Source organism: Undibacterium sp. TC4M20W (assembly GCF_049340245.1).
GTDB lineage: Bacteria > Pseudomonadota > Gammaproteobacteria > Burkholderiales > Burkholderiaceae_D > Undibacterium.
Genome location: NZ_JBMPPI010000001.1, coordinates 170,080 through 225,144, shown reverse-complemented (window position 1 = coordinate 225,144; position 55,065 = coordinate 170,080). Strand labels below are relative to the sequence as shown.

At 51.4% G+C, this 55,065-nt stretch carries 56 protein-coding genes, 4 tRNA genes and 1 riboswitch (1 of these 61 only partly in view); of the genes, 45 read left to right on the top strand and 15 right to left on the bottom strand.

Annotated elements, in window-relative coordinates:
* Positions 1-143: 143 nt before the first annotated feature.
* From phnC to ACO0LL_RS01120, 4 genes are read left to right on the top strand one after another with little or no spacing between them, the layout of a single operon-like run.
* Positions 144-989 (top strand): phosphonate ABC transporter ATP-binding protein, encoded by an 846-nt coding sequence (gene phnC / locus ACO0LL_RS01135; protein ID WP_422949051.1) that lies wholly within the window; start codon positions 144-146, stop codon positions 987-989.
* A gap of 27 nt (positions 990-1,016) precedes the next feature.
* The gene (phnD, locus tag ACO0LL_RS01130) at positions 1,017-1,997 is read left to right on the top strand and encodes a phosphonate ABC transporter substrate-binding protein (RefSeq protein WP_422949050.1); all 981 of its coding nucleotides are present in this window, start codon (positions 1,017-1,019) and stop codon (positions 1,995-1,997) included.
* Positions 1,998-2,037: 40 nt separating this feature from the next.
* Positions 2,038-2,811, top strand: a complete 774-nt coding sequence (gene phnE, locus ACO0LL_RS01125) for a phosphonate ABC transporter, permease protein PhnE (protein ID WP_422949321.1) — start codon at positions 2,038-2,040, stop codon at positions 2,809-2,811.
* Positions 2,812-2,832: 21 nt separating this feature from the next.
* On the top strand, positions 2,833-3,423 hold the full coding sequence (locus tag ACO0LL_RS01120) for an HD domain-containing protein (protein WP_422949049.1): 591 nt from the start codon (positions 2,833-2,835) through the stop codon (positions 3,421-3,423).
* Positions 3,424-3,457: 34 nt separating this feature from the next.
* On the opposite strand, the gene phnN is transcribed toward ACO0LL_RS01120, so the two are convergent.
* On the bottom strand, positions 3,458-4,723 hold the full coding sequence (phnN, locus tag ACO0LL_RS01115) for a phosphonate metabolism protein/1,5-bisphosphokinase (PRPP-forming) PhnN (RefSeq protein WP_422949048.1): 1,266 nt from the start codon (positions 4,721-4,723) through the stop codon (positions 3,458-3,460).
* Positions 4,723-5,931, bottom strand: coding sequence for an alpha-D-ribose 1-methylphosphonate 5-triphosphate diphosphatase (locus tag ACO0LL_RS01110; protein ID WP_422949047.1), 1,209 nt, complete (start codon positions 5,929-5,931; stop codon positions 4,723-4,725). The genes phnN and ACO0LL_RS01110 overlap by 1 nt, the downstream gene beginning before the upstream one ends.
* A 118-nt stretch (positions 5,932-6,049) precedes the next feature.
* On the opposite strand from ACO0LL_RS01110, the gene phnG reads away from it, so the two are divergent.
* The 7 genes from phnG to ACO0LL_RS01075 are packed head-to-tail and all read left to right on the top strand — an operon-like array spanning position 6,050 to position 11,892.
* The gene (gene phnG, locus ACO0LL_RS01105; protein WP_422949046.1) at positions 6,050-6,517 is read left to right on the top strand and encodes a phosphonate C-P lyase system protein PhnG; all 468 of its coding nucleotides are present in this window, start codon (positions 6,050-6,052) and stop codon (positions 6,515-6,517) included.
* Positions 6,514-7,170: a phosphonate C-P lyase system protein PhnH gene (gene phnH / locus ACO0LL_RS01100; RefSeq protein WP_422949045.1), complete on the top strand. Its 657-nt coding sequence runs from the start codon at positions 6,514-6,516 to the stop codon at positions 7,168-7,170. The genes phnG and phnH overlap by 4 nt, the downstream gene beginning before the upstream one ends.
* The gene (locus ACO0LL_RS01095) at positions 7,161-8,321 is read left to right on the top strand and encodes a carbon-phosphorus lyase complex subunit PhnI (RefSeq protein WP_422949044.1); all 1,161 of its coding nucleotides are present in this window, start codon (positions 7,161-7,163) and stop codon (positions 8,319-8,321) included. The genes phnH and ACO0LL_RS01095 overlap by 10 nt, the downstream gene beginning before the upstream one ends.
* Positions 8,318-9,232 (top strand): alpha-D-ribose 1-methylphosphonate 5-phosphate C-P-lyase PhnJ, encoded by a 915-nt coding sequence (locus tag ACO0LL_RS01090; protein ID WP_422949043.1) that lies wholly within the window; start codon positions 8,318-8,320, stop codon positions 9,230-9,232. The genes ACO0LL_RS01095 and ACO0LL_RS01090 overlap by 4 nt, the downstream gene beginning before the upstream one ends.
* The gene (gene phnK / locus ACO0LL_RS01085) at positions 9,229-10,023 is read left to right on the top strand and encodes a phosphonate C-P lyase system protein PhnK (RefSeq protein ID WP_422949042.1); all 795 of its coding nucleotides are present in this window, start codon (positions 9,229-9,231) and stop codon (positions 10,021-10,023) included. The genes ACO0LL_RS01090 and phnK overlap by 4 nt, the downstream gene beginning before the upstream one ends.
* A gap of 7 nt (positions 10,024-10,030) precedes the next feature.
* A complete protein-coding gene (gene phnL / locus ACO0LL_RS01080) occupies positions 10,031-10,750 on the top strand; it encodes a phosphonate C-P lyase system protein PhnL (protein WP_422949041.1) in 720 nt (239 codons plus the stop codon).
* Positions 10,750-11,892, top strand: coding sequence for an alpha-D-ribose 1-methylphosphonate 5-triphosphate diphosphatase (locus ACO0LL_RS01075; RefSeq protein WP_422949040.1), 1,143 nt, complete (start codon positions 10,750-10,752; stop codon positions 11,890-11,892). Before phnL ends, ACO0LL_RS01075 begins: the two co-directional genes overlap by 1 nt.
* An 88-nt stretch (positions 11,893-11,980) precedes the next feature.
* Here the strand turns inward: ACO0LL_RS01075 and ACO0LL_RS01070 are convergent, their stop codons facing one another.
* The 3 genes from ACO0LL_RS01070 to ACO0LL_RS01060 are packed head-to-tail and all read right to left on the bottom strand — an operon-like array spanning position 11,981 to position 14,275.
* Positions 11,981-12,916, bottom strand: coding sequence for an alpha/beta hydrolase (locus tag ACO0LL_RS01070; RefSeq protein ID WP_422949039.1), 936 nt, complete (start codon positions 12,914-12,916; stop codon positions 11,981-11,983).
* On the bottom strand, positions 12,913-13,377 hold the full coding sequence (locus ACO0LL_RS01065) for a hypothetical protein (protein ID WP_422949038.1): 465 nt from the start codon (positions 13,375-13,377) through the stop codon (positions 12,913-12,915). Before ACO0LL_RS01065 ends, ACO0LL_RS01070 begins: the two co-directional genes overlap by 4 nt.
* A gap of 10 nt (positions 13,378-13,387) precedes the next feature.
* A complete protein-coding gene (locus ACO0LL_RS01060; RefSeq protein ID WP_422949037.1) occupies positions 13,388-14,275 on the bottom strand; it encodes an SDR family oxidoreductase in 888 nt (295 codons plus the stop codon).
* A 109-nt stretch (positions 14,276-14,384) separates the two neighbouring features.
* Here ACO0LL_RS01060 and ACO0LL_RS01055 point away from each other — a divergent pair, with 109 nt between their 5' ends.
* On the top strand, positions 14,385-15,269 hold the full coding sequence (locus tag ACO0LL_RS01055; protein WP_422949036.1) for a LysR substrate-binding domain-containing protein: 885 nt from the start codon (positions 14,385-14,387) through the stop codon (positions 15,267-15,269).
* Between the two features lie 47 nt (positions 15,270-15,316).
* On the opposite strand, the gene ttcA is transcribed toward ACO0LL_RS01055, so the two are convergent.
* From ttcA to ACO0LL_RS01040, 3 genes are read right to left on the bottom strand one after another with little or no spacing between them, the layout of a single operon-like run.
* Positions 15,317-16,258, bottom strand: a complete 942-nt coding sequence (gene ttcA / locus ACO0LL_RS01050; protein ID WP_422949035.1) for a tRNA 2-thiocytidine(32) synthetase TtcA — start codon at positions 16,256-16,258, stop codon at positions 15,317-15,319.
* Positions 16,259-16,291: 33 nt separating this feature from the next.
* Positions 16,292-16,690 carry a dihydroneopterin aldolase gene (locus tag ACO0LL_RS01045; protein WP_422949034.1) on the bottom strand — a complete coding sequence of 133 codons (399 nt, stop codon included), beginning with the start codon at positions 16,688-16,690 and terminating at the stop codon, positions 16,292-16,294.
* A gap of 13 nt (positions 16,691-16,703) precedes the next feature.
* Complete coding sequence (locus ACO0LL_RS01040) at positions 16,704-17,498, bottom strand: SDR family oxidoreductase (protein ID WP_422949033.1); 795 nt, start codon at positions 17,496-17,498, stop codon at positions 16,704-16,706.
* Positions 17,499-17,554: 56 nt separating this feature from the next.
* Here ACO0LL_RS01040 and ACO0LL_RS01035 point away from each other — a divergent pair, with 56 nt between their 5' ends.
* The 5 genes from ACO0LL_RS01035 to ACO0LL_RS01015 all read left to right on the top strand — a co-directional run bounded on the left by ACO0LL_RS01035 (position 17,555) and on the right by ACO0LL_RS01015 (position 23,258).
* Entirely contained in the window at positions 17,555-18,724 is a 1,170-nt protein-coding gene (locus tag ACO0LL_RS01035) for a class I SAM-dependent methyltransferase (RefSeq protein WP_422949032.1), read from the top strand.
* Between the two features lie 60 nt (positions 18,725-18,784).
* Positions 18,785-18,982, top strand: a complete 198-nt coding sequence (locus tag ACO0LL_RS01030) for a DUF2905 domain-containing protein (RefSeq protein WP_422949031.1) — start codon at positions 18,785-18,787, stop codon at positions 18,980-18,982.
* Positions 18,983-19,229: 247 nt separating this feature from the next.
* Positions 19,230-20,858: a tetratricopeptide repeat protein gene (locus ACO0LL_RS01025; protein ID WP_422949030.1), complete on the top strand. Its 1,629-nt coding sequence runs from the start codon at positions 19,230-19,232 to the stop codon at positions 20,856-20,858.
* 85 nt (positions 20,859-20,943) lie between these two features.
* Positions 20,944-22,500 (top strand): HDOD domain-containing protein, encoded by a 1,557-nt coding sequence (locus tag ACO0LL_RS01020; protein WP_422949029.1) that lies wholly within the window; start codon positions 20,944-20,946, stop codon positions 22,498-22,500.
* 104 nt (positions 22,501-22,604) lie between these two features.
* A complete protein-coding gene (locus tag ACO0LL_RS01015) occupies positions 22,605-23,258 on the top strand; it encodes a LysE family transporter (protein ID WP_422949028.1) in 654 nt (217 codons plus the stop codon).
* A gap of 51 nt (positions 23,259-23,309) precedes the next feature.
* On the opposite strand, the gene ACO0LL_RS01010 is transcribed toward ACO0LL_RS01015, so the two are convergent.
* The 3 genes from ACO0LL_RS01010 to ACO0LL_RS01000 form a co-directional block, all read right to left on the bottom strand.
* Positions 23,310-24,113: a hypothetical protein gene (locus ACO0LL_RS01010; RefSeq protein ID WP_422949027.1), complete on the bottom strand. Its 804-nt coding sequence runs from the start codon at positions 24,111-24,113 to the stop codon at positions 23,310-23,312.
* A 6-nt stretch (positions 24,114-24,119) separates the two neighbouring features.
* The gene (locus ACO0LL_RS01005) at positions 24,120-24,506 is read right to left on the bottom strand and encodes an arsenate reductase family protein (protein ID WP_422949026.1); all 387 of its coding nucleotides are present in this window, start codon (positions 24,504-24,506) and stop codon (positions 24,120-24,122) included.
* A 131-nt stretch (positions 24,507-24,637) separates the two neighbouring features.
* Complete coding sequence (locus tag ACO0LL_RS01000; RefSeq protein ID WP_422949025.1) at positions 24,638-25,216, bottom strand: TMEM165/GDT1 family protein; 579 nt, start codon at positions 25,214-25,216, stop codon at positions 24,638-24,640.
* Between the two features lie 92 nt (positions 25,217-25,308).
* A riboswitch (yybP-ykoY riboswitch) is annotated at positions 25,309-25,426 on the bottom strand.
* 128 nt (positions 25,427-25,554) lie between these two features.
* On the opposite strand from ACO0LL_RS01000, the gene ACO0LL_RS00995 reads away from it, so the two are divergent.
* On the top strand, positions 25,555-26,304 hold the full coding sequence (locus ACO0LL_RS00995) for an MgtC/SapB family protein (RefSeq protein WP_422949024.1): 750 nt from the start codon (positions 25,555-25,557) through the stop codon (positions 26,302-26,304).
* 39 nt (positions 26,305-26,343) lie between these two features.
* Here ACO0LL_RS00995 and ACO0LL_RS00990 read toward each other — a convergent pair whose 3' ends face one another.
* A complete protein-coding gene (locus tag ACO0LL_RS00990; RefSeq protein WP_422949023.1) occupies positions 26,344-26,949 on the bottom strand; it encodes a TetR/AcrR family transcriptional regulator in 606 nt (201 codons plus the stop codon).
* A gap of 275 nt (positions 26,950-27,224) precedes the next feature.
* On the opposite strand from ACO0LL_RS00990, the gene ACO0LL_RS00985 reads away from it, so the two are divergent.
* The 21 genes from ACO0LL_RS00985 (at position 27,225) to ACO0LL_RS00885 (ending at position 47,502) form a co-directional block, all read left to right on the top strand.
* Positions 27,225-27,310: transfer RNA gene (locus ACO0LL_RS00985), tRNA-Tyr, on the top strand.
* 48 nt (positions 27,311-27,358) lie between these two features.
* Positions 27,359-27,432: transfer RNA gene (locus ACO0LL_RS00980), tRNA-Gly, on the top strand.
* Between the two features lie 33 nt (positions 27,433-27,465).
* Positions 27,466-27,540 (top strand) — tRNA-Thr (locus tag ACO0LL_RS00975).
* Between the two features lie 77 nt (positions 27,541-27,617).
* Positions 27,618-28,808, top strand: a complete 1,191-nt coding sequence (tuf, locus tag ACO0LL_RS00970; protein WP_422948930.1) for an elongation factor Tu — start codon at positions 27,618-27,620, stop codon at positions 28,806-28,808.
* A 69-nt stretch (positions 28,809-28,877) separates the two neighbouring features.
* A tRNA-Trp gene (locus tag ACO0LL_RS00965) sits at positions 28,878-28,953 on the top strand.
* A gap of 36 nt (positions 28,954-28,989) precedes the next feature.
* On the top strand, positions 28,990-29,373 hold the full coding sequence (gene secE / locus ACO0LL_RS00960; RefSeq protein ID WP_422949022.1) for a preprotein translocase subunit SecE: 384 nt from the start codon (positions 28,990-28,992) through the stop codon (positions 29,371-29,373).
* The gene (gene nusG / locus ACO0LL_RS00955; RefSeq protein ID WP_422949021.1) at positions 29,373-29,966 is read left to right on the top strand and encodes a transcription termination/antitermination protein NusG; all 594 of its coding nucleotides are present in this window, start codon (positions 29,373-29,375) and stop codon (positions 29,964-29,966) included. Before secE ends, nusG begins: the two co-directional genes overlap by 1 nt.
* Before the next feature lie 168 nt (positions 29,967-30,134).
* Positions 30,135-30,566 (top strand): 50S ribosomal protein L11, encoded by a 432-nt coding sequence (rplK, locus tag ACO0LL_RS00950; protein WP_186956792.1) that lies wholly within the window; start codon positions 30,135-30,137, stop codon positions 30,564-30,566.
* Positions 30,566-31,261, top strand: a complete 696-nt coding sequence (rplA, locus tag ACO0LL_RS00945) for a 50S ribosomal protein L1 (protein ID WP_186956790.1) — start codon at positions 30,566-30,568, stop codon at positions 31,259-31,261. The genes rplK and rplA overlap by 1 nt, the downstream gene beginning before the upstream one ends.
* 295 nt (positions 31,262-31,556) lie before the next feature.
* Positions 31,557-32,096 (top strand): 50S ribosomal protein L10, encoded by a 540-nt coding sequence (rplJ, locus tag ACO0LL_RS00940; protein ID WP_422949020.1) that lies wholly within the window; start codon positions 31,557-31,559, stop codon positions 32,094-32,096.
* A gap of 52 nt (positions 32,097-32,148) precedes the next feature.
* Positions 32,149-32,517, top strand: coding sequence for a 50S ribosomal protein L7/L12 (gene rplL, locus ACO0LL_RS00935; RefSeq protein ID WP_422949019.1), 369 nt, complete (start codon positions 32,149-32,151; stop codon positions 32,515-32,517).
* A 222-nt stretch (positions 32,518-32,739) separates the two neighbouring features.
* On the top strand, positions 32,740-36,846 hold the full coding sequence (rpoB, locus tag ACO0LL_RS00930; protein ID WP_422949018.1) for a DNA-directed RNA polymerase subunit beta: 4,107 nt from the start codon (positions 32,740-32,742) through the stop codon (positions 36,844-36,846).
* 226 nt (positions 36,847-37,072) lie between these two features.
* Positions 37,073-41,305: a DNA-directed RNA polymerase subunit beta' gene (gene rpoC, locus ACO0LL_RS00925; protein WP_422949017.1), complete on the top strand. Its 4,233-nt coding sequence runs from the start codon at positions 37,073-37,075 to the stop codon at positions 41,303-41,305.
* A 136-nt stretch (positions 41,306-41,441) separates the two neighbouring features.
* The gene (locus ACO0LL_RS00920; protein ID WP_422949016.1) at positions 41,442-42,263 is read left to right on the top strand and encodes a biotin--[acetyl-CoA-carboxylase] ligase; all 822 of its coding nucleotides are present in this window, start codon (positions 41,442-41,444) and stop codon (positions 42,261-42,263) included.
* Positions 42,264-42,321: 58 nt separating this feature from the next.
* Entirely contained in the window at positions 42,322-43,113 is a 792-nt protein-coding gene (locus ACO0LL_RS00915) for a type III pantothenate kinase (RefSeq protein WP_422949015.1), read from the top strand.
* Between the two features lie 18 nt (positions 43,114-43,131).
* The gene (locus ACO0LL_RS00910; protein ID WP_422949014.1) at positions 43,132-43,812 is read left to right on the top strand and encodes an SPOR domain-containing protein; all 681 of its coding nucleotides are present in this window, start codon (positions 43,132-43,134) and stop codon (positions 43,810-43,812) included.
* A 3-nt stretch (positions 43,813-43,815) separates the two neighbouring features.
* On the top strand, positions 43,816-44,076 hold the full coding sequence (locus ACO0LL_RS00905; RefSeq protein ID WP_422949013.1) for a hypothetical protein: 261 nt from the start codon (positions 43,816-43,818) through the stop codon (positions 44,074-44,076).
* Positions 44,077-44,116: 40 nt separating this feature from the next.
* Positions 44,117-44,407 carry a hypothetical protein gene (locus ACO0LL_RS00900; protein ID WP_422949012.1) on the top strand — a complete coding sequence of 97 codons (291 nt, stop codon included), beginning with the start codon at positions 44,117-44,119 and terminating at the stop codon, positions 44,405-44,407.
* A 142-nt stretch (positions 44,408-44,549) separates the two neighbouring features.
* A complete protein-coding gene (locus ACO0LL_RS00895; protein WP_422949011.1) occupies positions 44,550-45,314 on the top strand; it encodes an IclR family transcriptional regulator in 765 nt (254 codons plus the stop codon).
* A gap of 14 nt (positions 45,315-45,328) precedes the next feature.
* Positions 45,329-46,144: an N-formylglutamate deformylase gene (hutG, locus tag ACO0LL_RS00890; protein ID WP_422949010.1), complete on the top strand. Its 816-nt coding sequence runs from the start codon at positions 45,329-45,331 to the stop codon at positions 46,142-46,144.
* Positions 46,141-47,502 (top strand): formimidoylglutamate deiminase, encoded by a 1,362-nt coding sequence (locus ACO0LL_RS00885; RefSeq protein ID WP_422949009.1) that lies wholly within the window; start codon positions 46,141-46,143, stop codon positions 47,500-47,502. The genes hutG and ACO0LL_RS00885 overlap by 4 nt, the downstream gene beginning before the upstream one ends.
* 76 nt (positions 47,503-47,578) lie before the next feature.
* Here ACO0LL_RS00885 and ACO0LL_RS00880 read toward each other — a convergent pair whose 3' ends face one another.
* Together ACO0LL_RS00880 and ACO0LL_RS00875 are read right to left on the bottom strand one after the other, a co-directional pair.
* Positions 47,579-48,037: a DUF805 domain-containing protein gene (locus ACO0LL_RS00880; RefSeq protein ID WP_422949008.1), complete on the bottom strand. Its 459-nt coding sequence runs from the start codon at positions 48,035-48,037 to the stop codon at positions 47,579-47,581.
* Positions 48,038-48,104: 67 nt separating this feature from the next.
* Positions 48,105-49,160: a 3-deoxy-7-phosphoheptulonate synthase gene (locus ACO0LL_RS00875; protein WP_422949007.1), complete on the bottom strand. Its 1,056-nt coding sequence runs from the start codon at positions 49,158-49,160 to the stop codon at positions 48,105-48,107.
* A gap of 221 nt (positions 49,161-49,381) precedes the next feature.
* Here ACO0LL_RS00875 and ACO0LL_RS00870 point away from each other — a divergent pair, with 221 nt between their 5' ends.
* From ACO0LL_RS00870 to ACO0LL_RS00860, 3 genes are all read left to right on the top strand, one after another.
* The gene (locus ACO0LL_RS00870; RefSeq protein WP_422949006.1) at positions 49,382-50,134 is read left to right on the top strand and encodes a phytanoyl-CoA dioxygenase family protein; all 753 of its coding nucleotides are present in this window, start codon (positions 49,382-49,384) and stop codon (positions 50,132-50,134) included.
* Between the two features lie 67 nt (positions 50,135-50,201).
* A complete protein-coding gene (locus tag ACO0LL_RS00865; protein ID WP_422949005.1) occupies positions 50,202-50,744 on the top strand; it encodes a TlpA family protein disulfide reductase in 543 nt (180 codons plus the stop codon).
* Positions 50,745-51,063: 319 nt separating this feature from the next.
* The gene (locus tag ACO0LL_RS00860) at positions 51,064-51,834 is read left to right on the top strand and encodes a substrate-binding periplasmic protein (protein ID WP_422949004.1); all 771 of its coding nucleotides are present in this window, start codon (positions 51,064-51,066) and stop codon (positions 51,832-51,834) included.
* A gap of 4 nt (positions 51,835-51,838) precedes the next feature.
* Here the strand turns inward: ACO0LL_RS00860 and lysA are convergent, their stop codons facing one another.
* On the bottom strand, positions 51,839-53,086 hold the full coding sequence (gene lysA / locus ACO0LL_RS00855) for a diaminopimelate decarboxylase (protein ID WP_422949003.1): 1,248 nt from the start codon (positions 53,084-53,086) through the stop codon (positions 51,839-51,841).
* Between the two features lie 145 nt (positions 53,087-53,231).
* On the opposite strand from lysA, the gene ACO0LL_RS00850 reads away from it, so the two are divergent.
* From ACO0LL_RS00850 to ACO0LL_RS00840, 3 genes are all read left to right on the top strand, one after another.
* Complete coding sequence (locus ACO0LL_RS00850) at positions 53,232-53,690, top strand: Lrp/AsnC family transcriptional regulator (protein WP_422949002.1); 459 nt, start codon at positions 53,232-53,234, stop codon at positions 53,688-53,690.
* Positions 53,691-53,700: 10 nt separating this feature from the next.
* Positions 53,701-54,483 carry a transporter gene (locus ACO0LL_RS00845; protein ID WP_422949001.1) on the top strand — a complete coding sequence of 261 codons (783 nt, stop codon included), beginning with the start codon at positions 53,701-53,703 and terminating at the stop codon, positions 54,481-54,483.
* 116 nt (positions 54,484-54,599) lie between these two features.
* Positions 54,600-55,065, top strand: the 5' portion of a protein-coding gene (locus ACO0LL_RS00840; protein ID WP_422949000.1) for a TlpA family protein disulfide reductase. It continues 56 nt past the right edge of the window; 466 of the gene's 522 nt are visible here — the first part of the coding sequence; its start codon is at positions 54,600-54,602; its stop codon lies beyond the right edge, outside the window.

The window sequence follows — 55,065 nt, the reverse complement described above, 5'->3', positions numbered from 1 at the left end:
GATTTGTCTGAAGGCAAATCCGCTGTTTTTTTACGTGGAAATGTCGTCGTTTCATCGTCCTGTAATCTTGCCTTCATACGCCTGACATATTCTTGTCCAATACTCCCGTGGATTAGCTCAATTGTCCAGGTGGGGTAAATGCGATGAAGATAGAAATCAATGGGATTTCCAAAACCTTTAAAGGTGGTTACCAAGCGCTGGACAATATTGCACTGACTTTTGCGCCTGGTGAAATGGTTGCACTCATCGGTGCATCCGGTTCTGGCAAGTCAACTTTATTGCGTCATATCTCTGGCCTGATCACGGCCAATGCCGACAAGAATGATATCCGTCTCGGAGAGCAGGTCTTGCAGGCGAACGGTGTAGTCGGCAAACAGATACGTCATCTGCGTTCGCAAATCGGTTTTGTCTTCCAGCAATTCAATCTGGTCGGGCGTTTGCCTGTGCTGACCAATGTTCTCACTGGTGGCATCGCCCGTATCCCGCTGTGGCGCAGTTGTTTCCGCATTTTTACCAAAGAAGAAAAAGCTCTGGGCCTGGCTGCACTGGCACGTGTGGGTATTGCGGAACATGCTTACAAGCGTGCTTCAGCCCTGTCCGGTGGACAGCAACAGCGCGCAGCGATTGCCCGTACTATAGTTCAGCAAGCCAAGGTCATTCTGGCTGATGAACCGATAGCTTCGCTTGACCCTGAATCTGCCCGTCGTGTCATGCAGACTCTTGCTGACCTGAATCGTCAGGACGGTACTACCGTTGTTGTCTCTTTGCACCAGGTCGATGTGGCTTTTCGTTTTTGCCCGCGCACTGTTGCGCTCTCTCGTGGTCGTGTCGTGTATGACGGCCCTTCCAGCGAACTGACAGTCGCCATGTTGCGCGACCTGTATGGTGCAGAGGCAGAAGAATTGCTCAATCCTGTACCAGTCAGCACAGCAAGTTCGGCACTTGTGGTCGATACCCTCTCTTTACCCACTCTCGCGGCTGCCGCCTGAGTTTCTTTTCTCTTCAGGAGTATTTCCATGTTTCGTCAATTCGTGCGCAGTCTGACCCTGGGCCTGGTGATGGCCGCAACTGCTAATGCTGTCATGGCAGAAGATGCGGTCAAGACTTTGAACTTTGGCCTCATCTCTACCGAATCTTCACAAAACCTGAAACAGGACTGGCAGCCAGTGCTGGATGATATGAGCAAAAAGCTTGGTATCAAGGTCACGGCTTTCTTTGCTTCAGATTATGCAGGCGTCATCGAAGGCATGCGTTTCAATAAAGTACAGTTCGCCTGGCTGGGCAATAAGTCGGCGATCGAAGCTGTTGACCGCGCCAACTCTGAAGTGTTTGCGCAGATGGTCAATGCTGATGGCACTCTTGGTTACTACAGCATGATCAGCGTGAACAGGGACAGTCCTTACCAGACACTGGACGATGTCTTGAAAAATGCCAAGAATATGAATTTCGGCATAGGTGATCCCAACTCCACTTCCGGTTTCCTGGTGCCCAGCTATTATGTCTTCGCACAAAATAATGTGAACCCAAAAACAGCATTCAAGACTGTGCGTGGTGCCAATCATGAAACCAATATCCTGGCGGTTGCCAACAAGCAGGTAGATGCTGCCGTGCATAGTTCTGATACGCTGGACCGCATCAAGGCACGCCAGCCAGAAACAGCCAGCCAATTGCGCCAGGTCTGGAAATCCCCTCTGATCGCTGCTGATCCCCTGGTATGGCGCAAGGACTTGCCAGCCGATATGAAAAACAAAATCAAGGATTTCTTTGTCAACTACGGCAAAACTGGCCCTGATGCGGCGCGTGAAAAAGCACAACTGGCCAAGCTGACTCTGGGTGGTTTCCAGGATTCCAGCAATGCTCAGTTGAAGCCTGTGCGTCAGCTTGAATTGTTCAAGGAAAAAGTCAAGATAGAAGCAGACGTCGCCCTGAATGCGGATGAAAAGAAAGCCAAGCTCGACGACATCAACCGCAAGCTGAACGATATTGCCAAGTCTTGATAGCATGAACAGCACACCAACAGTCCGCCCGCAAGTCGTCATGAGTTTGCCGGAAGCACCCAAGCGTGATACCGGTAAATTATTGGTCTGGGGCATAGTCCTGGCGATACTTGCCATGTCATGGCAGGGTGCTGACATGCGCCCTCTGGAATTACTGCGTGACAGCGGCAATATGCTGACCTATGCCGCCAGTTTTTTTCCACCAGATTTTCATGAATGGCACATTTACTTGCAAGAGCTGTTGGTGACTTTACAGATTGCTGCCTGGGGAACTGCCCTGGCCGTGGTCTGCTCCATCCCCCTGGGTTTGTTGAGCTCTTCGAATATTGCACCAGCCTGGGTCAGCCAGCCTGTGCGTCGCCTGATGGATGCTGCACGCGCCATCAATGAGATGGTGTTTGCCATGCTGTTTGTCGTGGCGGTTGGTCTTGGCCCTTTTGCCGGTGTGCTGGCCTTGTTTGTACATACGACCGGTATCTTGTCCAAGCTGTTTTCTGAAGCGGTGGAGGCGATAGACCCGCAACCGGTAGAAGGCATACGTGCCACTGGTGCGCATGCGCTGGAAGAGATAGTCTATGGTGTCTTGCCTCAGGTCATGCCGCTGTGGGTGTCATTCGCCCTGTACCGCTTTGAGTCAAATGTACGCTCCGCCACTGTCGTTGGCATGGTCGGTGCCGGTGGCATAGGCGTGATCCTGTGGGAAGTCATACGCGCTTTCCAGTACGCACAAACCTGTGCCGTTTTATTGATGATCGTGCTGACAGTCAGCATGATAGATGTGATTTCTTCCCGTCTCAGAAAAGTCTTCATCTGATATGTAGCAGATATAGCTGATATGCAAACACAAAATCGCCAAATCGTTCAGGGGATCAATCTCCCGCAGGTTATAGACTGGCTGCAAAACCGTGCCGGTGGTCTGTATGGTGGCGAAGCCATCACCCAGCTCGAGCACGCCCTGCAATGTGCCAGCCTTGCCATGGAAGAAGGCGCAAGCGATACCCTGGTCATCGCCGCGCTTTTGCATGACCTGGCACATATGGCAGATGATGAAACTGATGAAACTTTTCCGCATGGTGAGCTGGCTGCCTTGTTATTGGCAGAATTGTTTGACCGGGATGTGACTGAACCCATACGTATGCATGTCGATGCCAAACGCTACCTGTGTGCGGCAGATCCGTTGTACTGGTCAGGTTTGTCACATGCATCACAACGCAGCCTGATCTGGCAGGGTGGCCCATTTTCAGTGACGCAAGCAACAGAATTCATAGATCAGGATTACGCCGAAGATGCAGTCAGATTGCGTCAGTGGGATGATACGGCAAAAGTGGTTGGTGCCAAGACTGTGGATTTGCAAGTTTTCATCAGCATGATGGAAAAACTGAATTTGCAATTCACGAGACAGGCTGAAACCAGCGTGAGGCCGTAGGTAATACTGGCTGCACTAACCTTTCGAAGCTGTACTACTCTTTTGAAAATATCTTTAACAGCTTTTGCCCTGCCACATGTATAGGCCCGCTATTGTCTATGCAGATAATATCCTGGTCATCAGGCACAGTAAATTTCAAACCCCGGTCAAGGCGATTCAGCAAGGCTGCACCAGATTCACGCTGGCGTTTTTCCATGCGCTGCCTGATTTGCTCCGGGTCAGCCATAATCCAGATGATGCGCGCATCGGGGAATAACTGGCGTAGTTGTGGCAGGTATTCACGCGAGCCATTGACGATGACATCCTGGCCGCATTTGAGCTTGGCCTCGATATTCCTGCGTATGCCGTAACACAGGCCATTGGCTTGCCACTGCATGCAAAAGTGACCGGCAGCTGCAGCCTGCCAGTAAGCTTCCTGGTTCAAGACTTCATGCGCTTCACTGTCGTGAGCGGGGCGGGTGATAGCCCGCTGCGCAAACTCCAATGCCGCATTGGCGGGCAGGTTGTCTTTCACCCAATGCAGCAGGGTATCCTTGCCAGCACCTGAAGGGCCGACGACAAAATACAGGCGGCCTGTCGCAGGTAGGGATTTTTGTTGCACCCTGGCCTGGAAAGGAAAGCGCATCCAGAAGTTCAAAGGCGCACCGGGCCGTTCTTCACGGAATATCGTCAGTGCATCTATATCGAGCGGGGTATTGTCCAGCAAGCGTGAGAACTGCTGTTCTGCTGCCTTACGCAAGGCATATTGTGCATCGGCATCCACCTCCAGCAAATCGTCGCTGAGGGTCAGATGGAAGCGATATTCTTCTTCAGTGTATGGGTAACCCCATTGCTGCAATAGCGCTTCCTGCCTGGCACTGAGGCCAGCGTGACGGCGTTTGGCCAGGTAGGTCGCTTCAGGAGCGCGGCGCAACAAGTCAAAATAGCTGACGCAGCGCATGGCCAGGGCATTGATCTCGGCTTCATCACCCTGCGGGCGAATGGTCAGGAAATTGCCCATCATGCGTATCTGCATTTCCCTGATGCTGATGACAGGCTGCACCTGGGCAAAGGCACTGGCCATCTGTATCAAGTCTGCTTCCTGGAAACCTTCCAGCAAGTTGAAAGGGGCTTTCAGCGTTGCATGAAAACCATAGCGCCGGGCTTCACTGGTGAGCTGGCTGAGCAGGATATCTGGCACCCCATTAATATGTGCTTGCGGTAGTTTCCCTGCATGCATGGGGTCGCGCCCCAGCCAGTTGGCACCGGCCTGCCACCATGGGCTGTCCGGTGCCGGGGAAAAGTAGAGGGCATAGCGCATCAGGCTGCCAGTTCCAGGGTTTGCTGATATTGCAGACGTTGCGGCTCGGCGCAAAATACCAGCTTGCCTGCAGCGATGGTGGCAATCAGGCGCGGGCTGCCATCGGCCTGTTTTTCTATCATGATAATGTCGGCGCGCTGGCCAGCAGCGATATTGCCCCTGTCATGTAAACCTAGCACGCGCGCAGGATTCAGCGATACCAGTCGCCAGGCGTGTGCCAGGCTGCAAACATCTTCTTGCTCCAGGCGGAAGGGCGCATGCAATAAGGCCGGATAGTAATAATCAGATGCCAGCGTGTCACACAGGCCACGACGCACTGCATCGCTGGCAGATAAACCGCCGCAATGGCTGCCACCGAGCAAGACATTCGGGGCACCCATGACGACATGGTTGCCCAGGGCTTTTGCTGCCTGCAAGGCTTCTTCTGTCTTGGGGAATTCACTGACATCAACGCCCAGTTCCTGGAAGCGTTCCCTGTCCATGCGGGTTTCATCATCATGCGATGCCATGGCGATGCCGCGCTGGCGGCAAGCTGCAGCCAACTGGTTGATAGCCTGCGCTACTTTGGGTGAGCGCGATTGTGCCTTGTGCAGACGTTCCAGAAAACCGGCAACATCGCAACGCGCACGTTCGGCGTAAGCCACCAGCTTTTCAGGAGACGCACTTTTTTTCAGGATGGATGGCAGGTGTTCATTGAATGCAAAGAAGGCAATCAGGCCAGACTCTATCCAGTTAAGCGCATCATGCAAACCATCGAGATGGTGGTTTTCAAAACGCAGATGTATCAGATGATCGGCATGCACGCGGGATTTTTGAGCCGCCACCTGTTCTAATGTGGCCAGTGCTGCTTCACGCCCACGCAAGCCGCCTTCCCAGGAGAAGGTCAGGCCATGACAGGCGGTAGTAATGCCATTGCTGATCAATTGTCTGTCGGTATCGGCAAAGGCGATGTCGTAGGCAAAGCTGGTGGCTGGGCGCGGTTGTAACTGACGTTCAAAAGCATCACCGTGAATATCAACCAGGCCGGGCAATATCAGCAAACCTGTGGCATCAAAAAAATGTGGTTTGTTATGCTGCTGGAAGTGATTGCTGTCTGTACTTGCAATGTGTAGTCCGTGCAAATAGATGCTGTCTTCAGACCAATCAGCGTGACCGTTCTGGTCTCGTTGCAGATACTTGCCACCCTGTATTGCGATATGCGTTTCCATCCTGATCCCCGTGCTCGCGATGACAAATCATAAACCTGAAATATGACTGGAAATTGACAAGAAAATCTCAGATCAGATGTCATCAAGACTTCATCTAAGCCTGCTGTAATGTAGGGCTATGAATGCTGACCAAACCCCCAACTCTGCCCAGCAAGAGCGTGCCCGCTGGATGTCCATACTGGCGAAAGCGCCTGCACCAGAACTGGCTGCCAGTGTGCGCCAGTTCGGCGAATTGCCTTCCTATTTATGGTTAAGAAAACCTGAGACTGGCCTGGCCATGGTACGTGCCAGAACCGGCGGCAGTGGTAGCCAGTTCAATCTCGGTGAAATGTCAGTGACGCGCTGTGCCTTGCGGCTGATGACGGGTGAAACTGGCGTGGCGTATGTGGCGGGTCGCGACCAGCGCCATGCAGAATGGGCAGCGATCTTTGATGCGTTGATGCAAGGTGAACACAGGCCAGTGGTCGAAGAAAATATCATCAAGCCACTGGAGCTATTGTTGCAGCAGAAGCGTGAACAATTACAGACTGAAGCGCAAGCCACCAGAGTGGAATTCATGACCATGGTCAGAGGAGAAGATGCATGACATATTCACCGGACACCAGTGAGAAAACTGCGTCATCCATGCAGCAACTGTTGCCCGCATGGGAAGACACGGTGCACGATGCGCAAACAGTTTTTCGCAGTTTGTTGAAAGCTTTGTCCGAACCTGGCACTATCCAGCGTCTCAAGGTGAACCTGCAAGCGCCTGCTCCTTTGCATATGGCGACAGCCGCAGCTTGCCTGGCGCTGATGGATTATGAAACCACAGCCTGGCTGGCAGATGAACTGGATAATGATGCCGTGCGCACTTATCTGCGTTTCCATTGCGGTCTGCCGCTGGTACATGAAAAATCTTCAGCAAATTTTGCAGTACTGGGTAGCTCATTACAGCAACTGGATTTGCAGGGCTTTGCCCAGGGCAGCATGACTTACCCGGACAAGTCTGCGACCCTGCTCATACAAGTCGATGATTTTTTGAATGGCACTGAATATCAGCTCACAGGCCCTGGCATCAAGGACAAACGCAGCATACGTATCAATGGTTTGCCTGCAGACTTTGTCAGCAAATGGCAAGCCAATCACGCCGCCTTTCCGCAAGGTGTGGATGTGATTTTTTGCAGCGGTGATGCGGTAGTCGGTTTGCCTCGTACCAGCAAGATAGCAGCAGTGCAGTCTGAGGAGTTGCCATGTACGTAGCCGTCAAAGGTGGCGAGAAGGCCATTGCCCATTCGTATGAAGCGCTGGCGAAAATGCGCCGTGGTGATACTGCGGTACCAGAACTCAGCATAGCCCAGATACGCGAACAAATGTCGCTGGCCGTGGCCCGCGTCATGGGTGAAGCTTCGCTGTATGACAAAGACCTGGCGGCACTCGCCATCAAACAAGCCAGTGGCGATTTGATAGAAGCGATCTTCCTGCTGCGCGCCTACCGCACCACCTTGCCACGCCTGATGGCGACCGTGCCTGTGGACACCGCCAATATGCTAATACAAAGACGCATCTCGGCAACATTCAAGGATGTGCCGGGTGGTCAGGTATTGGGGGCGACTTATGACTATACTCAGCGCCTGCTGGATTTTTCACTGGCGGCGGAAGCCATGAGTAGTGGCGTGACTGGACCTGTAGCGCAGGAAAACATAACAACAGAAGCCTGCCCGCGGGTACTCGATTTCTTGAATGTAGAAGGCTTGATCGAACCTGAACTGATACCTGAAGGTGACCCCGAACCTTTTGACCTGACACGCGAGCCTCTGCAATTCCCTGCCAGCCGCGCCCTGCGCCTGCAAAGTCTGGCACGTGGTGACGAAGGCTTCCTGCTGGCATTGGCCTATTCCACCCAACGTGGTTATGCCCGCAACCATCCTTTCGCAGGTGAGATACGTTATGGCAAAGTTAGCGTGCAAGTCGTGCCTGAAGAACTGGGCTTTGCCATAGACATAGGCGAGATCGATATCACTGAATGCCAGATGGTCAATCAGTTCGTCGGTTCACAAAACGAAGCACCTAAGTTCACACGCGGCTATGGCCTGGGTTTTGGTCATTGCGAACGCAAGACCATGGCCATGGGAGTGGTGGATCGTGCCTTGCGCGCCAGCGAGCTGAAAGAAGAAATCACGGCACCAGCACAGATGGAAGAATTCGTGCTCTACCATGCCGACAATGTAGAAGCATCCGGTTTCTTGCAGCATCTGAAGCTGCCACATTATGTGGATTTTCAGGCCGAACTCAGCCTCTTGCGTGGCATACGCGCCGCCATTGATGCTATTGATGCCAAGGCTGCTGAAGCTGGCAAGCGAGAAGCGGCAGATGAGCAAGCCGCTGAAAAATCCGGTAAGAAGGCAGCATGATGATGGAGATGGACACCATGGAAACTCAGGAATATCAAGAGACCACAGAGCAAACCACACCTGCCAGGACTGAGCCTGAAGCTGGCTATAACTTTGCCTATCTCGATGAGCAAACCAAGCGCATGATCAGGCGTGCCATCTTGAAAGCAGTTGCCATACCAGGTTACCAGGTGCCATTCGGCGGTCGTGAAATGCCTTTGCCTTATGGCTGGGGCACGGGTGGCATACAAGTCACTGCCGCCATCATAGGTCAGGATGATGTTCTCAAAGTCATCGATCAGGGCTCTGACGATACCACCAATGCAGTCAATATACGTCGCTTCTTCCGTCGTACCACTGGTGTTGCCACTACTGAAAAAACTACGGTGGCGACCGTCATACAAACCCGCCATCGCATCCCGGAAACACCTTTGGCTGAAGGGCAGATCATGGTGTATCAGGTGCCTATCCCTGAACCCCTGCGCTGGCTGGAACCCAGCGAAACTGAGACCCGCAAATACCATGCGATGGCCGATTATGGGCTCATGAGCGTGAAGCTATATGAAGATATCGCAAGGCTGGGCAAGATAGAAACTGCATATGATTATCCTGTCATCGTCAATGAGCGCTACCTGATGCGTCCTTCACCGATACCCAAGTTTGATAACCCCAAGATGGATAAGAATCCCGCCCTGCAATTATTTGGTGCCGGACGTGAAAAACGCATTTATGCCGTGCCACCGTATACACTGGTGAAGAGCCTGGACTTTGAAGATTATCCTTTTGAGATAGAACACTGGGATCACCGCTGTGCCATGTGCGATGCGAATGACAGCTTCCTTGACGAAGTCATCGTTGATGACCAGGGTTCACGCATGTTTGTCTGCAGCGATACTGATTATTGCCGCACGCGCAGGGAAGAACAGGCATGAGCAATTTTAATACCAATAGCACGCTACCCTTGCTACAGGCACGCAATGTCAGCAAGTTCTATGGTGGCAAGACGGCTTGTGAACAAGTCAACCTGAGCCTTTATCCGGGTGAAGTGCTGGGCATAGTTGGTGAATCCGGTTCTGGCAAATCTACTTTGTTGAATTGCCTGGCAGGCCAGTTGCAGCCAGAGCAGGGCGAAGTTTTGTTCAATACCCGTGATGAAGGCATGGTGGAGTTGTTCACCATCAGCGAGGCACGCCGCCGCTTGCTGGCCCGCACGGACTGGGGCTTTGTCCACCAAAGTGCCAGGGATGGCTTACGGGTAGAAGTCTCTGCCGGTGCCAATGTCGGTGAACGACTGATGGCTGTTGGTGCCCGCCATTATGGTCAGATACGTGCCGAGGCGCAGGACTGGTTGCACAGGGTGGAAATTGATGCTGCCCGCATAGATGATTTGCCGCGTGACTTCTCTGGCGGCATGCAACAGCGTTTGCAAATTGCCCGCAACCTGGTGACCAAACCGCGCCTGATTTTCATGGATGAGCCTACCGCCAGCCTGGACGTTTCCGTGCAGGCCCGTCTGCTGGATTTATTGCGCCAGTTGGTATCGCAATTGCAGGTGGCGGCTGTCATCGTCACTCATGACCTGGCAGTGGCGCGTTTGCTGGCTCACCGGCTCATGGTCATGCGCCAGGGGCAGGTAGTTGAAGAGGGTTTGACTGATCAGGTACTTGATGACCCGCAGCATCCCTATACCCAGTTGCTGGTGTCATCCGTCTTGCAGGCTTGAGGAACACATGTTGAAACGTATCGTTGTTGAAGGCTTGTCCAAGGACTTTACCCTGCACCTGCAAGGCGGGCAGGAAATGTCCATCCTGTCCAAAATAGACATGCAGGTAGATGCTGGTGAATGCGTAGTCATCCACGCGCCATCGGGTGCAGGCAAGAGTACCCTGCTGCGCTGCCTGTATGCCAATTACCGTGCCAGCAGTGGCAGAGTGAATATCTGGCACAAGGGTGATGCAGATGACGGCGGCTGGGTCGATGTGCAATCTGCACCTGCACAACAAGTGCTGGCAGTCAGGCATAGTACCCTGGGTTTCGTGACCCAGTTCCTGCGTGTGATACCACGTATCAGTACACTGGACCTGGTGGCAGAACCCTTGCTCATGCGCGGCGTGGAAAAGCAGGCTGCTTATGAACAGGCAGAAGAACTCTTGTCACGCCTGCGCATACCCAAACGCCTGTGGCAAATCCCGCCTGCGACTTTTTCTGGCGGTGAACAACAACGCGTGAATATTGCCCGCACCATGATTTGCGATTACCCCATACTCTTGCTTGATGAGCCAACTGCCTCACTGGATGAAGCCAATCGCGCCACCGTCATCGACATGATCAATGCCGCACGCGAACGCGGTGCTGCTGTTGTCGGCATCTTCCATGATGAAGTGGTGCGCCAGGCGCTGGCGACCAGGATTTTTTCCATCCCCGCAGCAGTCTCTTTGGTGGCAGCATGATGAACAGAATAGAAAACGCAAAAATTGTTTTGGCCGATGAAGTCATCAGCGGTTCCATGCTGGTAGAGCAGGGCAGGATAGCTGACTTGACTGAAGCAGCGCGTGCTTCCAGTGTCACGGGTACAGATGACTGGCAAGGCGATTATCTCTTGCCCGGCATGGTAGAGCTGCATACCGACAATCTGGAAAAACACCTGATGCCACGCCCCAAGGTAGTCTGGCCTACACTGCCTGCTATTTTGGCGCATGATGCCCAGATCGCTGCATCCGGTATCACGACTGTGCTTGATGCAATTTCAGTCGGTGACATCGATTCAGACAGCCTGCGCAATGACACTCTCGATTCTTGTACCCAAGGTTTGCGCATGGCCGCAGACTCAGGCATCCTGCGGGCAGACCACTTCCTGCACATGCGCCTGGAACTGGCGGAAGAAGGCTTGCTGGACATGTTCGCTCCTTATCTGTATGACGATCGCCTGAAGCTGGTTTCCTTGATGGACCATACACCTGGCCAAAGGCAGTGGACAGACCTGACACATTACCGTGTCTATGTATCCGGCAAGCGCGGCTGGAGCGAAGAAAAAGTCGACTCCATGCTGGAGCGTTTGCTGCTCAGGCAAGTCGCTTATGCAGCATCCAACCGCCGCGCCATCGTCGCCAGTTGCCGTGAACTGGACGTGCCTGTACCGCTGGCTACCCATGATGATACGACAGTAGAACATGTGGCTGAAGGTGTTGATGATGGTGTGACAATATCTGAATTCCCCACCACCGTTGCTGCTGCCCGTGCTGCCCGCGAACAGGGCCTGGGCATCATCATGGGCGCGCCGAATATGGTGCGTGGTGGTTCACATTCCGGCAATGTATCGGCAGCAGAATTGGCGCGCCTGGACTTACTCGATGTATTGTCTTCAGACTATGTGCCTGCCAGCCTCTTGCATGCAGCTTTCCTGCTGCAAAATGAAGGCTTTGGTTTGCCCAAGGCAGTGGCGACCGTGACGCGCAATCCGGCGCGCATGATAGGTCTGCATGACAGGGGAGAGATTGCAGTTGGCTTGCGTGCTGACTTTTTACGCGTGCGTGTAGTACGTGGCATACCTGTTGTCATGGGTGTCTGGAAAGCGGGCAACAGGATTGCCTGAGTTATAAAGGATAGACATAAAGGACAGACATAAGGACGGATGCTGCCTGGCGATCATTGTTTCAATTGTGCCATGGAAAATTGATTGCTTACGTCAGATGCTGGCGCAAAAAATTAGCAATGTCGTCCAGTGCCTCATGGGCGGCTATCAATGTTGACAGGCTGGCGGGAAAGACATGCGTCATTCCTTCCCACACATGCACCTCAGTCGTTCCGCCTGTCGCGCTGAGTATTTGCGCATAGCGGATAGCATCGTCCATCAGCACTTCGTCTGCTCCGACATGCAGCCTGACAGGGGCGATTCCTTCATGCCGGGCAAACAATGCAGAAACCAGAGGGTCTTTGGTATCGACATCCTGATTGCCCAGATAAAGCGCGGCAGCCTCGGCCAATACTTCGCGGCTTAATAATGGATCATGTGCAGCCCTTGTACTCATTGATGCGCCAGACAGGCTAAGGTCGGTCCAGGGTGACATGACTGCTGCACAAACTGGTGTTATCAGACCTGTTCCGGCAAGCTCTTGCAAGCGCGACAGCAAGGCCAGCGCCAATCCACCACCTGCAGAATCGCCTACCAGGGCGATACGTCGGTAGCCCAGCGCAATCAAGCCCTTGTAAGCCGCGATGGCATCTTCCAAAGCACCAGGGAAACGATGCTCAGGTGCCAGGCGATAATCAGGTACGAAGGCCTTGACGCCAGCGCGGGCAGCGATCTGACCAGCCAGGTTCTGGTAAGCGGCAGATGAGCCCAGCACGTAGCCGCCGCCATGCAAGTACAAGATGGCGGCATCACTTTGCGCTCCAGCCGGACTGCACCACGCACCTGGTATGCGGGCAACGCTGGACGTCTCATAGTCAACTGCATCTGCAAGCGGCACCTGGCTCATCAGAACATCAAAGCCAGGGCGCGCTTCAGGTGTCAGTTCAAGTTTCGGGGCTGATGCCAGTGCCGCGCGCAGGTCCACCATGAAGGCACGATCCTGATCATGTTGTTGATGATGAATGATGGTGTTATGTGATTTCATAATGTATCCCTTAAAGCGGTGATCAAAGCAATGGGTGTGACGACGAGCGATAAAATTCCACCAAAAACAGCCTTTAACACCACAAATTGACTAAGCACCAGAACAATTGCATCCTGCACCGGTCCGAGAATGGCGTAGGCCGCCGTGCAGATGGTGGTGACAATGACACCCACTACTGCACTTCGCAGAAACACATTGCGCGGCAAACTATGCTTGCCTTCCAGTGTTTGCAGTTTTCCACTACTACGACGCTGGCGGGTCAACAGCGACGGTATCAGTGAGCTCATAAAAGCAACCGCGAAGCTTTGTGGCACGATATCCAGAACAACCTTACGGCTGCCCAAATCGATATGGGTGTCCGATTGAAAAAACAGGAACGCAAACGCGATACTGAGAACAACACTGAATACCGTATTGATTGCAGTTTCCCTGGCAATGTACGAGTTATGCTTCGTTGTCATACCTATGTCCTTAGCGAGAGTTAGCCAAGGATTGGTCCTGTGCCAGCTCGGTGAAATAAGCTTTGAGGCTGCGTGGTTCCCTGCCCAGGATTGCACGCAAAGTCAGCGAGTTGCCTTGTAAGCCATGCCTGTCGTAATACGCATACATAGCGCGCAACATCTGCGTGGGGCGAACAGCATCTGGCAGATGGACCATGGCTGTCCATTGCTCGAACGTAGGTGTCACTGACTTGACTTCGCGTCCCAGTACTTCGCCCATGATGCGTACCACATGGGCGCGATCGGTATTTTCGCCAGCGGTCAATTCAAACGTGCCATACGCCAGGGCATCTCCGGTCAATGCAAGCGCGGCCACTTCGGCCACGTCGCGATAATCCACCCGGCCCAGGGTTGAAGTGCTTGAAAATGGTTCTGCAAAAACGCCATGCTCGGCTGCCACTGGCAGGGCTGGTGCCATGTTTTGATAGAAAACACCAGGTTGCAACAAGGTGTACTGCATGCCAGAACGTATTAATGCTTCTTCCACCGCTGGCTTGCCATTATGATTGGCCAGTTGACTAATGACCGGGTGTATCGCGCCTGAGAATACGAAGCGGCGCACACCTGCCGCTTTGGCAGCTTCAACCAGTTGCACCCCAACTTGCGCTTCGTCTTGCAGGAAAGCTGGTGCCAGGTAAAAAACGCCATCTACGCCTTGCAGGGCAGATTCAATCGCAGCGCGGTCGCTCAGATCACCGATGGCGATTTCTGTCACGCCATTCGCACGTGCTTCTTCCGCTTTTTCTGGATTGCGGACCAGGCCGCGCACAATCGCGCCGCGTTTGACCAGTTCAGGAACAACCAGGCCAGCAAATTTACCAGCGGCACCGACAGCGAGAATGCGATTTAATGTAGTCATGATATTTTCCTATTAGTTGTCGTTCGGGAGAGAACAGTGCCATCTTGCCCGCAACAAACGCCTGGAAAAATAGTAATATCGCGCATAGACTCGTAAATAGGATTAATGAATGGACCGTTTTGCTGCCATCAACACCTTTGTCAAAGTGGTAGAAAAAGGCAGCTTTGCAGCCGCCGCTGATGCCACCAATCTGTCAGCACCGATGGTGGGCAATCACATACGCTATCTCGAAGCCCATCTGGGCGGCCTGCTGCTGAACCGCACAACACGCCGTCAGAAGCTGACTGAACTCGGCATGGCTTTTTATGAGCGCTGCAAGACCATCATGGCTGAACTGGAAGGGGCTGAAGCCGATGCCCTTGGCCTGCATGCTGCACCGCGCGGCATATTGCGAGTGACGGCACCACATTCGATAGGTTCGGTGGTGCTGCCAGCGATCATCACGGCATATCTGGAAAAACATCCTGAAGTTGAGATTGAGTTAGTCCTCAATGACAGCCGGGTTGATTTATTGGATCAGGGGTTTGATGTGGCGATACGCGGTGGCGAATTACCCAACTCCGGCCTCATAGGCCGCTCGCTGGCGCCTTTGCGGTTGGTGCCATGTGCCTCGCCAGCCTACATAGCGCGTTGTGGCGAGCCTAAAATATTGGCTGATCTGGTCCAGCACCAGTGCGTTGATTTTACTGGCTCATCAACGCCGGGGGTGTGGTTTTTTGTCCAGGCGACCGGCCAGATACCAGTGTCGGTGCGCGGACGCTTGCGCGTCAATAGTGGCCACTCGCAACGTGCTGCGGCATTGGGCGGGCTTGGCATCGCCCTGTTGGCCGAGGTTTTGGTGAGTGACGATCTGCTCACGGGAAAGCTGGTGAGGGTGCTGCCGCATGAAACGCCACTCAGCCGCCCTCTACATGTATTGATGCTACCAAACCGCCGCCCTAGCGCCAAGATCCGCAGCTTTGTCGATTTTCTGGCGGCGGAGCTGAAATCCTAGCGCTTGATTACGTGAGTCGTATCAGGCGCTCACGCAGCAGCTATTTTTTAATCCTGATCCAGATGTAGCGAAATCACACCCGCAGCAGGTGTTGCACACGGCTCATCATCAAAAGCGATATCACCATTCGGATTTGCCTCGCCATCGATTTTCAAATCCTTGAAGTTGAACAAGTTCTTGTCCATCAGATGTGAAGGTGCTACGGTGGATAAGGATGCAAAGATATTATCTACACGTCCAGGGAATTTCTTGTCCCATTCACGCATCAGGCCCTTGATTTGTTTGCGTTGCAGATTCTCTTGCGAGCCGCATAAATCGCAGGGGATGATGGGGAAGTTTTTGACTTCGGCATAACGTTCAGTATCCGACTCTTTGACATAAGCCAGGGGGCGGATGACGATGTGTTTGCCATCATCAGATTGCAGCTTGGCTGGCATGCCCTTGAGTTTTCCGCCGAAGAACATGTTCAGGAAAAAAGTTTCCAGGATATCGTCACGATGATGGCCAAGCGCGATCTTGGTGGCACCCAGTTCATCGGCCACGCGGTACAAAATACCACGGCGCAGGCGTGAGCACAGCGAGCAAGTCGTCTTACCTTCAGGGATCAGACGCTTGACTATGCTATAGGTATCCTGATTTTCTATATGGTAGGGTATGCCCAGTTTTTCCAGATAAGCTGGCAGGATATGGTCGGGGAAGTTAGGCTGCTTTTGATCGAGGTTAACCGCGACGATATCGAAATTGATGGGCGCACGTTCCCGCAGGGTCATCAGGATATCCAGCAGGGCATAGCTATCCTTGCCACCAGAAAGGCAAACCATGACCTTGTCGCCTTCTTCTATCATATTGAAATCACCTATCGCCTGGCCAACCAGGCGGCATAAGCGCTTGTGCAGCTTATTGTTTTCGTAGGTGATTTTTTCCTGTGACTTGACCGTGGCTTTTACTTCGACCGGGGTGTCCATCAATGTATCGTTCAGAGCTTGCATGATATGGCTTTAAATTCTTGCGTAAATTCGGGCTTAAATGTCGGTTTTGATCTTGAATACTTCTACGCCTACGCCTTCGCAATCTGGATAGACATCTGGCTTCATGGTAGAGATGCGCACTGCGCGTACTTTGGGATGTGCCAGCATGATAGCTGCGACATCATCACACAGGGTTTCCTGCAGATGTACATGGCCTTTGGAAATGCGGTCGGCTATCGTGCAACGCATGAAATCATAATCGACGACTTCTTCCAACTGGTCATCCTTGGGTGTAGACAGCGCCAGCGGGATATACAGGTCCACATTGAAGAGCACGCGCTGCTCGCCCTTTTTCTCGAACTCATGCACGCCGATGTTGATGGAGATTTCATAATTGCGCAAGAACAGGCGGCGGCAGTCTGAGAGCTGGGGGTGATGCAGGATGGATAACATGGTGGTCCCGGGATTAAGGTGAAATAGATTGGTTTGCAGTCGCCAGGAACATGACATCGCGCTGCAAGGGAATAAGGTGCTGGCCGCCATCAACGAGGATGGTGGTGCCAGTCATGGCAGGGCTGTCAGCCAGAAAACAGACGGTGCGGGCAATATCCTCAGGGGTGCTGGAACGGCCGAGTGGCGTGACCTGGTGCGCCTGCTGGAAGTCTGCCGTGCTTTGATGGCCTGATTCCATGGTGATGCCGGGTGCAACGCCCACTACCCGCACTTTTGGGGCCAGTGCCTGTGCCAGTGTTGTGGTCGCACATTGCAGGGCTGCCTTGGACAGGGTGTAAGACAAAAAATCGGGGTTCAGGTTGTACAGCTTTTGATCCAGCAGGTTGATGACGCAAGTCTGTTCGCCATCTGCAGTTGCCGCATGCAGGGCTTGTGCCAATATGATGGGTGCGGCCAGGTTGGCATGCATATGCCTATCAAGGCTGGCGTGGCTGAAGCTGTGCACATCATCTTCTGAAAACAGTGATGCATTATTGACGATGCAATCTATCTTGCCCATGGCGGCTATCGCTGCGGGCAGCAAGGCATGCGTTGCTGTTTCATCTGCCAGGTCGGCCTGCAAGGCGTGGGCACGGCGGCCCAGTGCCTGGATTTCTGTCACCAGGGTCTGTGCTTCAGCTGCCGAATTGCCATAATGGACAAGAATATCCCAACCCTGCCGCGCCATATGCAGGGCGATATGCCGCCCTATGCGTTTGGCGGCACCGGTGATTAGTGCTGTGCGGTTTTTTTGGCTGTTGCTGCTCATACGTCTCTCATGGAAATTCTTGACAAGGATTACTGTGTTTTCAATACAATGCGGCTATGCATAAATTATCTTTACCTGTGCCTGGCGATGATGCGCTGGCCGCTTCATCTGCCTTGCAACAACTGATTATCAACGACATCCACCAACATCAGGGCTGGATAACGTTTTCGCGCTACATGGAACTGGCGCTGTATGCGCCTGACCTTGGCTATTACAGCGGTGGTGCCACAAAATTAGGCAAAGACGGTGATTTTACAACCGCACCGGAAATGTCGCCGCTATTTGGGGCCACCCTGGCCAGGCTGGCAAGTCAGTTATTCAGTCAAACTGCAGCCGAAGTCATGGAGTTCGGTGCAGGCACGGGCAAGCTTGCCCTGGATTTTTTGTCGGAATGTCAATTGTCTGGAATCGCGATAGAGCGCTATTTTATCGTGGAATTGTCCGGCGAACTGCGTGCACGTCAGGAAGAATTGCTGAAAGGCTTCCCACAGGTGCAATGGTTGCAAAAAATGCCAGACTCTTTTTCTGGCATAGTACTGGGGAATGAGGTGCTTGATGCCATGCCTGTCGAACTTGTCATCAAGACGGCTGATGGCTGGCATGAGGTCGGCGTGGCGGTGGTCGATAAAGAAAGTGCGCCAAGACTGATTTTCCGCGAACAGCCACAGGCATGCAGTTCAGACAAGATTACGCAAATTCCTTATGCAGATGAATTACCAACTGGTTATCTGACGGAAGTTCATGCGATAGCTACTGGTTTCATGCACAGCCTGGCCGTCATGCTGCTTGCCAGCGGCAAGCCAGCAGCAGCGATACTGATCGATTATGGTTTCCCGGCGGCAGAGTATTATCACCCACAACGCGAGCAGGGTAGCCTGATGTGCCATTACCGCCATCATGCCCACCCTGATCCCTTTTATTTACCAGGTTTGCAGGACATCACTGCCCATGTCGATTTTACTGCCATGGCCAGGGCTGGCCTGGCAGCGGGACTGGAGTTATTGAATTACACCAGTCAGGCTGGCTTTTTGACTGCGGCAGGCATTGCCGATGTATTGGCGCGCACTTCACCAGAACAAGTCATGGACTACCTGCCCCAGGCAAATGCCCTGCAAAAACTGGTGTCGCCAGCGGAAATGGGTGAGTTGTTTAAAGTGCTGGTCATGGGGCAGGGCGTAGAATTGTCAGAAAATTTATTACGTTTGGACCGCAGTCACCGCTTATGATGGTTGCCTGATTGATGCTAATTATAAAATTAGCATCTACAAACTGAACAGGAGCAGGCTTTGATACGCTGGGTATTGACCATCTTTGTCGCTGTCGTGGTATTTTCCAGCCTGCTGCCCTGGCTGGAAAAGCTGGGCATAGGCCGTTTACCAGGTGATGTGCGTTTCAAATTGTTTGGCCGCAGTTTTTCCTTTCCCTTCGCTTCCACCATATTGATTTCATTATTCGTCCTGCTGGTAGCCAGGATATTCAAATAATCAGCACGTGATGGTGTTGCAATAAGACAGGCTTAATCCGCCTCCAGTCTCAAAATGCGTTAAATATGTTAAAGCCGTGCAACATTGTTGTCATATGGGGGTAAAGTTTCCATATCTTTACGCCGTCACTTTAATATAATGAAATTGTCTATTTAAGCTTACTCAGGCTTAATAGGGCATGCTGACCAAGGGGGCGGGCTGGCATGTGCTACAGCGAGATCAACAATAAATTACGCTAAAGGTTGAAATGAGCGAACTCAGCGATATCAGGGCATTGCTCATTGAGCCGCATGCAGGCATGCGGGTCAGTTTGCATAATATGCTGAATCTTTGTGGCATCACCAAGATAGAGCACGGGCTTTCTGCGGGTATTGCTGTGCGTACGATACAGGCCAAGGTGTTTGACCTGATCCTTTGTGAATATGATCTGGGTGTAGGCCAGGATGGTCAGCAACTGCTGGAAGACATGCGTCACCACAAGCTGGCACCTTTATCGACCATCTTCATCATGGTGACGGCAGAGCGCTCCTATGCCAAGGTCGTCAGTGCGGCTGAACTTGCGCCTTCCGACTACCTGCTCAAACCATTTACTGCCGACATGCTGCTGGAGCGCGTTATTCGCGCCCTGGAAAAACGCAAGGCCTTTGTCGATGTTCATAGTCTCATGGAGCAAGGCTCCATTCCCGAAGCCATTATGGCTTGCCACCATGGTGAGCGGGATTTTCCCAAGTACTCGATAGACTTCATGCGCTTGCGTGCCGAGTTGCATGTAGTGCAGGGTGAGGCGGCTGAGGCCGAGGAATTATATAAACATTTATTCGAATTAAAGGCAGTGGCCTGGGCGCGTCTGGGCCTGGCAAAGACCTTGTTCATGCAGGGTAAATACCAGGAAGCTGAAGAAATCCTGAAAAACCTGGTAGCAGAAAATAATAAATACATGGATGCCTATGACTGGCTGGCCAAGACCCATGAAATGGTCGGTGAGTTGCCAGAGGCAAAAGAGGTGCTTGATGTCGCCGTTGGCGTTTCGCCCCATGCCGTCAGGCGTTTGCGCAAGCTGGGCAAGATATCCCTTGAGACTGGGGATATAGAAACCGCTGAAAATGTCTTCAAAAAAGTCGTCAGCAAAGCCAAGTTCTCCGAGTTCCGTGACCCTGAAGATCATATGAATCTGGTCGATGCCCTCGTCAAAAAGGGGGATACCGAGCAGGCCAAGTCGGTTATCCGTGATCTTGAAAAAAACATGGTGGGCATGAAAAAAACTGCCGCTGTGCGGGCGATTTCTGCCGCTATGGTGCACGCCAAGACCGGTGACGCCAGACTCAGTGAAGAACTTGATAATGCCGTGGCCGCAACGCGTGAAGACATAGGTCTTTCGACGGAAGCCAAGCTGGGCCTGGCTAAAAGTTGTCTGGAAAATAATCAGGAAGACAATGCTTCCGAGATTATTCTCGACGTCATGAAAAACGCCAGCAACCAGCAAGTCATGAGCAAGGCCATGGGCGTATTTGAAAGCGCAGGCAAAGGGCATCTTGCCAAGGAACTCGCACAACGCAGTCAAAAAGAGGTCATGGACCTGGTGGCACTGGGTGTACAAAAAGCCAAGCAGGGCGATTTCCGCGGTTCGGTGGAAATGATGGCGGCTGCCGCACGCAAGTCACCTGATAACCCGCAAGTGGTCTTGAATGCCGCACTGGCCGCCTTGAAATGTCTGGAAAACATGGGCTGGGATCATGCCACTGGCGAATTGGCGCGCAATCTGATCGAGTCCGCGCGTCGCCTTGATCCCATGAATCCACGTCTGAAAGCGATACGCGGCCTGTATGACGAATTGCAGAAAAAATACGGCATCAATGCTGCCCGGGTCGCCAAGTAAAGATTAATGATAAAAATCAAATATAAAAATTAAGCAACCAGGCTCCAGTATGGTTTTGTTAAGAAAATAAGTAGTTGCGGAGACCATGACTATCCAAGCTTCTGTACATCTGGATCAGCACGCACCAGAATTGCCGCGTGACCGGTTGATCAGGCAAATCAATGAAGAGAGTAGTTTGCCAACCTTGGGTGTGTCGATTACCAAGGTCGTTGAAATTACTTCATCCAGTGAAGACCCGGTCGCCAAGCTCGCGCATTTTGTGCTGGCCGATGTCGCCCTGACACAAAAAATACTGAGGCTGTCGAATACCATCCATTACCGCACCAGTTCCGGTGCACCAGTCACCACCATTTCACGGGCCATATTCCTGCTTGGATTCAACAGCATCAAGACCAGTGCCATGGCGATGTTGCTGGTAGATTGCTTCAAGGATAAAAGCCATGCCAACAGCGTCAGGCGTGAGTTGATACAGGCCTTGTGCGCCAGTATAGTCGGACGTGAAATGGCTGCGCGTGGACGCTTCCAGGATGGCGAAGAAGCGGCAGTGGCTGCCCTGTTCAAAAATGTTGGCAAGATACTGGTGGCCTCCTACGACCACCCCTTGTACAGTCGCATACAAGCCATGTTAAAGACCGGGCAGACGACTTCGCAGGAAGCAGCCTCCACGCTGCTGGGGTGCAGTTATGAGCGTTTTGGCGAAATGGCACTGCAAGAGTGGAAGATACCTGACACTATTGTGCAATCGTTGCTTCCTTTACCAGGCGGTGAATTAAAGAAGGTGAACACGCGTGCTGAATGGCTGCGTCAGGTAGCCAGTTTCAGTGATGCGCTGGCTTCAACCATCATGAGCGCCGGTGTTGGCACCCTCAGTGAAAAGGCCAAACCCTTATTACAAAAATACGGCAAGGCACTGGATTTTGACCAGGCCGTACTCGATGAGATGCTCGTCAAGGTAGAGACTGAAACCAGGCAACTGGCCAAGAGTATGGATATTGCCATGGGCGATATCCATATCGGTGAAGCTGATGACAACACCACCAATGGTGTGCCAAATGATCTGCTGTTGCAAAATTATGAAGCTGGCGAAATCCAGAATGATGAGCGCCACCCAAGCGGCAAGCCCAAGCAGGCCCGCGATCTCTTGCTGGCCGGTGTGCAGGATGTGACGCAAATGCTGGCGTCTGACAACTTCAAACTGAATGATCTGATCCTGTTGGTGCTGGAGACCTTGTATAGCAGCATGGGTTTTCGTTTTGCCGCAGTCTGCCTGCGCGACCTGCAGACAGTGCGTTATGTGGCGCGGCTGGCGATAGGTGAGAATTATCAGGAAAGGCAAAGAGGTTTTTCCTTCAGCGGCAAGCCAGACCAGAACCTGTTCCATCTGGCAATGAGCAATAATGTCGATCTGATGATATCCGATGCCTCTGTACCCAAGATACAAAATCTGCTGCCAGACTGGCATAAGCAATTATTGCCGGACGCACGCAGTTTCATCATCCTGCCGCTGGTCATACAAAAAAAACCGCTGGGCCTGTTCTATGCAGACCGTAATGTGAACGCCGATGAAGGTGTACCGCCAGACGAGACTGCGCTCATCAAAACCCTCAAGAGCCAGTTGCTGGCAGCCATGATGCGCGGCTAGCAGCAGGCACGCAGCGCGCGCTACGTGCTAGCACTTACTGCAAGGATAATGCTCAGGCATTACAATGTCTTGACACTATTCATCATTTCAGCGGGACGAACCTCATGCACTTCACTACCTGGCTTACTTTCTTCTTTGCAGCCTGCGTTATCGCAGTGTCACCCGGCTCCGGTGCAGTGCTGTCGATGTCGCATGGTTTGAATTACGGTGTCAAAAAAGCCAGTGGCACCATCATGGGCTTGCAGGCAGGCTTGTTGCTGATACTGGCTATTGCCGGTGCTGGTGTTGGTTCTATCCTGATGGCGTCAGAGTTTGCTTTCAGCGTTGTCAAAACTATAGGTGCGCTGTACCTGATTTATCTGGGTATCAGCCAATGGCGCGCCAAAATTGATGTGCCTGCTGCGAATGACGCCGGTGCTGATCAAGCCACCACTACCCAGGTGCCAGCCATGTCCAGACGCTTTTTGACGGGCTTTTTGACGAATGCGACTAATCCCAAGGGCATCATTTTCATGGTGGCGGTATTGCCCCAATTTATTTCTCACGATGCGCCATTGTTGCCGCAATTGTTGATATTGGGAGTGACCATGTGCGCGATTGATCTGGTGGTCATGCATGGTTATGCATTTGCTGCATCCACGATGCAGCGTTATTTCCGCGACCCTAAATGGCTGAAGAGCCAGAACCGCTTTTTTGGCGGGATATTGATGGCGATAGGTACGGCGCTGTTCTTTGTCAAACGCAGTCCTTCCAATTAAAAAATCCCGCCGGTGATTGAATTCACGGCGGGATTTTCTTATGCAGGTCTTTCAAGCCAGAGGAATTTCCTGCTTCTTGGCGAGGGCATCGATGTCTTGCCATATCGTCATTTGATTCAATAGACGAGTGGCAGGGTCCAGCATGGGGTTCAGGTTGAAAAAGCGCTCCAGGGCAGTTTCATCAAAACTGCTGTGTTGGGAGAAATTGATCCTGCCATATTGCTTGCGAAACGCATGCAATAAATCTGCCGGTGTATCCTTGTGCCAGGACTGCATGAGACCGCCTACCATCAGCGCCGTATCCGTGGTTTGTTCCAGAGAGCGTGGGCTGCGTGAACTGCTGACATCGCGATAATCAAGCAGGCGCGGGAAATAAAATTTCTTGATCCAGGATGCCGGGATGCCGCCCTCGCGTTGCAAGATGCCACTGCGCCACAGCTTCCAGCTTTTCTCTGCTTCATTGTCAGAGACAAAGTGTGTGTCAGCCTTAAGTGCGCAGTCTTCCCCCAATTCTATTTCCAGTATCACTGGCAAGCCTGCGGCAACTGCAATATTTTCTAGTTCAGGCATCTGGGGTTTTTCACCATGCTGGTTTTGCAGCGCATTGACAAATTCGCCCAATACTTGCTGGTGCTCATGATGCAGGCTGCTGGTGGCTTTGCAAAAGGCGGCGCAGGCAGCAAAATAAGCCATCAGTTCACCGACCATGATGCCGCCTGCGGGCGTAGCTGCTTCTTCCTGGAAGCTTTGGCGCGGCATGTCTGCTGCCAGGCCCTGGCGCAGGATGGGATACAACTGGGTGGATATAGCACCAAATTTGACGTGGCTGCCAGCGGCAAGTTTAAATTCTGACATGGCGGCTCAGGCTTTCTTGAACAGGGAGAGGACGTGTTCCGGCGGACGTCCTATGGCCGCTTTATTCTGGTAAGTGACTATCGGTCTTTGCAACAGGTGCGGGTGGGCTACGATGGCAGCCAGGCCTGTTGCTGCATCTGCGCCGGCCAGATTCAGGCTGGCATATTCAGCTTCGTTATTGCGCAGCATGGTCTGAATGTTGCCATTGACATCACCACCGGCATCACCATTACCCAAAGCAGCCAGCAGGCTTTGCAATTCCTCAAAGCTCAAAGGATTTTTTTGGTAATCAATGACTTGCAGTGGTATTTGAGTTTCGTCTGCATGCGCCTGCACCAGCGCCAGGGTTTCGCGCGATTTTGAGCAACGTGGATTGTGGTAAATCGTAATCATGTATCTATCATCATTCTATGGTCTTGTCATGTCAACATGGCGCAGAGCCTGTTGCAGAATTAAGCTGGCGTTGTTGTGTCTGGCCGGGAAAGCCGGGCCGCCTTCATTCTGCATCAGCTCTTCCTATAAATTTATATTCCTGGAAATTTAAGTTCCATCCCAAACAATACCAGCAGGCCCAGAATTGCAAAAACTGCGGCAGCACACCAGCGTACGTATTTGAAAGGAAAATTCGGTGCAGCAATCTTGCCCAGGAATACCGCTGGTACATCAGCAATCAGCATGCCCAGTGTGGTGCCGGCGATGACCATTGTCAGGTCAGAATATTTGGCGGCCAGCGCGACTGTCGCCAACTGGGTTTTGTCACCAATTTCAGCGATGAAAAAAGTCACGCAAGTCAGCATGAAAACGCCATAACGGCTTTCGCTGATGCCACCATCATCCATCTCATCCGGCTTCAGCGTCCATGCAGCAATGGCTAAAAAAGACAGGCCCAGCAGATAACGCATGACAGTGGCATCGATATGCGTGGCGACCAACTGCCCGACCAGGCCAGCGAGGGTGTGATTGGCCAGTGTCGCGACCAGAATGCCCAGCACGATAGGGCCAGGTTTTTTATAGCGGGCAGCCAATAGCAGTGCGAGCAATTGTGTTTTATCACCAATTTCACCAACGGTGACAGCGAGTACAGAGACGAGAAAAGCTTCCATGAGAATAGGCGGGATGGGGCAGTTTGTCCGATGACAGCTATATCCCGCCCCATCCCTGGTCAGCGGAAACATAACTATCAAAGGTCTTGCCCAATACAATTGGCGCACTTGCGGCAAATCGTATCAAACGCACCATGACCAGATGGCCAAGTATGTTGATGCGTTTTCCCCGAATTTAACCGGAGCAGGCTACTCCCCAATGAAAGAGAAACAGGATTATAACGCATAGCTGACCCCAGGTCAGCTATTGCTTTGATTTGACGATGTTTTACTGGTCCGTCGGATACCTGCTTGCTACACTGACAGACATACAATTTAGCTCATTTTGAGGCCAACTGATGACAGTATCTCTTTCCAGTTATTTCATGAGTTTCTGGTCCGCCTCTGAATTGCATGCCAATGTCATTATCTTCCTGAATCTGACTGGCGCCATGCTATTGGGTTTTGTGGTTGGCTATGAGCGTTCTTATCATGGGCGTGCTGCCGGCATGCGGACTTATGGCCTTGTATGCATGGCATCTGCCGCCCTGGTGGTGATCGCCGGTTACCCTGATTTCTGGTTTGGCGGGCGGGCGCTTTCTCCTGTCAATCTCGATCCTTCACGTACCATACAAGGCATAGTCACCGGCATAGGTTTTCTCGGTGCCGGCGTCATCATGCGCGAAGGTTTTACCATCAGCGGTCTGACAACTGCTGCGTCTTTATGGGCTTCGTCAGCCATAGGCGTGATGGTTGGCGTCGGCTTTTATGCTGCTGCGATCCTGCTGGCGTTTTTGTCAGCGGCCTGCATGATCTGGGTATCCAGAATTGAGGCCTGGCTGCCTTCTCGGCCAGCGGTGGCGATCACCATGCAATTTCGCCAGGGCTATATCCCGCGCGAAGATGTCCTGCGCAGTATGGCGCTTGCGCGTGGCTATGAAATTGCGACAGGTACCCTGAACATCAGTTGCAAGGAAGGGCGCTCTGAATGGCGTTTCGTGGCAGTCGGCCTGAGCCGCAAGCTGGCAACGCGCATCAGTGAGCTGTCACTGGAACTGGGAGCGTTTGAGGGACTGGAGTTTTACCAGATTGCCCACGCCAGAAACTAAATTGCGGGGATCATTTAGAGCAAACATAGGGTAAACAATTTAAGCGTCAGCTTTTTCTGGCGCTGTCACAGGTACGCCCAGCATGCCCTGCATGAAAATCTGTGTCACCAGTACAGCAAAGTCGGCATACGAGATTTTGTCTGCATCCTGGTGTGGTTTGAGCCAGGTAAAGGTCCAGTTGATCATGCCAAACAGGAGCATGGTGATGGCGCTGCGGTTTTGTGCTGTGGTACGGTCTGGAAAGTTGCGCTGTATCGAGCCAGCAAACAATTCGACGATTTTTCTTTGCGCATCGAGTATCAGCTTGCGCTGCGGCTCTTCCAGGAATTTCACATCATTCAGTAAGGCGATATGGCGGGTCTGTGAATGCTCATATTCCGCCAGGAAGGCCGCAATCAGCGTTGGCAAGTCATGATGACTCTCCGCCAGACGTATCAGCACTTGCGTATAACGGTTCAGCAAATCAAACAAAATGGCTTCTTTGCTGGGGTAGTAGTGGTAAAGCCTGGCTTTCGAGGTACCGCAGGTCTGCGCCAGTACGCTCATGGAGGTGCCGGGGTAGCTATAGTTGGCAAAGGCAGTCGCCGCCTTTTCCAGGATATCGTCGCGCTGCAATTGATAATCGGATGCGAGGGTGCGGGCCATGGCTAGCGTATGTAGTAGGGTGTCAACATCATACCTTGAGCTTGCACGCAATGGTGATTGTAGGAAAGTTGCAACAAAGGCATAGCGTTGGCGCAAGCTGTCTCATCTGCTGCGGATTTTTACCGTAACTTTTTAATACATATGATTTTATAAATAATGAATAAAATCAATTATTTAGAAAATTTTTTGGTAAATCCCACTTCTGTTTGAGTAAGAAATTCTCAAAAGGGTGTTGACAGTTGGGTCGAGTATCTCCATAATTCGGGGTTCCCTGCGGAGAGGTGGCCGAGTGGTTAAAGGCGACAGACTGTAAATCTGTTCTCTTACGAGTACGCTGGTTCGAATCCAGCCCTCTCCACCACAGGTAAAGAATTGAATTTAGAAATTAGCGGCTGAAGCGGTGGCCTTTGCGGGTGTAGCTCAATGGTAGAGCTGAAGCCTTCCAAGCTTATGACGAGGGTTCGATTCCCTTCACCCGCTCCAGTTTTACTTGCGCGGGGTTTTGCGCAGCAAGCTGCCCTTGTAGCTCAGTGGTAGAGCACTCCCTTGGTAAGGGAGAGGCCACGTGTTCAATCCACGTCAAGGGCACCAAGGTTGTCTGGTGTTTTCAAGTCTGATTTGTCGGGCGCGTGCCTGAGCATTCTCATCAAAATCGTTAGGAGTCCAAAATGGCAAAAGGTAAGTTCGAGCGCACCAAGCCGCACGTCAACGTCGGTACAATTGGTCACGTTGATCACGGTAAAACCACACTGACAGCAGCGATTGCAACAGTCCTGTCGAAAAAATTCGGCGGCGAAGCTAAAGCATACGACCAGATCGATGCAGCACCAGAAGAAAAAGCGCGCGGTATTACTATCAATACAGCCCACGTTGAGTACGAAACAGCCGGTCGTCACTACGCCCACGTTGACTGCCCAGGCCATGCTGATTATGTTAAAAACATGATTACTGGCGCGGCTCAAATGGACGGCGCGATCCTGGTTTGCTCCGCAGCAGACGGCCCAATGCCACAAACTCGTGAACACATCCTGTTGGCACGTCAAGTTGGCGTTCCATACATCATCGTATTCCTGAACAAATGCGACATGGTTGATGACGCTGAGTTGCTGGAACTGGTTGAAATGGAAGTTCGTGAATTGCTGTCCAAATACGAATTCCCAGGCGACGACCTGCCTATCATTCAAGGTTCCGCTAAACTGGCCCTCGAAGGCGACAAAGGTCCTCTGGGCGAAGAAGCCATCATGAAACTGGCTGATGCTCTGGATACCTACATCCCAACACCAGAACGTGCTGTTGACGGCGCCTTCCTGTTGCCAGTAGAAGACGTATTCTCCATCTCCGGCCGCGGTACAGTCGTTACTGGCCGTATCGAACGCGGTATCGTCAAAGTTGGCGAAGAGATCGAAATCGTCGGTATCAAAGACACAGTCAAAACAACATGTACTGGCGTTGAAATGTTCCGCAAACTGCTCGACCAAGGTCAAGCAGGTGACAACGTCGGCGTATTGCTGCGTGGTACAAAACGTGAAGATATCCAACGTGGTCAAGTGTTGGCAAAACCAGGCTCAATCAAGCCTCACGCCCACTTCACAGGCGAGATCTATGTTCTGTCTAAAGATGAAGGTGGCCGTCATACCCCATTCTTCAACAACTACCGTCCACAGTTCTACTTCCGTACAACGGACGTCACTGGTTCGATCGAGTTGCCGAAAGACAAAGAAATGGTCATGCCAGGTGATAACGTATCTATCACTGTTAAGTTGATCAACCCGATCGCGATGGAAGAAGGCTTGCGCTTCGCTATCCGTGAAGGTGGCCGTACAGTCGGTGCTGGCGTTGTTGCTAAAATCATCGAGTAATAAATAAGTAGTAAAATACAAGCCTTGCCTGATTCGTTCAGGCAAGGCTTGTAGTAAATGTCAAGATGTAGGGGTGTAGCTCAATTGGCAGAGCGTCGGTCTCCAAAACCGAAGGTCGCGGGTTCGATTCCCTCCGCCCCTGCCACCATCAAGGCCGCTGGCCACCGAAAGTAAATAAAGTATGTCTAATCATCCCGTTCAAACAGTTAGTACATCCAATGACAAGTACAAAGTCATTCTGGCGGTAGTGGCTGCAGTTGCCGGTGTTGCTGCTTTTTATATTCTCGCTGGACAGGCAACGTGGATACGTGCCATCGCTTTGGTAGTGGGTTTGTTGGTTGCTGTTGGATTTATCGCAACTTCTGAAATGGGTCGCGATTTTGTCAGCTTTGCAAAAGAAGCTGTGCGCGAAACTAAAAAAGTTGTCTGGCCAACCCGCAAAGAAGCGGGGCAGATCACTGCCGTAGTATTCGGCTTTGTTCTGGTGATGGCGCTTTTCCTGTGGGGCACCGATCAGTTGATCGGATTTGTGTTGTATGACGTAATCCTCGGATGGAAAAAATAATGAGCGAGAACATTCAGGAAAACGAAGAAGGTACAGCACCAGCGGTGTCTGTACCTAAAAGTGCTAAAAGATGGTACGCCGTGCATGCTTATTCCGGTATGGAAAAGAGCGTGCAACGTGCATTGGTGGAACGTATAGAACGCGCAGAGATGCAAGACAAATTCGGTCAGATTCTGGTTCCGACTGAAGAAGTGATAGAGCCAAAGAATGGCAAGAAAGTCGTCACTGAGCGCCGCTTGTTCCCCAGCTATGTATTCGTTGAAATGGAAATGACTGACGATACCTGGCATTTGGTAAAAAACACCAGCAAGGTAACCGGTTTTATCGGCGGCAAATCAAACAAGCCTTCGCCGATACCACAGCACGAAGTCGACAAGATCTTGCAGCAGATGCAAGAAGGCGTTGAAAAACCAAGACCAAAAGTCTTGTACGAAGTAGGCGAAGTAGTCCGTATCAAAGATGGTCCTTTCACTGACTTTAACGGCAATGTCGAAGAAGTCAATTATGAAAAGTCCAAAGTACGCGTGACAGTCACTATTTTCGGCCGTGCTACACCAGTAGAGCTGGAATTCTCCCAGGTCGAAAAGGTTTAACAGGATTCACGTTTGACCAGTACGTAACAAAGCAATTTGTTGAAACTGGTTAGAGCGTTGGCTGTGGTACTACAAACGTAATACAGGCAATTCTCAGCAGGCAGAGGAGCCTGCTGGTGTGAAAAGATACCGGCAGGCGCTACTACTCATTTTTTGAAGGAGCCAAACATGGCAAAGAAAATCATTGGTTTTATCAAGCTGCAAGTGCCAGCTGGTAAAGCAAACCCATCCCCACCTATCGGTCCAGCTCTGGGTCAACGTGGTCTGAATATCATGGAATTCTGCAAAGCGTTCAACGCGCAGACCCAAGGTATGGAACCAGGCATGCCTATTCCTGTTGTGATCACCGCATTTGCTGACAAGTCTTTCACATTCGTGATGAAGACGCCTCCAGCAACTTACATGATCAAAAAAGCAGCTGGCATCACTAAAGGTTCTGCAAAACCACATACAGACAAAGTTGGCAAAATCACTCGCCAGCAAGCTGAAGAAATCGCGACAGTTAAACGCGCTGATTTGACAGCAGCTGATATGGACGCAGCGGTGCGTACTATTGCTGGTTCTGCTCGTTCCATGGGCATCACGGTAGAGGGTCTGTAATGGCTAAGTTATCTAAAAAAGCAAAATTGCTGGCAACGAAAGTTGACCGTCTGAAAGTGTATCCATTTGACAATGCTATCGCTTTGATCAAAGAATGCGCAACAGCAAAATTCAACGAATCCATCGACGTATCCGTCCAACTGGGCGTTGATCCTAAGAAATCTGACCAAGTTGTTCGTGGCGCAGTTGTATTGCCAGCTGGTACAGGCAAAACAGTACGCGTAGCCGTATTTGCACAAGGTGCAAAAGCGGAAGAAGCGAAAGCTGCCGGTGCTGATATCGTTGGTATGGAAGATTTGGCTGAACGCGTTAAAGCTGGCGACATGCCATTTGACGTCGTTATCGCTTCTCCAGACACTATGCGTATTGTTGGTACTCTGGGTCAGATCCTGGGTCCACGCGGTTTGATGCCTAATCCTAAAGTCGGTACAGTGACTCCTGACGTAGCTACTGCAGTTAAAAATGCAAAAGCTGGTCAAGTACAATACCGTACAGACAAAGCAGGTATCATCCACACAACAATCGGCCGTAAGTCGTTTGCTGATGGTGACCTGAAGTCCAACCTGGTTGCACTGATCGAAGCTTTGAATAAAGCCAAACCAGCATCCAGCAAAGGTGTGTATCTGCGTAAAGTATCCATCTCATCCACTATGGGTGCAGGTGTACGTGTAGATCACGCTAATCTGGCAGGCTAAGAATTAAGTCCCTGCATCTTTTGATGCAGGGCGCATCTTTGGGCTGGATGTTTTGAACAAACATCCAGAGTGTCAAAGACCGTTGGGCCGAGTGTGCGAGTGTAGTTTTCAAGCATGAGGTTAATATCTGAAGAGCAATCGACAGGCCCCAACGCAGATGGTGTACCCGAACAAGTTTTGTAGTGATTACTGGTCCCCCAGTGAAACTCCTAACTTCGGACGCCGTGTTCGAAACGATATGAGGGAAGTACATCATTCCGGTGTATGGACTGAATATCATTAATGGAGGTTGACCGTGAGTCTCAATCTGAATGACAAAAAAGCCGTCGTCGCTGAAGTCTCTGCAAAAGTAGCAACTGCACAGACTATCGTCGTGGCCGAATATCGTGGCATCCAGGTCGGTCATTTGACGCAATTGCGTGCTAGCGCACGCGCTCAAGGCGTATACATGCGTGTGTTGAAAAACACATTGGCACGTCGCGCTGTTGAGGGAACTGCATTTGCAAGTCTCGCTTCTGAAATGACTGGTCCGTTGATTTATGCAATCTCGGAAGATGCTGTTGCTGCTGCTAAAGTCATTCAAGACTTTGCAAAAAGCAATGACAAACTGGTTGTTAAAGCGGGTAACTATGCAGGCAAATCGCTGGATAAAGCTGGCGTTGTCGCATTGGCAAGCATTCCTAGCCGTGAAGTATTGTTGGCGCAAGTGGTTGGCATGATGCAGGCTCCTGTATCTGCTTTCGCACGTGTTCTGGCAGCCGTCGCAGCACAGAAAGAAGCAGGTTCTCCTGCAGCACCAGTAGCTGAAGAAGCTGCTGAAGCTGCCGCAGAATAAGTTTTTTTCCGTCAAATACCGTATCAATGTAATTAATTAATTGGAGTTTCAAATGGCAATTAGCAAAGAAGATATCCTGGAAGCCGTAGGCGCGATGTCCGTAATGGACCTGAACGACCTGGTAAAAGAGTTTGAAGTTAAATTTGGTGTTTCCGCTGCAGCAATGTCTTCTGGTCCAGCAGCTGGCCCAGCAGCAGTTGTTGAAGAACAAACAGAATTCAATGTAATTCTGACTGAAGTTGGCGCAAACAAAGTTGGCGTCATTAAAGCAGTTCGCGAAATCACTGGTCTGGGCTTGAAAGAAGCTAAAGACGTAGTTGATGGCGCACCAAAAGCAGTTAAAGAAGCAGTTTCCAAAGCTGATGCTGACGCAGCTAAGAAAAAACTGGAAGATGCTGGCGCGAAAGCCGACATCAAGTAATTCAGGTATTATGGCAAGTCTTCGGATTTGCCCAAGTCAAAGACAGGAATCCTCTTGGAAGAGAGGGTTCCTCTTTGGCTTCTTTGTCGTTCAGGGTTGTTTAGCTGTTTATTAAGACCAAGGGTTGAGACTTGAGGTTTTTTTGTCACAGAGTTGCTAGGCTTTATTTTTGTGACAAGAATCCTGAATTCTCTATCCTTCCTTGCCACTCACGGAGTGTCCATGCACTACTCATTTACTGAGAAGAAGCGTATTCGTAAATCTTTTGCGAAGCGCGCCAACGTCCACAACGTTCCGTTCTTGCTGGCGACTCAAATCGAGTCGTACCAGAGCTTTTTACAAGAAGACAGAACACCGCCAACTCGTAAGAACGAGGGTTTGCAGTCTGCCTTCACCTCGATTTTCCCTATTGTTTCGCACAATGGGTTCGCACGTCTTGAATTCTTGTCCTACGTTTTAGGCGATCCTGCGTTCGACGTCAAGGAATGTCAATTGCGCGGCCTGACTTATGCATCACCTTTGCGTGCAAAAGTTCGCCTGGTCATTCTGGACAAGGAATCACCAACCAAGCCGGTTGTCAAAGAAATGAAAGAACAGGAAGTCTACATGGGCGAATTGCCTTTGATGACAACCACTGGTTCTTTTGTCATCAACGGTACTGAGCGCGTTATCGTTTCTCAGTTGCACCGTTCCCCTGGCGTGTTCTTTGAACATGACCGCGGCAAGACACATTCTTCCGGTAAATTGCTGTTCTCGGCAAGGATCATTCCTTACCGTGGTTCTTGGCTCGACTTTGAATTCGATCCTAAAGACATCCTGTTCTTCCGTATTGACCGTCGTCGCAAGATGCCAGTCACTATCTTGCTGCGTGCTATAGGCATGAGCAATGAACAGATTCTGGCCAATTTCTTTGTCTTCGATAATTTCAATCTGCACAGTGATGGCGCAGAAATGGAATTCGTTGCAGAACGTCTGCGTGGCGAAGTTGCCCGTTTTGATATCAGCGACAAAGACGGCAAAGTCATCGTTGCCAAAGACAAGCGTATCAATGCCAAGCATGTACGTGAGATCGAAGCCGGTGGTATCAAGCACATCTCCGTGCCTGAAGACTACCTGCTGGGTCGCGTCCTGGCCAAGAACATCGTTGATGCAGACACTGGCGAAGTGATTGCCAATGCCAATGATGAGCTGACAGAAGAATTGCTGGGTCGTTTGCGCGATGCCAAAGTCACTGATATCCAGACTTTGTACACCAATGACCTGGATCAGGGTGCTTACATTTCCCAGACTCTGCGTGCTGATGATACAGCGGACCAGATGGCTGCCCGCGTTGCCATCTACCGCATGATGCGTCCTGGCGAACCACCAACAGAAGATTCTGTTGAAGCCCTGTTCAATGGTTTGTTCTATAGTGAAGACCGTTACGATCTGTCCGCAGTCGGCCGCATGAAGTTCAACCGCCGTATTGGCCGTGATGAACTGACAGGTGCCATGACTTTGTCGAACGAAGACGTATTGGCCGTGATCAAGATCCTGGTTGAGCTGCGCAATGGCCGTGGCGAAGTCGATGATATCGATCACTTGGGTAACCGCCGCGTACGTTGCGTTGGTGAATTGGCTGAGAACCAGTTCCGTGCTGGTCTGGTACGTGTTGAACGTGCTGTCAAAGAGCGTCTGGGTCAGGCTGAAGCCGACAACCTGATGCCGCATGACCTGATCAACTCCAAGCCTATCTCTGCTGCGATTCGTGAGTTCTTCGGTTCTTCACAATTGTCCCAGTTTATGGATCAGACCAACCCATTGTCAGAAATCACGCATAAGCGTCGTATTTCCGCCCTGGGACCTGGTGGTTTGACACGTGAGCGCGCCGGCTTTGAAGTCCGCGACGTTCATCCAACCCACTATGGCCGCGTCTGCCCGATTGAGACACCAGAGGGACCAAACATTGGTCTGATCAACTCACTGGCTCTGTATGCTCGCCTGAACGAATACGGTTTCCTGGAAACACCATACCGTAAAGTGGTTGATAGCAAAATCACATCTCAGATCGATTACCTGTCTGCGATTGAAGAAGGTCGTTACATCATCGCTCAGGCGAATGCGACGATTGACGGCGAAGGCAAACTGATCGATGAACTGGTCTCTGCCCGTGAAGCTGGCGAAACGATCCTGGTATCCCCAGAGCGTATCCAGTACATGGACGTGGCTACCGGTCAGGTGGTTTCTGTTGCGGCATCTCTGATCCCGTTCCTCGAACACGATGATGCGAACCGTGCGTTGATGGGCGCCAACATGCAACGTCAAGCCGTTCCTTGCTTGCGTCCAGAAAAAGCATTCGTTGGTACAGGTATCGAACGTACTGTGGCAGTTGACTCCGGTACTACAGTACAGGCGCTGCGTGGCGGTAAAGTTGATTACATCGATGCGGGCCGTATCGTTATTCGTGTGAATGATGCTGAAGCACAGGCTGGTGAAGTCGGTGTGGATATTTACAACCTCATTAAGTACACCCGTTCCAACCAGAACACCAATATCAACCAACGCCCTATCGTTAAAGTGGGCGATCTGGTAGCAAAAGGTGACGTATTGGCCGACGGTGCATCCACAGATCTGGGCGAATTGGCCCTGGGTCAGAACATGCTGGTCGCGTTCATGCCATGGAATGGTTATAACTTCGAAGATTCGATCCTGATCTCTGAAAAAGTTGTGGCTGATGACCGCTATACCTCGATTCATATCGAAGAGTTGTCGGTTGTTGCTCGTGATACCAAGCTGGGTGCGGAAGAAATCACACGTGATATCTCCAATCTGGCAGAAAACCAACTGGCACGTCTGGATGAATCCGGTATCGTCTACATCGGTGCTGAAGTAACAGCCGGTGATACCCTGGTCGGTAAAGTGACACCAAAAGGTGAAACTCAACTGACACCAGAAGAAAAACTGCTGCGCGCCATCTTCGGTGAAAAGGCTTCTGACGTTAAAGATACTTCCCTGCGCGTGCCTTCCGGCATGGTAGGTACAGTTATCGACGTACAAGTGTTCACCCGCGAAGGCATACAACGCGACAAACGTGCACAACAGATTATCGATGATGAATTGAAGCGTTATCGCCTCGATTTGAACGATCAGTTGCGTATTGTTGAAGGCGATGCATTTGAGCGTCTGGAACGTATGCTGGATGGCAAGATCGCTGACGGCGGCCCGGCCAAACTGGCTAAAGGCACCAAGATCACCAAGGAATACCTGGCCAGCGTGGATAAATACCACTGGTTCGATATTCGCCTGGCATCTGATGAAGCAGCCAATGCACTGGTCGCGATGAAAGATTCCATCGCTGAAAAACGTCATCAGTTCGATCTGGCTTTTGAAGAAAAACGTACCAAGCTGACGCAAGGCGATGAATTGCCGCCAGGCGTACAAAAAATGGTCAAGGTTTACCTGGCTGTTAAACGTCGCCTGCAACCTGGTGACAAAATGGCGGGTCGTCACGGTAACAAGGGTGTGGTTTCCCGTATCGTGCCTATCGAAGACATGCCTTACATGGCTGACGGTACACCAGCAGACATCGTGTTGAACCCACTGGGTGTTCCATCACGTATGAACGTTGGTCAGGTTCTGGAAGTGCATCTGGGCTGGGCAGCGAAAGGTCTGGGCTTGCGCATAGGCGAAATGCTGAAAGCCAAAGCCAAGGTAGAAGAACTGCGTGATTTCCTGAAGAAGATTTATAACGAATCTGGCAAGAAGGAAGACATCGACGGCTTCTCCGATGCTGAGATACTGGAATTGACGAACAACCTGAAGCATGGCGTGCCATTTGCAACACCGGTATTTGACGGTGCGCATGAAGATGAAATCCGTCGCATGCTGGATCTGGCTTTCCCTGACCATATCGCCGCGCAACTGGGTATGACACCATCGAAAAACCAGGTCACCCTGTTTGATGGCCGTACCGGTGAAGCGTTTGAGCGTAAAGTCACGCTGGGTTACATGCACGTACTGAAATTGCACCATCTGGTTGATGACAAGATGCATGCACGTTCGACCGGTCCTTACTCTCTGGTCACGCAACAACCACTGGGCGGTAAAGCGCAGTTCGGTGGTCAGCGTTTCGGTGAGATGGAAGTCTGGGCACTGGAAGCTTACGGCGCGTCTTACGTCTTGCAAGAGATGTTGACAGTCAAGTCCGATGACGTGAATGGCCGTACCAAAGTGTACGAAAACCTGGTCAAGGGTGACCATGTGATCGACGCCGGCATGCCTGAGTCCTTCAACGTTCTGGTCAAAGAAATCCGCTCTCTGGGTATCGATATCGATCTCGAACGTAGCTAAGAAGTTTAGTTTTGTAATTGCAGTAAAGTCATCGCCCGGATAGCATTCGGGCGATGGCCGTTAAACCTGGCAAGCAGTTTGGAAGTAATGTCGTTCCCGGTATCAGCGGAACCTGTGTCGAAAAGACCTGGCTCTCCCGCTCATGCGAACAGGGTAAAGCGGCGAAGCTTCTGTTGCAGCACCATTCAGCCACCAAGCGTTTGCGCGCTTAACTGGAGTGATACACATGAAAGCTCTGCTCGATCTATTCAAGCAAGTCCAACCCAACGAACAATTCGACGCGATCAAAATTGGTCTGGCGTCTCCAGAAAAAATTCGTTCCTGGTCCTACGGCGAAGTTAAAAAGCCGGAAACCATCAACTATCGTACTTTCAAGCCTGAGCGCGACGGTCTGTTCTGCGCCAAGATTTTTGGTCCTATCAAGGATTACGAATGCCTGTGCGGCAAGTACAAACGTCTGAAACACCGCGGCGTTATCTGCGAAAAATGTGGCGTTGAAGTGACTCTGGCCAAAGTGCGTCGTGAACGCATGGGCCATATCGAGCTGGCTTCCCCAACTGCACATATCTGGTTCCTGAAATCCCTGCCATCCCGTCTGGGTATGGTATTGGACATGACCCTGCGCGATATCGAACGCGTTCTGTATTTTGAAGCATATGTCGTCACCGATCCAGGCATGACTCCGCTGAAAAAATGCCAGATCATGTCTGAAGATGATTACGCTGCCAAGTACGAAGAATTCGGCGACGAATTCACTGCTTTCATGGGTGCTGAAGGTATCCGCGAATTGCTGCGCTCCATCGACATCGACCGTGATGCAGAAACCCTGCGCACAGAGTTGAAAGAATCCAAATCTGAAGCCAAGATCAAGAAATACGCAAAACGTCTGAAAGTACTGGAAGCATTCCAGCGCTCAGGCATCAAGCCAGACTGGATGATCATGGAAGTTCTGCCGGTCCTGCCGCCAGAACTGCGTCCATTGGTCCCGCTGGATGGTGGCCGTTTTGCGACTTCCGATCTGAACGATCTGTATCGCCGCGTCATCAACCGTAACAACCGTCTGAAGCGTCTGATGGAATTGCGCGCTCCTGAAATCATCACACGCAATGAAAAGCGTATGTTGCAGGAAGCCGTCGATTCCCTGCTCGATAACGGCCGTCGCGGTAAGGCAATGACAGGCGCCAACAAGCGTCCTCTGAAATCCCTGGCAGAAATGATCAAGGGTAAGGGCGGTCGTTTCCGTCAAAACTTGCTGGGTAAGCGCGTCGATTACTCTGGTCGTTCCGTTATCGTGGTTGGTCCACAACTGAAATTGCATCAGTGCGGTCTGCCAAAATTGATGGCATTGGAACTGTTCAAACCTTTCATTTTCAATAAACTGGAATTGATGGGTCTGGCAACGACCATCAAGGCAGCGAAAAAACTGGTAGAGATACAAGAACCAGTCGTATGGGATATCCTGGAAGAAGTCATCCGCGAACATCCTATCATGCTGAACCGTGCGCCTACGCTGCATCGTCTGGGTATCCAGGCGTTTGAACCGGTCCTGATTGAAGGTAAAGCGATCCAGTTGCACCCACTCGTCTGCGCGGCTTTCAATGCCGACTTTGACGGTGACCAAATGGCTGTCCACGTTCCTCTGTCTATCGAAGCTCAGATGGAAGCACGTACTTTGATGCTGGCATCCAACAATATTCTGTTCCCATCCAATGGTGAACCGTCTATCGTTCCCTCCCAGGATATCGTGTTGGGTCTGTACTACGCTTCCCGTGAAAAAATCAACGGCAAGGGCGAAGGCATGATGTTCCCTGACGTTTCAGAAGCGATCCGCGCCTGGGACAACAAGGAAGTTGAGCTGAGCACACGTATCACAGTCCGTATTACTGAATTTCCGAAAGATGCTGAAACTGGCGAATTCGTCAAAACCATCAAGCGTTATGAAACGACTGTTGGCCGTGCGATCCTGTCCGAGATTCTGCCTAAGGGCTTGCCATTCACCGTACTGAACCGTGCGTTGAAGAAAAAAGAAATTTCCAAACTCATCGATACCTCATTCCGCAAGTGCGGTCTGCGTGCAACGGTGGTGTTTGCTGATCAATTGATGCAAATGGGTTTCCGCCTGGCGACACGCGCCGGTATCTCCATCTGTATTGATGACATGTTGGTTCCACCACAAAAAGTGACTTTGCTGGCAGCAGCAGAACACGAAGTCAAACAGATCGAACAGCAATATGCATCCGGTCTGGTGACTGCGGGTGAGCGTTACAATAAAGTGGTCGATATCTGGGGCAAGACCGGTGATGAAGTCGGCAAGGCCATGATGGAACAACTCAAAGTTGAACCAGTCACGCGCCGCGACGGCACTGTCGGTACACAAGAATCTTTCAACGCCATTTATATGATGGCCGACTCCGGTGCGCGTGGTTCTGCAGCCCAGATTCGTCAGTTGGCAGGTATGCGTGGTCTGATGGCGAAACCGGATGGCTCGATTATCGAAACGCCGATCACCGCGAACTTCCGCGAAGGTCTGAACGTTTTGCAGTACTTTATTTCCACTCACGGTGCGCGTAAAGGTCTGGCCGATACGGCGTTGAAAACAGCTAACTCCGGTTACCTGACACGTCGTCTGGTTGACGTGACGCAAGATTTGGTCGTGGTTGAAGATGACTGCGGTACAGCCAACGGTTCTTCCATGAAGGCGATCGTTGAAGGCGGTGAAGTTAACGTGCCTTTGCGTGACCTGATCCTGGGCCGCGTTTGCGCCAATGACATCGTTAATCCAGAAACACAGGAAACATTGTACGAAGCTGGCTCACTGCTGGATGAAATAATGGTAGAACGCATTGAAGCCCTGGGCATCGATGAAGTCAAAGTACGTACACCACTGACATGCGACACACGCTACGGCCTGTGCGCCATGTGTTATGGCCGCGATCTGGGTCGTGGTTCCCTGGTGAACTCTGGTGAAGCAGTCGGTGTTATCGCTGCGCAGTCCATCGGTGAACCAGGTACACAGTTGACGATGCGTACCTTCCATATCGGTGGTGCGGCATCCCGTGCAGCGATTGCATCTTCTGTTGAAGCCAAGTCCAACGGTACTATCCGTTTCACAGCGACCATGCGTTATGTCACTAACGGTAAAGGCGACCAGATCGTTATTTCCCGTTCTGGCGAAGTGCTGATCACTGATGACCACGGTCGTGAACGTGAACGTCATAAGGTACCTTACGGTGCAACCCTGATCGTTAAAGACGGTTTGATCATCAAGGCTGGTACTGCATTGGCGACATGGGATCCATTGACCCGTCCTATCATTACCGAATACACCGGTACGGTGAAATTCGAAAACGTCGAAGAAGGCGTGACTGTTGCCAAACAGGTTGATGAAGTGACCGGTTTGTCCACGCTGGTGGCGATCGATGCTAAACGCCGTGGTAGCGCAGCAGGTAAAACACTGCGTCCACAAGTCAAGCTGTTGAACGAACAAGGTGAAGAAGTCAAAATCGCTGGCACAGAACACGCAGTAACGATCGGCTTCCAGGTGGGCGCGCTGATTACCGTCAAAGACGGTCAGCAAGTACACGTGGGTGAAGTTCTGGCGCGTATCCCGACTGAATCACAAAAAACCCGTGATATTACCGGTGGTCTGCCACGCGTTGCCGAGTTGTTCGAAGCCCGTTCACCAAAAGATGCCGGTATGCTGGCAGAGGTAACAGGTACGGTTGCGTTTGGTAAAGAAACCAAAGGTAAGCAACGTCTGGAAATCACAGACATGGACGGCGAGAAACACGAGTTCCTGATCACCAAGGACAAACAAGTCCTGGTGCATGACGGCCAGGTCGTGAACAAGGGTGAGATGATTGTTGACGGCCCAGCCGATCCACAAGACATCCTGCGTTTGCTGGGTATCGAAGCGCTGGCACGTTACATCGTTGATGAAGTTCAGGACGTGTACCGTTTGCAAGGCGTTAAGATCAATGACAAGCACATTGAAGTTATCGTGCGTCAGATGTTGCGTCGCGTTGTCGTGGTTAATCCAGGCGATGCTAACTACATCGTTGGTGAACAGGTAGAACGTTCTGAATTGCTTGATGAAAATGATCGCGTAGCAGCAGCTAACGGTATCCCTGCAACATATGAAAATATCTTGTTGGGTATTACCAAGGCATCCCTGTCCACCGATTCCTTCATCTCTGCGGCGTCCTTCCAGGAAACCACACGTGTTCTGACCGAAGCTGCGATCATGGGCAAAAAAGACGGTCTGCGTGGTTTGAAAGAAAACGTCATCGTTGGTCGCCTGATCCCTGCTGGTACAGGTCTGGCATTCCACCGCGCCCGCAAGTTGAAAGAAACTTGGGAAGCAGATGAACGCGTAGCCTTGCTGGAAGCGGAAAAAGCAGCATTTGCGCCGATACCAGAAGTAACAACAACTGATGTGGTGGATGGCGGCGAAGCATAAGCAATCACCGCAGCAATACAGCACTATCAAGATGTTGATGTAGTAAAGAACGGCACCTGTATAAGGTGCCGTTTTTTTTTGGCCTGAACATTTGCTCAGGCAGCAGTACAATACGGCTGCTAACCATAGACAGATTATGCAAGAGAATAAAAACCTGGAACTCAATGCTGCTGCCATAGAAAAACTCTGTGATGGCGCAGCCCGCGAAGTTGATATTGAAGTCGTCGCAGAAACCGGCTCCACCAATGCCGACCTGATGGCGCGCCTGTCTGCAGGTACAGGCACAGGCACATCGCCACCGGCGCGCCCGGTGCTGCGGGTGGCCGTGCATCAGACAGCAGGGCGTGGCAGGGCAGGTCGCCCATGGCTGACTGTGCCCGGTGGTATGCTGACTTTTTCGCTGGCCTGGCATTTGCCGCAAGCGCCACACAACCTGCTGGGCTTGCCGCTGGCGATAGGCGTTGCCCTGGCTGAGTGCCTGAATGCCCTGAATCAGAATGTGCAATTGAAGTGGCCGAATGACATTTTGCGCGATGGTAAAAAGCTCGCAGGTATCTTGCTGGAATCTGCTGCCGCCAGTGAAGGCGGCACCTGGATAGTCGCTGGCATAGGCCTGAACCTGCAAGTGTCGGATGAGCTGGAAGCACAAGTAGGCCGCGCCCTGGCAGATGCACCCTGGCTCGCGCAGATGGATAGAAACCTGTTGCTGGCGCAATTGTTGAACGCACTTGCCGCAGCATTGCAGCAATTTGGTAAGCAAGGTTTTTCAGTCTTTTTGCCACGCTGGAATGCCTTGCATGCCTACGCCGGTCAAACCGTGCATATACTCGACCACGGCCAGGTTTTACATACCGGCAAAGCGCTAGGTGTCGATCTGCATGGCTGCCTGGTATTACAGACTGAGCAGGGTCAGGTCAATGTGCTCGCAGGTGATGTGTCTTTGCGGCCAGTAGCATGAAAAAAGTAGCCAAAAAAGAGTAGCAAGAAAAGAGTAGCAAGAAAAGAGTGAAGCAGACATGAGTCAATTATTGATCGATGCAGGTAATACGCGCATCAAATGGGCGCTGGCAGATATCAAGACTGTGCCAGCGGGATCGGCATCAACACTGGCACCAGCGCCAGTGTGGCAGCAGATTGCCTCTGTCAGCCACGCTGAACTGGACACTTTGAAAACCAGCTGGCAAGGCATGCACTTTACACGCGCTCTGATTTCCAATGTCGCCGGTGCCAGCATCAAGGAAAAACTTACGGCATTACTGCAAGAAGTACAGCCAGACTTACACATAGATTGGTTTGCCTCGCAAGAAGATATCGCCGGCCTGCATAATGGCTACCGCAATCCGGCGCAACTGGGCTGTGACCGTCTCGCCTCCATGATAGGTGCGCATTATCTGTTCCCGCAACAAAGCCTGATTGTCGCTACTTGTGGAACTGCCACCACAGTCGATGCTGTTACTGCAGATGGCGTATTCAAGGGTGGCATGATCTTGCCTGGCCTTAAACTCATGGCAGAGTCGCTGGCACGCAATACCGCACAATTGCCGCAGGTGGCAGAATCAACCGAGATCGCCAAAGTCTTTGCCGATAATACCGACCAGGCCATCGTCAGTGGCTGCATCAGTGCCCAGGTTGGTGCGATAGTACGTGCCTTCAATACCCTGGAGCAGCAGGAGAAAAAGACTGTCAATTGCGTGATTTCTGGTGGTGCTGCCCCGTATTTATTGAGTCATTTGGGCATTCCTTATCAATATGTAGATAATCTGGTCTTGACGGGGCTGTTTGTCGTGGCACAATCAAGCCCGGACTGATAACACTGACACTTAACCATGCTGAGATTCTTTTTCTGGAGCCTGCTCGTACTGAATGCCTTCCTGCTGGCATTTAATCTCGGCTATCTGGGACACTGGTCCCTCGATACCCATGAGCCCGAGCGCCTGAAAAAACAGCATCACGCCGACCAGTTAAAACTCCTGACTGCGGCCGAAGCAGTGTCGCCAAGTGAACCCGCAGCAGAAAAGAAACCCGAAGTCATCGCCTGCCTCGAAGTCGGTAACTTCCAGCAAAACGATATTCCCAAGTTTGAAGAAAAATTAAAATCCCTGGCAATGGGTGATCGCCAGTCCCGTATCAATGTCGTTGATGTTGCCACCCACATGGTCTTCATCCCTTCGCAAGGCAGCAAAGAAGGCGCAGACAAAAAAGCCGGTGAATTACGCCGCTTGGGCATCAATGACTTCTATATCGTGCAAGACCAGAGCAATCTGCGCTGGGGTATTTCGCTGGGCGTGTTCAAGACCGAAGAAGCAGCCAAACTGCATTTGAATAATCTCAGCAATAAAGGCGTGCGCTCTGCCCGCATAGGCCCGCGCACGGTCAGCACCAATAAATTTGCCTTTCAGTTCAGGGCCATGAGCGCGGAAGAAAAGAGCAAGTACGATGTCATCAAGGCTGAGTTCCCGGCGCAGGAAAATCGCAATTGCCAGGCAACGGCTTATAGCAGGAGTTAGGACATGAGCAGTTTTGAGACGCTGGCGATTTACTTCCTGTGCACAATGTGTGCGATAAACATCTACGTCAGTTACTGTATCTTGAGTAGCGATTATTATGAGCCAGTGCAAAAGGCTTTCCAATTTTTCCTGATCTGGTTGTTACCTTTGTTGGGTAGTCTGTTTTGTTATTCGCTGGCGAAACCAGACGTAAGCCATAAAATCAGATTCAGGGGTGATGTTCCTGAATATACCGGAGTTGGTTTGCATGGCCTGGATCATTGAGGTTTTGTGCAACTGAGTCCTGACTACCGCTTCTGACATGATGGACGCACTCATAATTATCTCCATAATCATTGTGACTGTCTTGCTGGCAATGAATGTGTATGTGACTTACTTGCTGGCAAGGAGCGAGTTTTTCGAGCCTGCGCAAAAATATGCGCAATATGCCTTGATCTGGTTGCTCCCGGTTATCGGGGCTATTCTTTGCTATTTGTTTGTACAGCCAAGTTTGGGGCCTCCCAGCGGTCAATACGTCAATCGTGAAAATACCCCTGAGGGTGATTTCATGGATTTTTCCCGGTCAAACAAAGATTATTTCAGTGGCCACGACTGATATTCGCCGTTGACCTGCACTCGCGTAACAGTCACTGGCTGAAAATATTTTCAATCAATTCTCATTTAGTGAGAATTGATTGTTGATGTTTCTCAGCGTGTTGCTAGAATGAGTCTGATATTGTTCTTTTCTCTAAGCCACAATGCCAGCATCCACTAAGGATAGTATTGCTCAAAGCGAACGCGTTTTACAGGTCCTGGCCTGCATCGCGCGTCATGGCGAGGCTTTGTCTGCACGTGAACTGGTAGAGCAAACCGGCTTGCCACTGAGCACCTTATACCGTCAGCTTGCACCTCTCAAGAAATGGGGTTTGGTGCAGGAACATGCACAAACCGGCTTATATGAACCTGGCCCACTGGCAGTGCAACTGGCGCGCGGTTTTGACCAGCACTCATGGCTCATGAGAGCAGCGCGCGATGAGCTTGCCGATCTGGTGCAAAAGTCGGGTGAGAGCGTAGGTTTGCTGGCCTATGTCAATGGACAAGTGGTTTGTCTGGATATGCAAGAAAGCCAGCAAGCCCTGCGCTGTTCTTTTGCCAAAGGTCGCGCCAGTTCCAGCGTGCGCGGTGCCTCTGCCAAGGCTTTGCTGGCACATCTGCCGCCAGCCTTGCAAGACGAATTACTGGCGCAGAATTTTCTGGAAAACGCACCAGTATCCGGCCAACTGCTACAAGACTTGCAAACCCAGTTGCAAGGCATACGTGAACAGAGATATGCCACCAGTGAAAATGAAGTTGATCTTGGCATCTGGGGCGTCAGCGCACCGGTATTTTCTGGCCGCGATAAACTTGAAGCCACCTTGTCCCTGATGGCACCGGCGCAGCGCATACAGCAACGCAAGCACGAACTCATCAACATGACTTTGGCAGCAGCCGACAGACTGAGCCGCAAACTACAATATTCATAAATCCCGGAGACACCATGACTGCTTTTCATTTTCAACAGGGCAGCCTGCCCCTACTGATTTCCATGCCTCACGTCGGCACCAGCATACCGGATGACATCGCCGCCCAGATGCTGCCAGTCTCGCAAGAAAAAACCGATACTGACTGGCATTTGCGCGAGCTCTACAATATGGCAGCAGAGCTCGGGGCATCCACCATCGCGGCGGAATATTCACGCTATGTGATAGACCTGAACCGTTCGTCCGACAATGCCAATTTGTACCCCGGGCAAGACACTACTGGCCTGTGCCCGGTGGATACCTTTGCCAAGCAACCGCTATATGCACCAGAGAATTTGCCAACAGAAGCCGAGGTGCAGCGCCGCATCGCCACTTACTGGTTACCTTATCACCAGCAATTGCAACAAGAGCTGGAACGCCTGTTAAGCCTGCATGGCAGCGTGGTTTTGTGGGATGCACACTCCATCGCATCTGAAGTGCCACGCTTTTTTGAAGGCAAGTTACCCGACCTAAACTTTGGTACTGCCGATCAAAAATCCTGTGATGCAGGCATGCAAACTGCCATTGCAAACAGCCTGCAAAACGCGAGTGATGCGCATACTTACACGCATATTTTCAATGGCCGTTTCAAAGGTGGTTTTATCACCCGTAATTATGGCCAGCCATCCCGTCATATCCATGCAGTACAACTGGAGATGAGCCAGTGCATTTACATGAATGAAGCCGCGCCCTACGAATACCGGCCTGACCTGGCAGTCAAGGTGCAACCTCTGCTGAAGCAGTTGCTGCAAGCTTGCCTGGACTGGAACAAAACACAAGGGAGTGCCGCATGAGCAGTTTGTTTGCCCATTACGCTTTACTGCCCCAAGGCTGGACCAGCAATGTACGTCTGCACTGGAATGAGGGCGGTGACCTGAGCCTCGTCGAACAGAATGCAGCTTTGCAGGCGCATGAAAACCAGGCGCAGTTTGTCTTGCCCGGCATGACCAATTTGCATTCGCACGCCTTCCAGCGCGCCATGGCTGGCATGACAGAAATGGCAGGCGAGGGCAAGGACAGTTTCTGGACCTGGCGTGACCTCATGTACCGCTATGCCCTGCATATCAAGCCTGAACAAATCCAGGCTATCGCCGCGCAACTGTATGCCGAATGCCTGCGCCACGGCTATACCGCAGTTTGTGAATTTCATTACCTGCATCGTGACCAGGATGGCAGTTTTTATTCGCGTCCAGCCGAGATGGCAGAACGCGTGATTGCAGCAGCAGAGCAGACTGGCATGGGCATCAGCATGTTGCCCGTGTTGTACAGCTATGCCGATTTTGGTGAACAGGCCTTGCGCCACGACCAGCGCCGTTTCTCCACCAATGTGGCAGAGATCATGCAATTGATAGAAGCATTGGAAGTCAAGCGCAGTGCCCAGGTTGAAGTTGGTGTAGCTCCGCATTCATTACGTGCTGCCAGCATCAGCCAGATACGTGAATTGGTAGCGGCACTGCCTGCCGCCCGTCCCATCCATATCCATATCGCTGAGCAACAAAAAGAAGTTGATGCCTGCATCGCTTACTCAGGCAAACGCCCGGTAGAGCTCTTGCTCGATAGTGGACTTGTGAATGATCGTTGGTGCCTGGTGCATGCCACGCATCTGAACAAGGTAGAAGTGCAGGGTATCGCCGCCAGTGGCGCGGTAGCTGGCATTTGCACCACGACGGAAGGCAATCTCGGTGACGGTTTTTTTGATTTGCCAGATTACATCGCCGCCAATGGTCGCTTTGGTGTAGGCAGTGACAGCCATGTATCGCAAAGTCCGGTAGAAGAATTGCGCTGGCTGGAATATGGCCAGCGCCTGCGCCTGCAGGGCCGCAATATTGCCAGCGTTACGGGCCAGCGCAAGGTTGGTGATTTCTTATATCAGGCAGCCCTGCAAGGTGGCGCTCAAGCCAGCGGGCGCAAGCTTGGACAACTAAGTGTTGGTTACCGTGCCGACATTGTAGTACTGGATGATGCGCATCCTAATCTCGCCGGTATAGCTAGCACGGATGTACTCAATACCTGGATCTTTGCAGGCAATGATAATCTGGTGCGCGATGTGTATGTGGGAGGTGAAAAAATAGTGGAAAACGGCCGCCATGTACTACAAACGGAAATCCGGACGGCCTACACCAGTTGCATGTATCAATTACGCCAATTATAAACATCAGCAGCGGCCTGCATGCGCAAAGGTGTGGAACATAGAGAACTGCATTGATCGTAATCAGTTCCTTTGGCTCTCAAATTGGCGATGAAAAAGTGTGGGCCAACAAATAACGTGTGCCGTAATAAATGATTAATGCGTAGTACAGGCTAGGTACAGCAACCCCAAATGCAGAAAGCGCGAGCAATGTTTTACCTGTTCCAGATTTTGGTGCCTGCTCACCGTAGTCATTCTCCCATCTTGGCCCGGAAAGAAAGCAGAGCAAAGGCAGGATAATCACGGTGATCAAGGGAAATGAAAAAATCTTGATTGACCAGGATGGAAAATTCAAATCACGCAGGCGACTGGCAGACATGGGGTAAAAAAGTGCAGCAAAAGCCATACCCATTGCTGTGATGCACCAGTTGAGCGTAACCAGATCGATGACACCTGTCAGTGCTAATTTTTTGCAAAGTAATATTGTGCTTGCTGACCAGACAATGACGCTGACTGACATGGTGAGCAGATAGGTACCTGCGCCGGTTCTTTGTTTCATGGATATGGCTATGTGCCCAACAGAGAAGGGTGCAATTTTCAAGCTCTTGCACCCTACAAAAAATTACTTACTCATTGCGTAATCTCGCCGCAGCTTCGCGCAACATCTTCTCCGTCGTTTCCCAGTCCACGCAGGCATCGGTTACTGAGCAACCGTATTTGAGTTGCGATAAATCGGCGGGGATAGGCTGGTTACCCGCAACGATATTGGATTCGATCATGACGCCAACGATGTCCTTGTTGCCGTTGGCAATCTGGTTGATGACGTCGGCCATGACCAAGGGTTGCAATTCCGGTTTTTTATAGCTGTTGGCGTGTGAACAATCGACCACGATATTCGGTGGCAGCTTGGCCTTGACCAGGGCTTGCTGGGCCATGGCGACAGAGACGGTATCGTAGTTCGGGCGGTCACCACCACCGCGCAAGACCACGTGACCATATTGATTGCCGCTGGTGCGTACGATGGAGACGCGACCCTGGCCATTCAAGCCGAGGAAAGAGTGTGGGTGTGAAGCAGACAAAATCGCATTAATGGCGATGCTGATATCGCCATCCGTACCATTCTTGAAACCCACAGGTGTAGAAAGGCCGGACGACATTTCGCGATGGGTCTGGGATTCTGTGGTACGTGCACCAATCGCCGTCCAGGCAATCAGATCACCCAGGTATTGCGGTGAAATCGGGTCCAGCGCTTCGGTACCAGTTGGCAGGCCGAGTTCACAGACATCCAGCAAGAACTGACGGGCTTTTTCCATGCCCTCATCAACGCGGAAAGAATCATCCATATACGGGTCATTGATATAACCCTTCCAGCCTGTGGTCGTACGTGGTTTTTCAAAATACACGCGCATGACCAGCAACATCACATCCTTGACTTCTTCCTGCAGGGCTTTCAGGCGACGGGCATAATCCAGGCCGGCAACCGGATCATGGATGGAGCAGGGGCCAACGACGACGAACAGGCGTTTGTCTTTGCGCTCCAGTATGCTGCGCAGGCTTTCACGGCTTTGCTCGACGACATCGCCCGCCAGATCGCTCAAAGGCAGGCGCGCATGCAATTCTTCAGGGGTGGGCATGTTCTCGAAAGAACTGACGTTGATGTTTTCCAGTATGGTGTGTGTCATGTTGAGTAAGATGCTTTTGCGTTAGTTTATTGCGTTAAATTTGGCCTACATTATCACCTATTACGGGATTTTAATTGTGATGCCCTGATCACAATACCGCTTAAATTGCCTCTATCTGTTCTGATCAGTTGAATAGAATTCCCCTAAAATCAAGAGTGAGCCATTTGTCGTGTCATCAATGATGCACGATATTGGTATTTTGCTTATTAAAGATAATGACCATGTTAAGTACTGCGCAACAAGAAGAATTTGCCAGCCAGGGTTTTCTGGTATTGCGGCAACAGGCCAGCGCCGCCTATTGCGAAGAAGTGATCGCCTATTGCGAACAGCAACTGGCAGGGCAGATACAACCGATAGAATACGAGGCCGATACCCGCTACCCTGGCGCACCTGCTTCACGCGATGCTGAAGGCGGGCTGACAGCCCGGCGCTTATTGCAGGCGTATGCGCGCGAATCGCGCCTGGCGCAATGGGCAACCGGGCCAGCATTGGCAACGCCTTTATTGCAATTACTGGGTGATGGAGCCTTGCTGTCGCAGTCACATCACAATTGCATCATGACCAAGCAACCGCAGTATTCCACCGCGACAGGCTGGCACAGGGATAGCCGTTACTGGAACTTCCAGCGTGCAGACCTCATATCGTCGTGGCTGGCATTACGCAATGAAACCCTGGAAAATGGCTGCCTGCTGGTGATACCCGGTTCCCACAAAACCGATATTAATGTTGCTCAACTCGACGAAGCCCAGTTCTTGCGTACTGACCTCGAACAAAACCAGGCTTTGCTGGCGCAAGCACGGCCTGTGCCTTTGCAGCAGGGCGATGTCTTGTTATTCCATAGCAACCTCTTTCATGCTGCGGGCAAAAACCAGACTACGGCAACCAAGTTTTCCATGGTATTTACCTACAGGTCTGCAGATAACCCACCGCGACCAGGCACGCGTTCGGCGACTTATCCTGAAATTGCCTTATAAGCGCAGACGGCAATCTCAATCTGCACTATGCTGTAAGTTATCGTCCAGACAGAAGTGGAGTATCACCATGCTCAGTATGTCAAAGTTGTTGGCTGTAACTGTGATTGTTGCGTCCAGCCTCAGTGCCCACTTTGCCCAGGCGGCCAGTAAGGAAGTGTTTCCTGCCCAGCCAGCGCTGGCTGGCACCATGCTGAACGGCAAGCCATACAAGATGGATACGAGCAAAGGCGATATCATACTGGTGACCTTCTGGGCGACCTGGTGCCCAACCTGCCAGGCCGAGATGCCAACGTTTCGCAAGTTTTATGAAGCCAATAAAAAGTCAGGCTTTGAACTGGTCACCGTCAGCATTGATGATGCGATGACAGATATTGATGACTATGCTAAACAGGCAAAATGGCTGAGCAAGGACAATCAAGGTTTTCCCTCACTCTGGCGCAATGCCGCTGATTATCAAGACAATTTTGGTAAGGTGTTTGCAACACCCACGGTTTTTTTGATAGGCCGTGATGGCAAGGTCCTCGAATCTTTCAAGGGTGGCATCAAGCCTGCACAATGGGCGCATATCAAGGCTATTATTCAAAAACATGCCAGCTCTAGCAAGAGTTGAGAGAGCTGCGACTGACGCTGCATAAGCATAAACATACGCATAAACATATGCATAAAATAAGCATCTGCACTGCAGGCTTTTATTATTGTAATAATTTGTTGTCAAACTTGCTGCGTTGCCATATTGACGTTACTATCTGATAAGTTTCCAGAAATGGAAACAAATTAATTGTATCGCTCGTCTGTTTTACTCTCCCAAACAATTTCTGATCCAGACCCATCGCTGAGCATTGGGCATTGGGCATTGGTATTGTCTGCTGTTTTTTGAGGGTTTTGTCTGAAAGGTCTTGGTAAGTCAAATGCGCTTGTGCAATCCAGTTATGGCTATGCGGCTCACTACGCGGCTGACTTTGTTTGCGCTGGCATTTGGCGTCAGCCTGCATGCAGCATGCGCCAAAGAGGTGGTGATACTGACAGCCGACCCCATAGATCAACGCGGCCAGCCTTTCCCCTTAAAACTCGCAGATAAATTATTTGAGTTTATTGAACGGGAAGGCGGCTTGCAGATACAACAGCAGCGCAGCCCCTGGCCACGCGCACTGCAGGCCGCAGAAAATGGTGAGGGCGTTATATACGGCGTCAGCAAGACCAAAGAGCGCGAAAAAATCTTCCACTTCTCCCTGCCCATACAATCAAAATATATGTTCCTGGTGACCAGGAGCGATGCCCAGTTCCGTTTCAACACCATGGCTGACCTCAAGGGCAAGACCATAGGCATACCACGTGGCTTTAGCTATGGTGACCGTTTCGATGCGATGAAGGACAATCTGTTCAAGGTAGAAGTCGATAATTACGCGCCCTTGTCGCGTATCTATAAACTCTTGTTCCGGCGCATGGATGCTGGCCTGTTTGGCGCGGCGAATAAAGACCCGCGTTTTCTTGAAAACCGCTTGCAGGTTTTGCGCGATGAGAACGAAGGCAGCAGTTCACCATTTGCTGACGTGCGCCTGACCGTCTTGCCCAAACCGCTGTTGATAGACACTATCCATTTTGCGGTAAGGGCAGACAAGGATGACGGCATCATCGATAAACTCAATGTCGCCATCCTCAAGGCAAGAAAAGCAGGGCTACTCGAAGACCTGCGTCAATAAATGCTTAGATATTTTCCAGCGCAATCAATTCCTGCACAGTCTGGCGACGGCGGATTTGTTTGATCTGCTCACCATCGACCAATATCTCCGGTATCAGCGGGCGGGAATTATAGTTAGATGACATGCTGGCACCATAAGCACCGGCATCATGGAAGACGAACAAGTCACCAATGTCGCAAGCTGGCAAATCCTGTTTCGTGACCACACCACCATCTTCTTGCGTGAACACATCACCAGACTCACATAAAGGCCCGGCCACGACGGTAGGCCGTAAGGCTGTAGTGCGCGCTGTGCCATCTGCAGCATGACAAGTAATGCGGTGGAAACTGCCATACATGGAAGGGCGCACCAGGTCATTGAAGCCAGCATCAACCAGCGCAAAGAAATTACTGCCCACCTGTTTTTGCGCACGCAGTTCAGAAATCAAAATACCGGATTGCGCCACCAGGAAGCGGCCAGGTTCTATCTCCATGCTGATCTTGTGGCCCAGCAGGGTTTCGATTTCTTTCCTGGCCTTATCCCAGATTTCAAAATAGTGCGCAGTATCGACCGCAGGTTCGTCGCCACGGTAAGGAATGGACAAGCCACCACCGATGGAAATCGCCTGCAAGTCACGCTTGCAGATTTTTACCTGTTCTATCATCGCATCGCACACGCTTTGCAAATGATCATAATCAACGCCAGAACCTATATGCATGTGCAGGCCTACCAGCGTCAAACCATATTGATCAATGATGGCGAGTGCGTTTTGCAATTCTTCAAACCAGATACCATGCTTGCTTTGCTCGCCACCGGTATTGGTTTTGCGGCTGTGGCCATGACCAAAGCCAGGGTTGATGCGTAACCATACGGCATGGCCAGGATGGGCCTGCCCCAGTTGTTCCAGCATCTGCGGTGAGCCGCAATTGACAGGGATATTCAATTCCACCACACGCTTCAGGGTCGCACGGTCCAGCAAATCCGCCGTGAACACGATAGGTGCGTGGCCGCCATGTTCCGCCTGGCTGGAATAGCCGGCGGCCAGTGCACGTTCCACTTCACCGAGTGATACAGAATCCACCATCACGCCTTCTTCACGCATCAGGCGCAGCAGATGGATATTGCTGGAGGCCTTCTGGGCAAAGCGGATCACGTCAAATTGACGCAAGCGGGCAATTTGCGCTCTTATAATGGAAGCGTCATAGGCCCAGCAAGGTGTGTCGAATTCCTTGGCAATATGGGCAAGCTGGCTGGCTGTAATAGTCGTTGTCATGGCAATTTTTCCGGGGCATCCCGAGGTTTGGTGTAAGCTGTACAGTAACTCTACTTTAACAAGTGCAATCCGTGGTTTGAATGGGATTCCATAGGGATTTATTCATCCAGCCAAGGCTTTGATCGGAAATTGACGCAAAATGCTTATGAATCATAAACTCGACCAGTTTGATCAAAAAATCCTGCAATTGTTGCAACAGGATGCGCGCATGTCGCATGCTGAGGTTGGCCGCCAGGTGCATCTGAGCCAGCCTGCAGTATCAGAACGCATCAAGCGCCTTGAAGCTGCCCAGGTCATACGTGCCTATCGTGCTGATATTAATCCCAAGGCGCTGGGTTATCAAATCACCGCCATGATCAGGCTATCGACGCAACAGGGGCGACCTTATGCCCAGTATGTCGCCAACTGCCCGGAAATTATCGATTGCTATACCGTGACAGGAGAAGATGGTGCCGTCATGCGTGTGCTGGCGACCGATGTAGAACATTTACAGCGTATCATTAATGAATTGAATGCTTTTGGCTCGACCTCGACGGCAATCGTGCTGACTACCCATGTGGCAGGTAAAGCCATCAGTGCACCTGCTGTGCTGATCACAGAATGAAAGGAAAAACATGTCCAGAATATCCCGCCTGAGCTTTGCTACACTTACCTGCCTCACATGCCTGGCCAGCCAGTTTGCGTATGCTGCCGATGAAGAGGTTGATGCCATCACGCCATACCGCCCCTCGGTATCGAATTCTGCGCAACTGCCTGTCGCTGGGCAACTGGAACTGGAAATGGGCATCAACACCATCAAGACCGGCCCAGCCCAGCGCCAGAGCCTGCCTTATCTGTTCAAGCTGGCTTTTTCCAAGGAATGGGGAGTCTTGCTCGGTGGTGAGGCGCATATCATCATTGATGATGGTGCCGGCCAGCGTGACCGTGGATTTGGCGACACTTCACTTACCATCAAGCGGGCGTTTGTCATCAGTGACGATACTGCTTTTGGCCTGGAGTTCGGTAATAAATTCCCCACGGCCAAAGATGCATTGGGATCAGGCAAGTCAGACTGGACTTTGAATGGCATCGTCAGCCAGGATCTGGGCAAAGTACACGCTGACTTGAATCTGAACATGACACACCTTGGTTTTGCTGAGGATGCAACTTCACACTGGCAAAGTGGCTTGTCAGCGTCATTTTCGACCGAAATCAATGAAAAAATGGGCCTGACTGCAGAATGGGCCGGCTGGCACCGCTCTGGCACCAAAAACCAGGGGCAGGCGCTGATCGCCCTGACCTATAGCCCCAACAAGCGGCTTACCTTTGATGCGGGCATGACCAAGGGCTTGACCAGCAATTCCCAGGACCGCTCCTGGTTTGCCGGTGTCGTGGTGCCGGTAGCCAAACTTTGGTAAAGCCGCTGTAGTGTAGAAGCAGCTGTAGCTGTGATAGCGCAAAACCTGTTTATGACTTAGGCCGTATAATGCGTTCTTGTAGTATTTCTTGCTTTGTTTCTTGCTTTGGGAAAACCATGCTGGCGCCTTCTTCACCGCGTAAATTTGCCATTTTTTCAGTCATTGCCGCAACGGCGCTGATTGCCCTGGCGGTCGCTTTTTTTGCGACTTACAAGGCGAAAACACCTATGCCAGATGTCAGTTTCACCAATCTCAAAGGTGAAAAGATATCTACCCAAAGCCTGCGCGGCAAAGTCGTCATGGTGAACTTCTGGGCTACCTCTTGCGCGACTTGCGTGGCAGAGATGCCCAAGATGATAGAGACTTACAATAAATACAATAAACAAGGCCTGGAGTTTGTCGCTGTTGCCATGAGTTATGATGCACCGAACTATGTGATCAACTATGCGGAAAGCCGCAAGCTGCCTTTCCATGTGTCTCTCGACCCACAAGGCAAGCTGGCGCAATCATTTGGCGATGTAAAACTGACACCGACTACCTACGTCATCGACAAGCAGGGCAATATCCTCAAACGCTATGTCG

Excerpts from the sequence above, each read along its gene's own strand:
- ACO0LL_RS00915 (WP_422949015.1), top strand. The coding sequence starts at position 42,322 with ATGAGTCAATTATTGATCGATGCAGGTAATACGCGCATCAAATGGGCG.
- ACO0LL_RS01090 (WP_422949043.1), top strand. The coding sequence starts at position 8,318 with ATGATGATGGAGATGGACACCATGGAAACTCAGGAATATCAAGAGACC.
- ACO0LL_RS00885 (WP_422949009.1), top strand. The coding sequence starts at position 46,141 with ATGAGCAGTTTGTTTGCCCATTACGCTTTACTGCCCCAAGGCTGGACC.
- ACO0LL_RS01020 (WP_422949029.1), top strand. The coding sequence starts at position 20,944 with ATGACTATCCAAGCTTCTGTACATCTGGATCAGCACGCACCAGAATTG.
- rpoC (WP_422949017.1), top strand. The coding sequence starts at position 37,073 with ATGAAAGCTCTGCTCGATCTATTCAAGCAAGTCCAACCCAACGAACAA.
- ACO0LL_RS00865 (WP_422949005.1), top strand. The coding sequence starts at position 50,202 with ATGCTCAGTATGTCAAAGTTGTTGGCTGTAACTGTGATTGTTGCGTCC.
- phnG (WP_422949046.1), top strand. The coding sequence starts at position 6,050 with ATGAATGCTGACCAAACCCCCAACTCTGCCCAGCAAGAGCGTGCCCGC.
- phnK (WP_422949042.1), top strand. The coding sequence starts at position 9,229 with ATGAGCAATTTTAATACCAATAGCACGCTACCCTTGCTACAGGCACGC.
- ACO0LL_RS00920 (WP_422949016.1), top strand. The coding sequence starts at position 41,442 with ATGCAAGAGAATAAAAACCTGGAACTCAATGCTGCTGCCATAGAAAAA.
- ACO0LL_RS01025 (WP_422949030.1), top strand. The coding sequence starts at position 19,230 with ATGAGCGAACTCAGCGATATCAGGGCATTGCTCATTGAGCCGCATGCA.
- tuf (WP_422948930.1), top strand. The coding sequence starts at position 27,618 with ATGGCAAAAGGTAAGTTCGAGCGCACCAAGCCGCACGTCAACGTCGGT.
- ACO0LL_RS01070 (WP_422949039.1), bottom strand. The coding sequence starts at position 12,916 with ATGAAATCACATAACACCATCATTCATCATCAACAACATGATCAGGAT.
- ACO0LL_RS01060 (WP_422949037.1), bottom strand. The coding sequence starts at position 14,275 with ATGACTACATTAAATCGCATTCTCGCTGTCGGTGCCGCTGGTAAATTT.
- phnH (WP_422949045.1), top strand. The coding sequence starts at position 6,514 with ATGACATATTCACCGGACACCAGTGAGAAAACTGCGTCATCCATGCAG.
- ACO0LL_RS01005 (WP_422949026.1), bottom strand. The coding sequence starts at position 24,506 with ATGATTACGATTTACCACAATCCACGTTGCTCAAAATCGCGCGAAACC.
- secE (WP_422949022.1), top strand. The coding sequence starts at position 28,990 with ATGTCTAATCATCCCGTTCAAACAGTTAGTACATCCAATGACAAGTAC.
- ACO0LL_RS01040 (WP_422949033.1), bottom strand. The coding sequence starts at position 17,498 with ATGAGCAGCAACAGCCAAAAAAACCGCACAGCACTAATCACCGGTGCC.
- ACO0LL_RS01075 (WP_422949040.1), top strand. The coding sequence starts at position 10,750 with ATGAACAGAATAGAAAACGCAAAAATTGTTTTGGCCGATGAAGTCATC.
- ACO0LL_RS00990 (WP_422949023.1), bottom strand. The coding sequence starts at position 26,949 with ATGGCCCGCACCCTCGCATCCGATTATCAATTGCAGCGCGACGATATC.
- ACO0LL_RS01015 (WP_422949028.1), top strand. The coding sequence starts at position 22,605 with ATGCACTTCACTACCTGGCTTACTTTCTTCTTTGCAGCCTGCGTTATC.
- phnL (WP_422949041.1), top strand. The coding sequence starts at position 10,031 with ATGTTGAAACGTATCGTTGTTGAAGGCTTGTCCAAGGACTTTACCCTG.
- ACO0LL_RS00995 (WP_422949024.1), top strand. The coding sequence starts at position 25,555 with ATGACAGTATCTCTTTCCAGTTATTTCATGAGTTTCTGGTCCGCCTCT.
- ACO0LL_RS00870 (WP_422949006.1), top strand. The coding sequence starts at position 49,382 with ATGTTAAGTACTGCGCAACAAGAAGAATTTGCCAGCCAGGGTTTTCTG.
- hutG (WP_422949010.1), top strand. The coding sequence starts at position 45,329 with ATGACTGCTTTTCATTTTCAACAGGGCAGCCTGCCCCTACTGATTTCC.
- phnE (WP_422949321.1), top strand. The coding sequence starts at position 2,038 with ATGAGTTTGCCGGAAGCACCCAAGCGTGATACCGGTAAATTATTGGTC.
- ACO0LL_RS01045 (WP_422949034.1), bottom strand. The coding sequence starts at position 16,690 with ATGTTATCCATCCTGCATCACCCCCAGCTCTCAGACTGCCGCCGCCTG.
- lysA (WP_422949003.1), bottom strand. The coding sequence starts at position 53,086 with ATGACAACGACTATTACAGCCAGCCAGCTTGCCCATATTGCCAAGGAA.
- ACO0LL_RS00860 (WP_422949004.1), top strand. The coding sequence starts at position 51,064 with ATGGCTATGCGGCTCACTACGCGGCTGACTTTGTTTGCGCTGGCATTT.
- ACO0LL_RS01055 (WP_422949036.1), top strand. The coding sequence starts at position 14,385 with ATGGACCGTTTTGCTGCCATCAACACCTTTGTCAAAGTGGTAGAAAAA.
- ACO0LL_RS00900 (WP_422949012.1), top strand. The coding sequence starts at position 44,117 with ATGGACGCACTCATAATTATCTCCATAATCATTGTGACTGTCTTGCTG.
- ACO0LL_RS00910 (WP_422949014.1), top strand. The coding sequence starts at position 43,132 with ATGCTGAGATTCTTTTTCTGGAGCCTGCTCGTACTGAATGCCTTCCTG.
- ACO0LL_RS01095 (WP_422949044.1), top strand. The coding sequence starts at position 7,161 with ATGTACGTAGCCGTCAAAGGTGGCGAGAAGGCCATTGCCCATTCGTAT.
- ACO0LL_RS00845 (WP_422949001.1), top strand. The coding sequence starts at position 53,701 with ATGTCCAGAATATCCCGCCTGAGCTTTGCTACACTTACCTGCCTCACA.
- nusG (WP_422949021.1), top strand. The coding sequence starts at position 29,373 with ATGAGCGAGAACATTCAGGAAAACGAAGAAGGTACAGCACCAGCGGTG.
- rplA (WP_186956790.1), top strand. The coding sequence starts at position 30,566 with ATGGCTAAGTTATCTAAAAAAGCAAAATTGCTGGCAACGAAAGTTGAC.
- ACO0LL_RS00880 (WP_422949008.1), bottom strand. The coding sequence starts at position 48,037 with ATGAAACAAAGAACCGGCGCAGGTACCTATCTGCTCACCATGTCAGTC.
- ACO0LL_RS00905 (WP_422949013.1), top strand. The coding sequence starts at position 43,816 with ATGAGCAGTTTTGAGACGCTGGCGATTTACTTCCTGTGCACAATGTGT.
- ACO0LL_RS01010 (WP_422949027.1), bottom strand. The coding sequence starts at position 24,113 with ATGTCAGAATTTAAACTTGCCGCTGGCAGCCACGTCAAATTTGGTGCT.
- phnN (WP_422949048.1), bottom strand. The coding sequence starts at position 4,723 with ATGCGCTATGCCCTCTACTTTTCCCCGGCACCGGACAGCCCATGGTGG.
- ACO0LL_RS01000 (WP_422949025.1), bottom strand. The coding sequence starts at position 25,216 with ATGGAAGCTTTTCTCGTCTCTGTACTCGCTGTCACCGTTGGTGAAATT.
- ACO0LL_RS00895 (WP_422949011.1), top strand. The coding sequence starts at position 44,550 with ATGCCAGCATCCACTAAGGATAGTATTGCTCAAAGCGAACGCGTTTTA.
- ACO0LL_RS01110 (WP_422949047.1), bottom strand. The coding sequence starts at position 5,931 with ATGGAAACGCATATCGCAATACAGGGTGGCAAGTATCTGCAACGAGAC.
- ACO0LL_RS01065 (WP_422949038.1), bottom strand. The coding sequence starts at position 13,377 with ATGACAACGAAGCATAACTCGTACATTGCCAGGGAAACTGCAATCAAT.
- ttcA (WP_422949035.1), bottom strand. The coding sequence starts at position 16,258 with ATGCAAGCTCTGAACGATACATTGATGGACACCCCGGTCGAAGTAAAA.
- rplL (WP_422949019.1), top strand. The coding sequence starts at position 32,149 with ATGGCAATTAGCAAAGAAGATATCCTGGAAGCCGTAGGCGCGATGTCC.
- rplK (WP_186956792.1), top strand. The coding sequence starts at position 30,135 with ATGGCAAAGAAAATCATTGGTTTTATCAAGCTGCAAGTGCCAGCTGGT.
- ACO0LL_RS00875 (WP_422949007.1), bottom strand. The coding sequence starts at position 49,160 with ATGACACACACCATACTGGAAAACATCAACGTCAGTTCTTTCGAGAAC.
- ACO0LL_RS01035 (WP_422949032.1), top strand. The coding sequence starts at position 17,555 with ATGCATAAATTATCTTTACCTGTGCCTGGCGATGATGCGCTGGCCGCT.
- ACO0LL_RS01120 (WP_422949049.1), top strand. The coding sequence starts at position 2,833 with ATGCAAACACAAAATCGCCAAATCGTTCAGGGGATCAATCTCCCGCAG.
- rpoB (WP_422949018.1), top strand. The coding sequence starts at position 32,740 with ATGCACTACTCATTTACTGAGAAGAAGCGTATTCGTAAATCTTTTGCG.
- phnC (WP_422949051.1), top strand. The coding sequence starts at position 144 with ATGAAGATAGAAATCAATGGGATTTCCAAAACCTTTAAAGGTGGTTAC.
- phnD (WP_422949050.1), top strand. The coding sequence starts at position 1,017 with ATGTTTCGTCAATTCGTGCGCAGTCTGACCCTGGGCCTGGTGATGGCC.
- ACO0LL_RS00850 (WP_422949002.1), top strand. The coding sequence starts at position 53,232 with ATGAATCATAAACTCGACCAGTTTGATCAAAAAATCCTGCAATTGTTG.